At 28.2% G+C, this 57,671-nt stretch carries 61 protein-coding genes (2 of these 61 running past the window's edge); 42 read left to right on the top strand and 19 right to left on the bottom strand.

What is annotated here, in order from left to right:
- Positions 1-1,002 carry the 3' portion of a DUF3373 domain-containing protein gene (locus ABVS04_RS01870; protein ID WP_368028960.1) on the top strand. Its footprint begins 603 nt before the window's first position, so the window shows 1,002 of its 1,605 coding nt (coding positions 604-1,605); its start codon lies beyond the left edge, outside the window; it ends in the stop codon at positions 1,000-1,002.
- A 39-nt stretch (positions 1,003-1,041) separates the two neighbouring features.
- On the opposite strand, the gene ABVS04_RS01865 is transcribed toward ABVS04_RS01870, so the two are convergent.
- Complete coding sequence (locus ABVS04_RS01865; RefSeq protein ID WP_368028959.1) at positions 1,042-1,500, bottom strand: hypothetical protein; 459 nt, start codon at positions 1,498-1,500, stop codon at positions 1,042-1,044.
- Positions 1,501-1,667: 167 nt separating this feature from the next.
- Here ABVS04_RS01865 and thrS point away from each other — a divergent pair, with 167 nt between their 5' ends.
- From thrS to rplT, 4 genes are all read left to right on the top strand, one after another.
- Positions 1,668-3,476 (top strand): threonine--tRNA ligase, encoded by a 1,809-nt coding sequence (gene thrS, locus ABVS04_RS01860; RefSeq protein WP_368028958.1) that lies wholly within the window; start codon positions 1,668-1,670, stop codon positions 3,474-3,476.
- 29 nt (positions 3,477-3,505) lie between these two features.
- Positions 3,506-4,000 (top strand): translation initiation factor IF-3, encoded by a 495-nt coding sequence (gene infC / locus ABVS04_RS01855; RefSeq protein ID WP_368028979.1) that lies wholly within the window; start codon positions 3,506-3,508, stop codon positions 3,998-4,000.
- A gap of 147 nt (positions 4,001-4,147) precedes the next feature.
- Positions 4,148-4,345, top strand: a complete 198-nt coding sequence (gene rpmI, locus ABVS04_RS01850) for a 50S ribosomal protein L35 (RefSeq protein WP_368028957.1) — start codon at positions 4,148-4,150, stop codon at positions 4,343-4,345.
- Positions 4,346-4,447: 102 nt separating this feature from the next.
- Entirely contained in the window at positions 4,448-4,804 is a 357-nt protein-coding gene (gene rplT, locus ABVS04_RS01845; protein ID WP_368028956.1) for a 50S ribosomal protein L20, read from the top strand.
- Positions 4,805-4,860: 56 nt separating this feature from the next.
- On the opposite strand, the gene ABVS04_RS01840 is transcribed toward rplT, so the two are convergent.
- The 6 genes from ABVS04_RS01840 to glmM all read right to left on the bottom strand — a co-directional run bounded on the left by ABVS04_RS01840 (position 4,861) and on the right by glmM (position 11,580).
- Positions 4,861-6,045 (bottom strand): rhodanese-like domain-containing protein, encoded by a 1,185-nt coding sequence (locus tag ABVS04_RS01840; protein ID WP_368028955.1) that lies wholly within the window; start codon positions 6,043-6,045, stop codon positions 4,861-4,863.
- A 229-nt stretch (positions 6,046-6,274) separates the two neighbouring features.
- The gene (locus ABVS04_RS01835; RefSeq protein WP_368028954.1) at positions 6,275-7,741 is read right to left on the bottom strand and encodes an NAD(P)/FAD-dependent oxidoreductase; all 1,467 of its coding nucleotides are present in this window, start codon (positions 7,739-7,741) and stop codon (positions 6,275-6,277) included.
- Between the two features lie 66 nt (positions 7,742-7,807).
- Entirely contained in the window at positions 7,808-8,431 is a 624-nt protein-coding gene (gene mobA / locus ABVS04_RS01830) for a molybdenum cofactor guanylyltransferase MobA (protein WP_368028953.1), read from the bottom strand.
- Positions 8,431-9,711, bottom strand: a complete 1,281-nt coding sequence (locus ABVS04_RS01825) for a 3-isopropylmalate dehydratase large subunit (RefSeq protein ID WP_368028952.1) — start codon at positions 9,709-9,711, stop codon at positions 8,431-8,433. Before ABVS04_RS01825 ends, mobA begins: the two co-directional genes overlap by 1 nt.
- 64 nt (positions 9,712-9,775) lie before the next feature.
- A complete protein-coding gene (lspA, locus tag ABVS04_RS01820; RefSeq protein WP_368028951.1) occupies positions 9,776-10,249 on the bottom strand; it encodes a signal peptidase II in 474 nt (157 codons plus the stop codon).
- A complete protein-coding gene (glmM, locus tag ABVS04_RS01815; protein ID WP_368028950.1) occupies positions 10,246-11,580 on the bottom strand; it encodes a phosphoglucosamine mutase in 1,335 nt (444 codons plus the stop codon). The genes lspA and glmM overlap by 4 nt, the downstream gene beginning before the upstream one ends.
- 83 nt (positions 11,581-11,663) lie before the next feature.
- Between glmM and rpsT the strand changes: the two genes are divergently transcribed.
- The 23 genes from rpsT to ABVS04_RS01700 all read left to right on the top strand — a co-directional run bounded on the left by rpsT (position 11,664) and on the right by ABVS04_RS01700 (position 32,788).
- A complete protein-coding gene (gene rpsT / locus ABVS04_RS01810; protein WP_368028949.1) occupies positions 11,664-11,924 on the top strand; it encodes a 30S ribosomal protein S20 in 261 nt (86 codons plus the stop codon).
- Between the two features lie 22 nt (positions 11,925-11,946).
- Positions 11,947-13,014, top strand: coding sequence for a peptide chain release factor 1 (gene prfA / locus ABVS04_RS01805; protein WP_368028948.1), 1,068 nt, complete (start codon positions 11,947-11,949; stop codon positions 13,012-13,014).
- 24 nt (positions 13,015-13,038) lie between these two features.
- Positions 13,039-13,227: a DUF1653 domain-containing protein gene (locus ABVS04_RS01800; protein ID WP_368028947.1), complete on the top strand. Its 189-nt coding sequence runs from the start codon at positions 13,039-13,041 to the stop codon at positions 13,225-13,227.
- Positions 13,228-13,321: 94 nt separating this feature from the next.
- Positions 13,322-14,377 carry a substrate-binding domain-containing protein gene (locus ABVS04_RS01795; protein ID WP_368028946.1) on the top strand — a complete coding sequence of 352 codons (1,056 nt, stop codon included), beginning with the start codon at positions 13,322-13,324 and terminating at the stop codon, positions 14,375-14,377.
- A 118-nt stretch (positions 14,378-14,495) separates the two neighbouring features.
- Positions 14,496-16,226 (top strand): GGDEF domain-containing protein, encoded by a 1,731-nt coding sequence (locus ABVS04_RS01790; protein WP_368028945.1) that lies wholly within the window; start codon positions 14,496-14,498, stop codon positions 16,224-16,226.
- A 68-nt stretch (positions 16,227-16,294) separates the two neighbouring features.
- A complete protein-coding gene (pstC, locus tag ABVS04_RS01785) occupies positions 16,295-17,224 on the top strand; it encodes a phosphate ABC transporter permease subunit PstC (RefSeq protein ID WP_368028944.1) in 930 nt (309 codons plus the stop codon).
- Positions 17,221-18,408 carry a phosphate ABC transporter permease PstA gene (gene pstA, locus ABVS04_RS01780; protein WP_368028943.1) on the top strand — a complete coding sequence of 396 codons (1,188 nt, stop codon included), beginning with the start codon at positions 17,221-17,223 and terminating at the stop codon, positions 18,406-18,408. The genes pstC and pstA overlap by 4 nt, the downstream gene beginning before the upstream one ends.
- 12 nt (positions 18,409-18,420) lie before the next feature.
- A complete protein-coding gene (pstB, locus tag ABVS04_RS01775) occupies positions 18,421-19,194 on the top strand; it encodes a phosphate ABC transporter ATP-binding protein PstB (RefSeq protein ID WP_368028942.1) in 774 nt (257 codons plus the stop codon).
- Positions 19,194-19,862, top strand: a complete 669-nt coding sequence (locus ABVS04_RS01770) for a phosphate uptake regulator PhoU (protein ID WP_368028941.1) — start codon at positions 19,194-19,196, stop codon at positions 19,860-19,862. The genes pstB and ABVS04_RS01770 overlap by 1 nt, the downstream gene beginning before the upstream one ends.
- A 21-nt stretch (positions 19,863-19,883) precedes the next feature.
- Positions 19,884-20,333, top strand: coding sequence for a phosphate-starvation-inducible PsiE family protein (locus ABVS04_RS01765; RefSeq protein ID WP_368028940.1), 450 nt, complete (start codon positions 19,884-19,886; stop codon positions 20,331-20,333).
- The gene (locus ABVS04_RS01760; protein WP_368028939.1) at positions 20,326-21,000 is read left to right on the top strand and encodes a response regulator transcription factor; all 675 of its coding nucleotides are present in this window, start codon (positions 20,326-20,328) and stop codon (positions 20,998-21,000) included. Before ABVS04_RS01765 ends, ABVS04_RS01760 begins: the two co-directional genes overlap by 8 nt.
- On the top strand, positions 20,994-22,379 hold the full coding sequence (locus ABVS04_RS01755) for an ATP-binding protein (RefSeq protein ID WP_368028938.1): 1,386 nt from the start codon (positions 20,994-20,996) through the stop codon (positions 22,377-22,379). Before ABVS04_RS01760 ends, ABVS04_RS01755 begins: the two co-directional genes overlap by 7 nt.
- Before the next feature lie 75 nt (positions 22,380-22,454).
- Positions 22,455-22,874 (top strand): 50S ribosomal protein L13, encoded by a 420-nt coding sequence (gene rplM / locus ABVS04_RS01750; protein ID WP_368028937.1) that lies wholly within the window; start codon positions 22,455-22,457, stop codon positions 22,872-22,874.
- Between the two features lie 5 nt (positions 22,875-22,879).
- Complete coding sequence (gene rpsI / locus ABVS04_RS01745) at positions 22,880-23,269, top strand: 30S ribosomal protein S9 (RefSeq protein WP_368028936.1); 390 nt, start codon at positions 22,880-22,882, stop codon at positions 23,267-23,269.
- Between the two features lie 115 nt (positions 23,270-23,384).
- On the top strand, positions 23,385-24,890 hold the full coding sequence (locus ABVS04_RS01740) for a peptide-binding protein (protein WP_368028978.1): 1,506 nt from the start codon (positions 23,385-23,387) through the stop codon (positions 24,888-24,890).
- A 19-nt stretch (positions 24,891-24,909) separates the two neighbouring features.
- On the top strand, positions 24,910-25,569 hold the full coding sequence (locus ABVS04_RS01735; RefSeq protein WP_368028935.1) for an HAD family hydrolase: 660 nt from the start codon (positions 24,910-24,912) through the stop codon (positions 25,567-25,569).
- Positions 25,570-25,907: 338 nt separating this feature from the next.
- Positions 25,908-26,471 (top strand): pyruvate flavodoxin oxidoreductase subunit gamma, encoded by a 564-nt coding sequence (locus ABVS04_RS01730; RefSeq protein WP_368028934.1) that lies wholly within the window; start codon positions 25,908-25,910, stop codon positions 26,469-26,471.
- 12 nt (positions 26,472-26,483) lie between these two features.
- Positions 26,484-26,894 carry a 4Fe-4S dicluster-binding protein gene (locus tag ABVS04_RS01725; RefSeq protein WP_368028933.1) on the top strand — a complete coding sequence of 137 codons (411 nt, stop codon included), beginning with the start codon at positions 26,484-26,486 and terminating at the stop codon, positions 26,892-26,894.
- A 2-nt stretch (positions 26,895-26,896) separates the two neighbouring features.
- Complete coding sequence (locus tag ABVS04_RS01720; RefSeq protein ID WP_368028932.1) at positions 26,897-28,141, top strand: 2-oxoacid:ferredoxin oxidoreductase subunit alpha; 1,245 nt, start codon at positions 26,897-26,899, stop codon at positions 28,139-28,141.
- The gene (locus tag ABVS04_RS01715) at positions 28,138-29,109 is read left to right on the top strand and encodes a thiamine pyrophosphate-dependent enzyme (protein ID WP_368028931.1); all 972 of its coding nucleotides are present in this window, start codon (positions 28,138-28,140) and stop codon (positions 29,107-29,109) included. The genes ABVS04_RS01720 and ABVS04_RS01715 overlap by 4 nt, the downstream gene beginning before the upstream one ends.
- Positions 29,110-29,413: 304 nt before the next feature.
- Positions 29,414-31,048, top strand: a complete 1,635-nt coding sequence (gene pgm, locus ABVS04_RS01710; RefSeq protein ID WP_368028930.1) for a phosphoglucomutase (alpha-D-glucose-1,6-bisphosphate-dependent) — start codon at positions 29,414-29,416, stop codon at positions 31,046-31,048.
- Positions 31,049-31,170: 122 nt separating this feature from the next.
- On the top strand, positions 31,171-32,214 hold the full coding sequence (locus tag ABVS04_RS01705; RefSeq protein WP_368028929.1) for an AbrB family transcriptional regulator: 1,044 nt from the start codon (positions 31,171-31,173) through the stop codon (positions 32,212-32,214).
- A 34-nt stretch (positions 32,215-32,248) separates the two neighbouring features.
- Positions 32,249-32,788, top strand: coding sequence for a DUF1439 domain-containing protein (locus tag ABVS04_RS01700; protein ID WP_368028928.1), 540 nt, complete (start codon positions 32,249-32,251; stop codon positions 32,786-32,788).
- Position 32,789: 1 nt separating this feature from the next.
- On the opposite strand, the gene ABVS04_RS01695 is transcribed toward ABVS04_RS01700, so the two are convergent.
- The 4 genes from ABVS04_RS01695 to ABVS04_RS01680 are packed head-to-tail and all read right to left on the bottom strand — an operon-like array spanning position 32,790 to position 36,148.
- Positions 32,790-33,377 (bottom strand): hypothetical protein, encoded by a 588-nt coding sequence (locus ABVS04_RS01695; RefSeq protein WP_368028927.1) that lies wholly within the window; start codon positions 33,375-33,377, stop codon positions 32,790-32,792.
- Positions 33,367-34,302: an MlaD family protein gene (locus ABVS04_RS01690; protein ID WP_368028926.1), complete on the bottom strand. Its 936-nt coding sequence runs from the start codon at positions 34,300-34,302 to the stop codon at positions 33,367-33,369. Before ABVS04_RS01690 ends, ABVS04_RS01695 begins: the two co-directional genes overlap by 11 nt.
- Positions 34,302-35,039 carry an ABC transporter ATP-binding protein gene (locus ABVS04_RS01685; RefSeq protein WP_368028925.1) on the bottom strand — a complete coding sequence of 246 codons (738 nt, stop codon included), beginning with the start codon at positions 35,037-35,039 and terminating at the stop codon, positions 34,302-34,304. Before ABVS04_RS01685 ends, ABVS04_RS01690 begins: the two co-directional genes overlap by 1 nt.
- Entirely contained in the window at positions 35,039-36,148 is a 1,110-nt protein-coding gene (locus ABVS04_RS01680; protein ID WP_368028924.1) for an MlaE family ABC transporter permease, read from the bottom strand. Before ABVS04_RS01680 ends, ABVS04_RS01685 begins: the two co-directional genes overlap by 1 nt.
- A 132-nt stretch (positions 36,149-36,280) precedes the next feature.
- Here ABVS04_RS01680 and ABVS04_RS01675 point away from each other — a divergent pair, with 132 nt between their 5' ends.
- From ABVS04_RS01675 to ABVS04_RS01635, 9 genes are all read left to right on the top strand, one after another.
- The gene (locus tag ABVS04_RS01675; RefSeq protein WP_368028923.1) at positions 36,281-37,240 is read left to right on the top strand and encodes an HlyD family efflux transporter periplasmic adaptor subunit; all 960 of its coding nucleotides are present in this window, start codon (positions 36,281-36,283) and stop codon (positions 37,238-37,240) included.
- 4 nt (positions 37,241-37,244) lie between these two features.
- Entirely contained in the window at positions 37,245-38,939 is a 1,695-nt protein-coding gene (locus ABVS04_RS01670) for an ATP-binding cassette domain-containing protein (RefSeq protein WP_368028922.1), read from the top strand.
- Complete coding sequence (locus ABVS04_RS01665; protein WP_368028921.1) at positions 38,932-40,044, top strand: ABC transporter permease; 1,113 nt, start codon at positions 38,932-38,934, stop codon at positions 40,042-40,044. The genes ABVS04_RS01670 and ABVS04_RS01665 overlap by 8 nt, the downstream gene beginning before the upstream one ends.
- Positions 40,044-41,138 (top strand): ABC transporter permease, encoded by a 1,095-nt coding sequence (locus tag ABVS04_RS01660; protein ID WP_368028920.1) that lies wholly within the window; start codon positions 40,044-40,046, stop codon positions 41,136-41,138. The genes ABVS04_RS01665 and ABVS04_RS01660 overlap by 1 nt, the downstream gene beginning before the upstream one ends.
- A 64-nt stretch (positions 41,139-41,202) precedes the next feature.
- Positions 41,203-41,559: a hypothetical protein gene (locus tag ABVS04_RS01655; RefSeq protein ID WP_368028919.1), complete on the top strand. Its 357-nt coding sequence runs from the start codon at positions 41,203-41,205 to the stop codon at positions 41,557-41,559.
- 91 nt (positions 41,560-41,650) lie between these two features.
- A complete protein-coding gene (locus tag ABVS04_RS01650; RefSeq protein ID WP_368028918.1) occupies positions 41,651-42,040 on the top strand; it encodes a hypothetical protein in 390 nt (129 codons plus the stop codon).
- Positions 42,041-42,205: 165 nt separating this feature from the next.
- A complete protein-coding gene (luxS, locus tag ABVS04_RS01645; RefSeq protein WP_368028917.1) occupies positions 42,206-42,721 on the top strand; it encodes an S-ribosylhomocysteine lyase in 516 nt (171 codons plus the stop codon).
- A gap of 3 nt (positions 42,722-42,724) precedes the next feature.
- Positions 42,725-43,168 carry a hypothetical protein gene (locus ABVS04_RS01640; protein WP_368028916.1) on the top strand — a complete coding sequence of 148 codons (444 nt, stop codon included), beginning with the start codon at positions 42,725-42,727 and terminating at the stop codon, positions 43,166-43,168.
- Between the two features lie 23 nt (positions 43,169-43,191).
- Positions 43,192-43,947: a tRNA (5-methylaminomethyl-2-thiouridine)(34)-methyltransferase MnmD gene (locus ABVS04_RS01635; protein WP_368028915.1), complete on the top strand. Its 756-nt coding sequence runs from the start codon at positions 43,192-43,194 to the stop codon at positions 43,945-43,947.
- Between the two features lie 21 nt (positions 43,948-43,968).
- Here ABVS04_RS01635 and ABVS04_RS01630 read toward each other — a convergent pair whose 3' ends face one another.
- Positions 43,969-44,463 carry a hypothetical protein gene (locus tag ABVS04_RS01630; RefSeq protein WP_368028914.1) on the bottom strand — a complete coding sequence of 165 codons (495 nt, stop codon included), beginning with the start codon at positions 44,461-44,463 and terminating at the stop codon, positions 43,969-43,971.
- Between the two features lie 177 nt (positions 44,464-44,640).
- On the opposite strand from ABVS04_RS01630, the gene ABVS04_RS01625 reads away from it, so the two are divergent.
- Entirely contained in the window at positions 44,641-47,103 is a 2,463-nt protein-coding gene (locus ABVS04_RS01625) for an ABC transporter substrate-binding protein (RefSeq protein ID WP_368028913.1), read from the top strand.
- A gap of 44 nt (positions 47,104-47,147) precedes the next feature.
- Here the strand turns inward: ABVS04_RS01625 and ABVS04_RS01620 are convergent, their stop codons facing one another.
- Positions 47,148-48,284 carry an iron-containing alcohol dehydrogenase gene (locus tag ABVS04_RS01620; RefSeq protein ID WP_368028912.1) on the bottom strand — a complete coding sequence of 379 codons (1,137 nt, stop codon included), beginning with the start codon at positions 48,282-48,284 and terminating at the stop codon, positions 47,148-47,150.
- Between the two features lie 64 nt (positions 48,285-48,348).
- On the opposite strand from ABVS04_RS01620, the gene ABVS04_RS01615 reads away from it, so the two are divergent.
- Positions 48,349-48,939 carry a DUF2238 domain-containing protein gene (locus ABVS04_RS01615; protein WP_368028911.1) on the top strand — a complete coding sequence of 197 codons (591 nt, stop codon included), beginning with the start codon at positions 48,349-48,351 and terminating at the stop codon, positions 48,937-48,939.
- Between the two features lie 14 nt (positions 48,940-48,953).
- Here the strand turns inward: ABVS04_RS01615 and ABVS04_RS01610 are convergent, their stop codons facing one another.
- The 4 genes from ABVS04_RS01610 to ABVS04_RS01595 all read right to left on the bottom strand — a co-directional run bounded on the left by ABVS04_RS01610 (position 48,954) and on the right by ABVS04_RS01595 (position 54,442).
- The gene (locus ABVS04_RS01610) at positions 48,954-49,346 is read right to left on the bottom strand and encodes a rhodanese-like domain-containing protein (protein ID WP_368028910.1); all 393 of its coding nucleotides are present in this window, start codon (positions 49,344-49,346) and stop codon (positions 48,954-48,956) included.
- Positions 49,343-50,230 (bottom strand): DMT family transporter, encoded by an 888-nt coding sequence (locus tag ABVS04_RS01605; RefSeq protein ID WP_368028908.1) that lies wholly within the window; start codon positions 50,228-50,230, stop codon positions 49,343-49,345. The genes ABVS04_RS01610 and ABVS04_RS01605 overlap by 4 nt, the downstream gene beginning before the upstream one ends.
- A 45-nt stretch (positions 50,231-50,275) precedes the next feature.
- Entirely contained in the window at positions 50,276-53,752 is a 3,477-nt protein-coding gene (metH, locus tag ABVS04_RS01600) for a methionine synthase (protein ID WP_368028907.1), read from the bottom strand.
- Positions 53,753-53,842: 90 nt separating this feature from the next.
- Complete coding sequence (locus ABVS04_RS01595; protein ID WP_368028906.1) at positions 53,843-54,442, bottom strand: cyclopropane-fatty-acyl-phospholipid synthase family protein; 600 nt, start codon at positions 54,440-54,442, stop codon at positions 53,843-53,845.
- A 134-nt stretch (positions 54,443-54,576) separates the two neighbouring features.
- On the opposite strand from ABVS04_RS01595, the gene ABVS04_RS01590 reads away from it, so the two are divergent.
- From ABVS04_RS01590 to ABVS04_RS01580, 3 genes are read left to right on the top strand one after another with little or no spacing between them, the layout of a single operon-like run.
- Positions 54,577-55,455, top strand: coding sequence for a zinc ABC transporter substrate-binding protein (locus tag ABVS04_RS01590; protein ID WP_368028905.1), 879 nt, complete (start codon positions 54,577-54,579; stop codon positions 55,453-55,455).
- On the top strand, positions 55,439-56,188 hold the full coding sequence (locus ABVS04_RS01585) for a metal ABC transporter ATP-binding protein (RefSeq protein WP_368028904.1): 750 nt from the start codon (positions 55,439-55,441) through the stop codon (positions 56,186-56,188). Before ABVS04_RS01590 ends, ABVS04_RS01585 begins: the two co-directional genes overlap by 17 nt.
- Complete coding sequence (locus ABVS04_RS01580) at positions 56,182-57,000, top strand: metal ABC transporter permease (protein WP_368028903.1); 819 nt, start codon at positions 56,182-56,184, stop codon at positions 56,998-57,000. Before ABVS04_RS01585 ends, ABVS04_RS01580 begins: the two co-directional genes overlap by 7 nt.
- Positions 57,001-57,011: 11 nt before the next feature.
- On the opposite strand, the gene ribA is transcribed toward ABVS04_RS01580, so the two are convergent.
- Together ribA and ABVS04_RS01570 are read right to left on the bottom strand one after the other, a co-directional pair.
- Entirely contained in the window at positions 57,012-57,575 is a 564-nt protein-coding gene (gene ribA, locus ABVS04_RS01575; RefSeq protein ID WP_368028902.1) for a GTP cyclohydrolase II, read from the bottom strand.
- Positions 57,576-57,644: 69 nt separating this feature from the next.
- Positions 57,645-57,671, bottom strand: partial view of a hypothetical protein gene (locus ABVS04_RS01570; RefSeq protein ID WP_368028901.1) — the 3' portion only. The gene runs 612 nt beyond the window's last position; 27 of the gene's 639 nt are visible here — the last part of the coding sequence; its start codon lies off the right edge, out of view — the gene reads right to left on this strand; it ends in the stop codon at positions 57,645-57,647.

The raw sequence follows: 57,671 nt of genomic DNA, 5'->3' as shown, positions 1-57,671 counted from the left end.
GCTTCAGTTGGTAGACGACCTTCAACAGATGGATTACCAATAAATCTCAGAAATGACCAAAAAGAAAACTCTCCTTTATCACATGTTGTTGATGTAGAGTTTGATGGTTTCTCATTTAGATTTGATACAGAATTGACTACAGGATTTAGAGGTTCTTGGTTCAAAATATGTGCAGGTAGAGGTTTAACAAATGCTATTCCTAGATTTGATATGTCAGGAACTGCTTATGCATCAGACGACACAAAAAATGTAGATGTTGATTTATTAGGTGTGATTGCAGTTCCTTATGATGATGGCAAATATTCTGTTCATATGAATTATGCAAGAGCATGGAATTTAATTGGTTTTGATCAAAATTCTTTAAACACTTTTGGTGCTGCATATGCAAATTATTCTGCCTCACAAGATGCAACTGCTGCTTATGAATTACAAATGGCAACACCTGCATTCAAAGATGTTGGAGATATTGACTATGCAACAATCCTATTTAAAACAGAAGGTATTGGAGATGGTATTTCTGATTATTTAGATGACACAACAGCTTTTGCTTCATTTGCAATGAGTAAAACTAATCCAAATAATATTTCAGGAGGAATGTTAGGTTCACTTGATTCAGAAATTGGGACATCAGTATGGTTAGGAGTAAATGCGCCATGTCCTATAAGTCCTGATGATTCAAGAATTGGATTAGAATGGAATCAAGGTAGTAAATACTGGAGATCTATGACATATGGTGAAGATACATATGCAGGAAGTAAAATAGCGACTCGTGGTCAAGCATGGGAAGTTTATAGAAATCAAAAATTAACAGATGCATTAAGTTTTGGAGTTAGTTATGTTTATATGAAATATGACTATACAGGTTCAAACTCGTTCTTTGGAGCAGATGGAACACCAACATCTATTGCAGATGCACAAGCAGCTTATAAAGCTGGATTAGCTTCATCAAGTCCAGTTGAATCCGCACAAGATATTAGAGCTTATATGAGATATAGATTCTAATATAAAAATAAAAAGAGGTTTTCCTCTTTTTATACTCTTTTAAATAAAAGAGTATTTGTCAAATTTATATATTACTTTTTCTGCTAGTTCTATCATTTGAATATTTAACTTTTTAAACTCTTTATTTTTCATCTCAACTAACAATTTATCATAAGCGTGAAAATATGGATATATAATAAAATATATATACTCTTTTGATCGTGACTCTTTATTTAACTCTTTAAACCAAAGAGCTAAAAGAGAAAAGTACAACATAGATGGATTAAAAGATTGGTTTTCTTTTAGATTTGTTGAAATTTCTTTATTAATAAAGTTATATCCTTCTAAAATAGCTTTTACTTTAGAAGTTTTTCTATTGCTTAAATAATAAGCATCTGAATATGTTACCTTTTTAATTTCTTTTAGCATATCAATTCCAATATTATTAAAATTTTCAATAATATCTTTATCTAAACCTGAATTTTCTAAATCTACTTTATCTTTATACGATAGAATCAAGTCTCTGCAAAATAACAATAAGCTTTCTGTTTTTATTTTTGATAAGTTTAAAATCATAAGTAATTGTAACAAAATTTTCACAAATTTACGCATATCTCATTAAGTTTAAGTCACTTTGAGGTAAAATAATCACAATTTAATAAATAATTAAGAAAAAAAGGAATTTATTGGAACCTATTGGTATATTAAAAGATGGTCAAATTTATGATCTTCAAACTGCTCTGGCTTTAGATATCCAAGGAGAAGAAATCAAGGCTGATGATTCAAAAGAATCTTTAGATATTTTAAGACACTCTTGTGCTCACATGATGGCTCAAGCTATCAAAGAACTTTACCCTGAAGCAAAATTCTTCGTTGGACCTGTTGTAAAAGAAGGTTTTTACTATGACTTCAAAGTAGAAAGTAAAATCTCAGATGAAGATTTACCTACTATTGAAAAGAAAATGAAAGAAATAGCGGATAGAAAACTTCCTATCACTAGACATGAAACTACAAAAGAAGAATTCTTAGAAAAATTCAAAAATGATGAATTAAAACAAGCTGTTCTTAAAAATATCAAAGATACTACACTTACTATTTATAAACAAGGTGATTTTGAAGACTTATGTAGAGGTCCTCACTTACCAAATACTAGAATGATTAGATCTTTCAAATTAACAAGAGTAGCTGGTGCTTATCTTGGTGGTGATGAAAAGAATGAAATGATTACTAGAATTTATGGAATTGCATTCTTTGATAAACAAGCATTATTTGATTATTCTAAAATGATTGAAGAAGCTAAAAAAAGAGATCACAGAAAACTTGGAACAGAATTAGAACTTTTCACATTTAACGATGATGTTGGTGCTGGTCTTCCTATGTGGCTACCAAATGGTGCAAGACTTCGATCTAAATTAGAACATATCTTATATAAAGCGCATAGAATTAGAGGTTATGAACCTGTTCGTGGTCCTGAGATATTAAAAGCTGAAATGTGGAAAATATCAGGTCATTATGCAAACTATAAAGAAAATATGTACTTCACTACTATTGATGAACAAGAGTATGGTATTAAACCAATGAATTGCGTTGGTCATATTCAAATATTCAAAAACTCATTAGTATCATATAAAGATTTACCTAAAAAACTTTTTGAATATGGTGTTGTTCATAGACATGAAATGAGTGGAGCAATGCATGGGTTATTTAGAGTAAGAGAGTTTACTCAAGATGATTCACATATCTTTTGTACTCAAGATCAAATAAAAGAAGTTATCTTTGAAGTTTTAGAATTTGTTGATGCATTGTTAAAAATGTTTGATTTCAAATATGAAATTGAAGTTTCTACAAAACCTGAAAAAGCAATTGGAGATGATATCTTCTGGGAAAAAACTACTAAAGGTATCATGGATGCTTTAGATGAAAACAATATTTCTTATGGTATTGATGAAGGTGGAGGAGCATTTTATGGTCCAAAAATCGATATCAAAATTCTAGATGCAATTGGAAGAAAATGGCAATGTGGAACTGTTCAAGTAGATATGAATTTACCATCTAGATTTAATGCAGAATTTATCAATGATAAGGGTGAAAAAGAACAACCAGTTATGATTCATAGAGCAATACTAGGTTCTTTTGAGAGATTTATTGGTATTCTAACTGAACACTGTGCGGGAGAATTTCCATTTGCTATCGCACCTACTCAAGTAATTTTTGTACCTATTGCAGATACACATGTTGAGTACGCAAAACAGTTACAAAAAGAATTACAACAAAATGAAATGGATTCTAAAATCTTTGATATGAATGAAAGTTTAAATAAAAGAATTAGAATGGCTGAAAAACAAAGAGTTCCTATGATAGTAGTTATAGGAGATGAGGAAGTTGCTAATAAATCTGTTGCGTTAAGAAACAGAAGAACAAGAGAGCAATCAAACATGAGCAAAGACGAATTTATGTCAATGTTAAAAGAAATAATAAAAGGAAGCGAAATTTGAGCAAAGATAAAAGAAAAGACGATGTAATCATGAATGAATTGATTACAGCAAAAGAAGTTAGATGTACAAGTGATGAGGGAACTAATTATGGTATCATTAGTACTACAGAAGCACTTAAGATTGCTGATGAGTTAGGTCTTGACTTAGTATTAATTGCTCCAGATGGAAAACCTCCTGTTGCTAAAATTATGGATTATGGTAAATTTAGATACCAACAAGAAAAAAAGAAAAAAGAAGCTAAAAAAAATCAAAAAGTTATTGTTGTAAAAGAAATTAAACTTTCTGTAAAAATTGCTGAAAATGATATTAGCTATAAAGTTAAGCATGCAAGAGAATTCTTAGAAGAAGGAAATCATGTTAAGTTTAGAGTTTTTCTAAAAGGTAGAGAAATGGCTAATCCACAAGCTGGTGTTGATGTATTAAACAAAGTATGGCCAATGATTGAAGATTTAGCTGTAATGGATAAAGAACCAAAACTAGAAGGAAGATATGTTAATATGATGGCTCTTCCTAAAAAAGACTAATCACTCCACAACAAATAAAGAAGAGAGTCTTTCTCTTCTTTTCTACTTTTTATTCAAATTTTAAAGAAAAATCAAGTAAATTTTAAGTATAATCCAAAACTTTTTCATGTTTATATGAAATTGCAAATTTATAAGGAGGATTCTTCAATGCCAAAAATGAAAAGTGTTAGTGGCGCTTTAAAAAGATTTAAAGTGAAGAAAAACGGGTCAATTAAAAGAGGATCAGCTTTTAGAAGCCATATCTTAACTAAAATGACACAAAAAAGAAAAAGAAACCTAAGAGGACCTAAAACAGTACATAAAACAGATGCTGGTAGGATTCTTGCTGCGTTGTGTAAAGCGTAATTACTTAAAATTTAAGTAATTTTTGTCCCTCCATCAATGATGGAAAAGTTCAGCGTTTGCTGACACCTTATTTAAAAATAATGGTTAAGAAAGGAAATATATATGCCTAGAGTAAAAACTGGTGTTGTTAGAAGAAGAAGACACAAGAAAGTATTAAAAGCTGCTAGAGGATTTTTTAGTGGTAGAAGAAAACACTTCAGAAAAGCTAAAGAACAATTAGAAAGATCTTTAGTTTATGCTTTCAGAGATAGAAGACAGAAAAAAAGAGACATAAGAAAATTATGGATCATAAGAATCAATGCAGCTTGTAGATTAAATGATATTAACTACTCAAGATTCATGAACGGATTAAAATTATCTGGTTTAGAATTTGATAGAAAAATCTTAGCTGATATGGCTATGAATGATTCTACTGCATTTGCATCATTAGTAGTAACTGCTAAAGCTGCACTAAAATAAATTTGCAAACCTAAAAAGGGAGAAGCGTTATTAGCTCTTCTCCCTTTTTTTATGCCTTAAATTCCCAAAGGTTCATTTACATCAATCTTACAATCTTCACCTTTACAAGTAATATTTGCATCAAAATATAAAACCTCAGATATATCTATATTATCTTTTTTCAATTTACTCCAAGCTTCAATAGATCTAGCACCTGCTGAACAATGAAAAATCACTGTTTTTCCTTTTGGTAGTTTTTCAAATAGTTCTTTTGCTGAAAACTTATCAGCTTCAATATTTATTGAACCTTTTATATGACCTTTTTCAAAATCTTTTGAACTTAAAACATTTACTATTTGAATATATTCAGGTACTTTATTATCAACAATTTGCGCTTTTAACCATTCCCCATCAACTGTACCTTCATCACTTCCAAGTTTAGCACCATTTGGGGTTGATACTTTTTTTACTTTTTTTTCATCTGATGTAGCTGTTTTCGCTTTTGAACTAGCAGTTGTAGATAAACCTGCTTCTTTCCACGCTGGAAGTCCCCCTGCATAAACTGAAACATTTTTATACCCTAAAGAATAAAGTTTATTTGCAACAATATTTGATTTTTCACAAGTATACCCTTGACAAAAAGCAACAATTTTTTCATTCTTATCAATAGGAAATCTTCCAATTAATTTATCTAAATTTGTATCAGGAATAGAAATACTTCCTGGAATTGTTTCTTGAAAAAACTTAATCTGAGGTCTTGCATCTACAAGTAAAGCACTATTATTTTCTTGATAAGCTTTAACGACTACAGTACCAATTTCAAGATAACTTTTTTGTGCCCATTGTGGTTCTCCAGCAGAATAAATTTTTACATTCTTATGCCCTTTAGTTTTTAACATTTGTGCAACTAATGCACTTTTTTCGCACGTAAATCCTGCACAAAAAACAATTAATTCTTTATCTTTTGATAAATCTACAAGTTGCTTATAAGAATTTTCAAAATCTGTATCTGGAATATTTAAACTTGAAGGAATAGTTCCTTTTTCATATTTTAATGCAGGTCTTGCATCTATTAATATAGATTCTGCTGCACCTCTAAAACCAATACCTACTTTTTTTGATACATAATCAAAATCTACCTGCTCCAAGTTATGTTTTTTAATTAACTCTGCAATTTCTGGTGTTACTTGTTGCTCTACTGCATAAGATTGACTTAATGTCAATATTGATATTACTGCTAAACTACTTAATATTTTTTTCATCTTTTTTCCTTGTGAATAATTTAAAAATAAGCCGTAAGATTAAAATAACTATATATACAAATAGTACAAAAACAAAAGGGTGATAATAACCCAATCCATAAGCTCCTGAATTGGGTAAATTAATTAGGTGTTGAAGTGGATATTCCATAAACTCTTTATTATGAAAGAAAATACTTAAAATAAAAAATATAATTAGAATAATCCAAATCTCTTTTTTCAAAATAAAATCCTATGCTTTACCACTTAACATTCCATATTGAGTCATTGGTTTAAGTAAATAAACTTTTAATAACCACCAAAGATATCTTTCTTGTGTAGGATCTAAAGGAAATGAAGGTGTAGGTTTTGCTGTCCAATCAAATTCAGCTAACATAACTTTTCCAATATCAGTAATAAGAGGACAAACTGTATATCCCCCATATTTAGCTGTCGGCTCTTTACCTTCCATAACAGAGATTAAGTTATCAACTAATACTTTGTATTGTTTTCTAACACTTCCACCTGTTTTACCCATAGGAACAGCAGCAATATCACCTAATGCAAAAATATTATTATATTTTACATGTTGTAATGTTTCTTTATGCACAGGAACCCAACCTTTTGCTGAACCAATTGCTGATTTACCAATTTCATCTGGTGCTTTTTGAGGAGGAGTTATATGTAAAAAATCAAACGGAACTTCAACATTCAAGTTTTTAGTAACCATTGAATACTCCTCTAAATCTTTATCATATGGACCTTTTTCTTGCCAATGCTTATCAAAAATTGCAGTCTTTTTAGCAATATCTACACCAATTAAATTATGATTGAAGTTCCACTTCATATTTCTAGCAATAAATTGTTTTTCAATTGCATCTGCATACTCTTTAACACCAAAGAGTTTTCCACCATCTGGATAAAAAGTCAATTCAGCATTTTCTCTTGCTCCTGCTTCTACTAATCTAGCATTTGTAAGATACATTACTTTTTTAGGTGCTCCCCCACATTTAATTGCAGTATCAGGGTCTGTAAATACACCTTTTACTTTTTGTCCATCTTTTGCTTTTTGTATAAATTTTTGCATCTGAGTCCACATTGCGACTGCTGAATCAATATTATAAACAGAAGTTACTCCTGAATCTCCAAAAACTTTTAAAATTTTAAATGCGTCACCTGCAGTATAAGCATCACCAACTTCTTCTAATCCTTTAATTGCTCCATAGTCTAAAGTAATCCCCGCAGCAACAATTAGAAAGTCATATGTGATTGTTTCCCCTGATTCAAGAGCAACAGAGTTTGATTCTGGATTAAAATCGATTGCTCTATCTTTAAGTACTGTAACACCTTTTGGTATGTAATCACTAGTATTATAATCAATATCTGCTTTTGTATAAACGCCTGAGGCAACAAGAGTAGCTCCAGGTTGATAAGATACTGATTTTGGATTAGGCTCTATGATAGTTATATCAGGATTTGATAATGTATTCACAAGTCTTGCAGCAGTTGAAATACCAGCTAATCCCCCACCAATAATAAGAATCTTTCCAGTTGCATCGCTTGCTCTTAATTCAGTTGCAGCTTCAGCTTCTGATCCACCCATTAAATATGCAGCACTTCCAAGTCCAGCTAATTTGAAAGCTTCTCTTCTTGAAATTCCTGATTTTTTTATTTCTGAATCAACTAGTTCTAGTGCTTTATCTAGTTCATTTTTTGCCATAATAGCTTCCTTTATTTATGATAATAAGTATAACATTAGAATAGCAAAAAAGATATAATAATAGACTTATGAGTTAGTGTTTTTTTGCTTATTAGAATTATTATTTTTACTTATAAATTCAAGTGAATTTGAATAGTCTTCTTTATTATTTATATTCATAAATTCATTATCATTTGGGAAGTTAATAAGTAGTGTATTATTATTTTTTAATAAATAACCTATTTTATGAATATCAGATTCTATCATTGTATTAATACTTTCACTTATATTAGAAGAAAATACTCCACATAAATTATGGATTTTTTCTGTTTTTGCAACACAAATATCTACATCTTTAGATTTCTCAATTAATTTAGATATTGATTCAATTGAAACAAAAGGAGTATCAACTGTTATTAAAAAGATTTTCTGATTTTTTAATTTCTTAAATATAGTATCTAAAGCTAAAATTGGAGAGAAAATATCTTTATTTTCATCAAAAATAATACTATCATTATTAAGAAAATCAAATTTATTGACTTTAGAAGAGAGATAAATATTTTTAAAATAAGGTTTTAATCTATCGTATTGATATTGGGTGAGTGATTTTGAAGAAGCAAAAGGAAGAAGAGATTTGTCTTCTCCCATTCGAGAGCTTTTCCCTCCACATAAAATTACACAGGTAATTTCAAAAAATGGAGGATTAGTCATTATAAACTTCTTGGATCTGTAATATATCCAGAAATTGCAGATGCTGCTGCAACTGCGCTATTTGCTAGATAAATTTTTGAGCTTCTTGAACCCATTCTTCCAACAAAGTTTCTATTTGTAGTAGAGATACAAACTTCTCCATCTCCTAAGATTCCCATATATCCACCTAAACATGCTCCACATGTTGGATTTGATACAACAGCTCCTGCATCAACTAAAATGTCGATATAACCTGCTTTTTGTGCATCTCTTAAGATTTTTTGAGTTCCTGGAGTTACAATAAGTCTTACATGACGTGCAACTTTTTTACCTTCTAGAATTTCAGCTGCAACTTTAAAATCTGATAATCTTCCATTTGTACAGCTTCCAATAAATACTTGATCAACTCTAATATCATCAATAACTGCTTGATTTACAGAATGACCATTCGATGGTAAAAATGGATATGCAATCACAGGATTTAATGCTTCAACATCAATCTCAATTACTTGACAATATTTAGCATCATCATCAGAATAATGAATTTTTGGTTCTGCTCTTAATCCACCATTTAATTCAGCTGTTTTATCTAAAAATTCTCTTGTAACATCATCAACAGCTACAATACCATTTTTAGCTCCTGCTTCAATTGCCATATTACATAATGAGAATCTATCATCCATTGATAAATAAGCAATTGTATCACCTGTGAATTCTAAAGCTTTATATAAAGCTCCATCAACACCTAAAATTCTGATGATTTCTAGTATTAAATCTTTTCCAGTTACATAAGGACCTGGTTTTCCTTTGAATACAACTTTAATTGATTCAGGAACTTTAAACCAGTTACCACCTGTGATCATTCCAAAAGAGATATCTGTACTTCCCATACCTGTAGAAAATGCTCCTAAAGCACCATGTGTACATGTATGTGAATCTGCACCAATAATAACATCACCCGGTAATACTAAACCTTTTTCAGGTAAAAGTGCGTGTTCAATTCCCATATCTTTTTCATCAAAGAAATATTTTAAATTATGTTTCATTGCAAAATCTCTTGAGATTTTTGCTTGATTTGCTGAAGCTATATCTTTTGCTGGAATAAAATGATCAAGAACAATTGCAAAACCTTCTGGATTTACTAATTTTTCAAAACCACCATCTTCAAATGCTTTAATAGAAATCGGAGTTGTAATATCATTTCCAATTACCATATCAATCGGACTTCTAACTATTTCTCCTGCAAAAACTGCTTTTCCTACATGCTCACTAAAAATCTTTTCTGTTATTGTTTGACCCATTTCAATTTCCTGTCATTTTCTAAAATTTCTTGGATTATAGCTAAATTTATTTTAAGCTACAAATCTAAGATTTATTGTTTTTTTGCTTTTTTTCTTCTCTAATTTGTTTTATTTGTTTAAAAATAATCAATGCAACTGCCATATTTATAATCACATCAGCGATATTGAATATTGCAAATTCAAAACCATAATGCCAATAAAAATAATCAACAACACCACCATAAGTAAATCTATCTAAAATATTTGATAAACCACCTGCATATAAAAGTGCAATAGCTAGGTAATATTCATCAAAAACATCTTTATTTTTAAAAAGATATATTGTTGCAATTACTATTATCAGAAGTTGAATATATTTTAAATTATGTTCCAAAAATGAAAACATAGAGAACGCAACACCATAGTTATATGCAAGTTTCAATGACATATAAGGTCCGTCTACATCCCAATTTAGATTTGCAAATCCATATTTAACAACTTGGTCTAAAATAAAAATTACTATAAATAAATATACTGCAATTAATAATTTTTTTTTCATAGTGCCTTTTTAAAAAATGCTATTAAAGATTCCATACTCTCTTCAACATCTTTTTTCTTTTTACCTTCTAAAAGTAATCTAATTTTATTTTCAGTTCCTGAATATCTAATTAAATCTCTAATTCCTTTTTCTCTAATAGGTTTTAAAACAGCCTCTAAACCTTCTAGTTTATCAAGAGGGATTTTTTCTGTTACTTTCATATTGTGTAAAATTTGAGGATATAAATCAAATGGATTTAAAACTTCACTTGCTTTTTTCCCTGATTTTAAAACTAGTGCAAGAACTTGAAGAGCAGAAGCTAATCCATCTCCTGTTTTAGCCACATCAGAGAAAATAATATGCCCACTTTGCTCACCACCAAAGTTAATACCTTTTTCTTGCATAACTTCAAGAACATATTTGTCACCAACATCAGATCTAAATAACTCTATTTTATCTTTTGCTAAATAATCTTCTAATGCTTTATTCGACATAACTGTTGCAACACAAGCATTTCCTTGAAGTAATTTTCGTTCATTTAAATATTTGCATAAAGCACCTATTAATTTATCTCCATCAACTATTTCACCCTGCTCATCAACAACGACTAATCTATCAGCATCACCATCAAGTGCTAAACCAATATCAGCTCTATATTCTCTTACGAGCTTAGACACACCCTCAGGATGCATTGCTCCACAATTTTCATTAATATTAAATCCATTTGGTTTATTGTTAATTACAATTACATCCGCACCTAATTCTTCTAATATTGTAGGTCCCACTTTATAAGCTGCTCCATTTGCACAATCAAGAACAATTCTTAAACCATGAAGAGTTAAATCTTTTGGAAAAGAGCTTTTTATTGAAACAATATATCTTCCAATAACGTCATCAATTCTTTTTGAAGCCCCAATATTTTTACCCGTAACTTGCTCATTTATCATTAAATCATTATCATTAAATATATCTTCTATTTTTTTTTCACATGTAACGCTTAATTTATTTCCATGATTATCAAAAAATTTGATTCCATTATCTTCATAAGGATTGTGAGATGCTGAAATCATAATTCCAGCATCACATCTCATTGATTCTGTTAAATATGCAATTGCAGGTGTAGGCATTGGACCTATTTGAATTACATCGTAACCAACAGCTGTTAAACCACTTACAAGTGCATTTTCAATCATATAACCACTTCGTCTTGTGTCTTTTCCCACAAGAATTCTCTTAGTTGTAGAATGTTTTCTAAAATAAATACCTGCAGCTTTAGCTAATTTTAGTACAGTCATTGCATCTAAAAAATCACCAGCTTTCCCTCTAACTCCATCAGTTCCGAATAGTTTCATTAAATCTTCCTAAAATTAAACTTTGTTTAAGATACTTTAGGTAATATTCTACCCTTAAAATTTTTACAAAGAGGTTAAAAAAAATGGCAAATCACAAATCTTCTGAAAAAAGAGCTAGACAAACTAGAATTAAAACAGAAAGAAACAGATTTTATAAAACTAGAATCAAAAATGTTACAAAAAATGTATTAGCAGCAATCGAAACAGCTGATAAAGAAAAAGCAACTGAAGCTATGAAAACTGCAAACAAATATTTACACCATTGTGTATCTAAAGGTGTTCTTAAAAAAGAAACTGCATCAAGAAAAGTTGGTAGATTACAAATCAAAGTTAACGCTATATAATTTGAATATAAATTAAATATATATGTTAAAAAACAGATTACTACCATTTATTAATAGACATGAAGAAATCAATAATTTATTGATGGCTCCTGATATTACAAATGATATAAAAAGAATGACTGATCTTTCTAAAGAACAGTCAAATATGCAACCTATTGTTACTAAAGCTAGAGAATATGTTAAATTAATAGATGATATTAATGAAAACAAAATGCTTCTTGATGATCCAGAACTTGGTGATTTAGCAAAAGAAGAACTTAAAGAATTAGAAACAAGAAAACCTATTTTGGAAGATGAAATTAAATTTTTAATGATTCCAAAAGATCCTAATGATGATAAAAATATTTATCTAGAGTTAAGAGCAGGAACAGGTGGTGATGAAGCTGCTATCTTTGTTGGTGACCTTTTTAGAGGTTATTTAAGATATGCAGAAAACAAAAATTGGAAAGTTGAAATCATGAGCTCAAGTGAGAGTGAATCTGGTGGATATAAGGAAGTTGTAATTCTAGTTAAAGGTGACCATGTTTATTCGAAGTTAAAATTCGAAGGTGGTACACATAGAGTTCAAAGAGTTCCTGCTACAGAATCACAAGGAAGAGTTCATACATCAGCAATAACAGTAGCAGTTATGCCTGAAGTTGATGATGTAGAAGTTGAAATTGATCCAAATGATTTAAAAATTGATGTTATGAGAGCCAGTGGAAATGGTGGTCAATCTGTAAATACTACAGACTCAGCGGTTAGAATCACACATATTCCATCTGGAATTGTAGTTACCAATCAAGATCAAAAATCTCAACACAAAAATAAAGATAGAGCTATGAAAGTTTTAAAAGCTAAACTTTATGAAATTGAGATGCAAAAGAAAATGGAATCAGAAGGTGCTACAAGAAAAGAGCAAGTCGGTACTGGTGATAGAAGTGGAAGAATTAGAACTTATAATTACCCACAAAATAGAATCAGTGATCATAGAATTAACTTGACTCTATATAGACTTGATTACATCATGAATGATGGTCTATTTGATGAAGTAATTGATCCTCTTATTGCTGATCATCAATCTAGACTTATCGAAGCTAATGGATTATAATCCATTAGTCTTTTTTAATTAAATATGATCGAACTAAATACTACTTATATACACTACAAAAACAAAGAATCTTATACTACATTAAACTTTTGTAAAATTCAAGAGAATAATAGTTGGATAAAAGCTGTTATTTATAAGCCAAATAATTGTGAAGAACTATTTGTAAGAAGCTATAAAGAATTTGAAGAAAAATTCTCTAAAATAAAAAACTAATCCCTAATAATAAATAACTAAGAATATATTGAGTAACCAAAATGTAACCAGAAAGCATTAAACTTTCACCATATAAAAATTATGGAGAAAAAATATGACTTTCAAAAAAACATCTATGGCTTTAATCGCAAGTGCTTTATTAGCAACAACTCTATCTGCTAGAGATCAAATTAAAATTGTTGGATCTTCAACTGTATATCCTTTTTCATCTTCAGTAGCTGAAGAATTTGGTGCAACAACAAAATTCCCTACTCCAGTTGTTGAATCAACAGGAACAGGTGGTGGTATGAAATTATTTTGTGCAGGAAATGATATAGATACTCCTGATATCACAAATGCATCAAGAAGAATGAAAGATAAAGAATTTACAATGTGTCAAGAAAATGGTGTAACAGATATTACTGAAGCAATCATTGGTTTCGATGGTATTGCAGTTGCACAATCAGCATCTGTAAAAAGTTTCAATGTAACAAAAGCTCAATTAGCATTAGCAGTTGCAGCTGAAGTTCCTTCTAAAGATGGAAAATCATTAATTGCAAACCCATATAAAAAATGGTCAGATATTGATGCATCTTTACCTGATAGAGAAATTATTGTTTATGGACCACCAAAATCTTCTGGAACAAGAGATTCATTTGAAGAATTAGTATTACAACACGTATTTGAAAAAATGTCAGTATATACAGATTTATTCAAAGCTGATGAAACTGCAAACAAAAAATATAAAGCTTACTCTGTAATTAGAACTGATGGTGTATATGTAGAATCTGGTGAAAATGACAATTTAATTGTTCAAAAACTTACAAAAAATGAATCAGCAATTGGTATTTTTGGTTACTCTTTCTTAGAAGAAAATAAAGATAAAGTTGATGGATTAACAATTGATGGTGTTGAGCCAACTCCTGAAACTATTTCTTCTGGTAAATATCCAGTTGCAAGATCTATGTATTTCTATATCAAAAATTCTCATGCAAAAGATGTTAAACCTTTAAAAGATTATGCAAACTTATTTATGTCTGAAAAAATGATTGGTAAAGATGGAATTTTAGGTGAATTAGGTCTTGTAGTATTACCTGATGATGTAAGAAGTGCTGCTAGAACAAAAGTTATGAATAGTGAAAAATTAACTTTAGAAATGTTAAAACACTAAAAATTTAAAAGAAGAGGTTTTCTCTTCTTTTATTTTAATTCAAATTTTATTATTAAGTTTTTATCTGTTAACGCGAACGAAGAGATAAAAACTTAATAATAAAATTAAAAAGGTCTTTATGTCAAATTGGGATGAAATAATTGAAAAATTAGATTATGCTTTTCAACCTATTATTTATTCTCATACGGGTAAGATTTATGCTGTTGAAGCCCTAGTTAGAGGTGTTCAAAATATTAATGGCTTAAATTGTATTGATGATTTATTTGATAAAGCATTTCATGATGACTTTCTATATGAGCTAGACTTACAGCTAAGAGAAAAAGCTATAAATAAATTTTCAAATATTGATATAGATAATTTAAAACTATTTTACAATCTTGATAATAGAATTATTTATAATAAAAAATATTCTCAAGGTAACACAGCAAAAATATTAAAAAGATACAATTTAGAGAAAAATAGGATTTGTTTTGAACTTAGTGAAAAAGGTACTGCAATAGAACAGAATGCACTTTCAAGTATGATCCAAAAATACAAAGAGAGTGGTTATTCAATAGCAATTGATGATTTTGGTATTGGGGTTTCTGGACTTAAACTTTTATATTTTAGTGAAGCAAATGTAATAAAATTAGATAGATTCTTTATTACAAATATTGATCAAGATTCAAAGAAGAAATTATTTTGCTCATCAATAATTGAAATGGCACATATAATGGGAATGCTGGTAATTGCAGAAGGAATTGAAACAGCAAAAGAGTTTTATACTTGTAAAGATATAGGTGCTGATTTTATGCAAGGATACTTAGTACAACATCCAATGCTAAAGATAAAAGAAATCAAAAATATTTATCCTAATATTGTGACATTAATTAATGAAGATAAAAGAGCAAATGGCAATGCATCAATCGACCATGAATTTATTGAACCAATTGTTGCACTTGATATTAATACTTCTTTATATAATTTATTTATTCATTTTAAAGAAGATACTAAAAATAATTTTGTACCAATAGTCGATGAATATAAAAATTTCCTAGGAATTATATACGAAAGTGATATAAAAAAAATTTCATATTCACAATATGGATTATCACTTGCTCAAAATATGACATATTCTTCATCTTTAATTAAATATATCAAACCTGCACTTAGTGTTGAAATATCGTGGGGTATAGATAAAATTCTAGAAATGTATAATTTAAAATCAAAGGATTCTTTAGGTATTTTTATTACACAATCAGATAAATATAAAGGATTTATTAATTTAAATTCACTTTTAACATTATCTTATAAAAGGAATATTGAGATTGCAACAAATCAGAATCCTTTAACAAAATTACCAGGTAATAATCAAATAGAAAAATATATAGATAAATCTTTAAAAAAGAATCAAAAAAATATTACTCATATCATATATTTTAACTTTAATGATTTTAAACCTTTTAATGATATTTATGGATTTAGACAAGGAGATCGTGCTATTTTAATCTTCTCAGAGTTATTACAAAAACGATATCCAAAAGATTCATTTATTGCTCATATTGGAGGAGATGATTTTTTTGTAGGATTAAAAGACCATAATTATAAAGATGTTCTTACTTTAACTCAAGAAGTTCAAAATGAATTTAAATTTACAGCTGAAAACATTTATAAAAAAATAGATAAAGATAATGGTTTCATAATATCAAAAGATAGATTTAATATGGAAAGAAAATTTGAACTATTATCTGTTTCATCTGCCATCATTGAGATTAATTCTAAATCAAATATTTCAAATTTTGACAATACCCTAAACATATTAAAAAAAGCTTCGAAAGGCTCAGTAGAACCGATTTTTAGTATACTTTAATTTTTTGTAATCATTCTGTAATCAATTTTCTCTAAAATTTTAATTAATTTAATATAAAGGCAAAAATATTGAGCACTTTTGAATCAAGAAAAAAACAAAGAGAACTTAATGAAAAATTAATTAAATTCGCTTTAATTAGTGCAGCTGCAATCTCAATTTTAACTACTTTTGGAATTTTATTTTCAATATTATTTGAAGCAATTGAGTTCTTTAAGCTTAGAAGTTTTTGGTATTTCATTACAGGAACAGTATGGTCTCCTGGTGTAATAGGAAGTCAATTTGGTGCACTCCCAATTTTTGCAGGAACATTTGTAATTACTCTTATTGCACTAGGAGTTGCCATTCCAATTGGATTGGGGAGTGCCATTTATATGAGTGAATATGCAAGCCCTAAAGTAAGAGATTATTTAAAGCCGCTACTTGAAGTACTTGCAGGTATTCCAACTGTTGTTTATGGTTTTTTTGCAGCAATAACGGTTGCTCCATTAGTTGTAAAGATTGCTGAATTTGTTGGATTAGAAGCTACTTTTAACTCAGCACTTGCTTCTGGTGTTGTAATGGGAATTATGATTATTCCTGTTATTTCATCACTTTCAGATGATGTAATTCGTGCTGTTCCTGACTCTCAAAGAAAAGCTGCATTTGGTCTTGGTATGACCCATGGAGAAACAATTAGAAATATTGTTTTACCCTCAGCAATGCCAGGTATTATTTCAGCCTCACTTTTAGGACTTTCAAAAGCATTGGGAGAAACTATGATTGTAGTTATGGCAGCAGGTTTAAGACCAAATCTTTCATGGAATCCACTTGAAGATATGACAACAGTTACAGTTACAATTGTAAATTCACTAGTTGGAGATTTTGAGTTTAACTCACCTGAAACTCTTTCAGCATTTGCATTAGGACTTATCCTTTTCATTGTAACATTAATTCTAAATATGATTTCATTATCACTAATTAGAAAATTTAAAGAAAAATATAAAGTGAACACATTATGATAAAAAGAAAAAAGAAAAATAAACAAGATAATCCATTTTATGATCCAGCTCTTAAAAAAAGACACACAAGTGCAAATAGATTTAAGAAATTTACCTTAACTTCATTAATTTTTTCTATTGCATTTTTAGCTTTCTTTTTATTTGATATAGTAGGAAAAGGATTACCAGCTTTTAATGTAGCTTATGTAAAAGTAGATGTTACTTATAATGAAAAAACATTAAAAGACAGTAGGTTTGCAGTTGAAAACAAATTTAGAAGTATCGTTTCAAGAGCATGGTTAAGAGATGTTCCAAATCTTGTAAGAGCTAACCCTGAGTTAATGAATACAACTAAAGAAACTTGGGTTTTAGCAGATGATCAAGTTGATCAATACTTAAAAGGTCATTACAATAAATTAAAAGATAAGCACATAGCTTTAGTTGATGAGCTTTATGCACAAGGTTTAATTGAAAGAAAATTTAATACAGTTTTCTTCACAAACGGTGATTCAAAAATTCCTGAGTATGCAGGTTTATATTCTGCAATGGTAGGTTCTGTTTTAACTTTAATTATTACGATGATTGTTGCATTCCCAATTGGGGTTATGACTGCTATTTATCTAGAAGAGTTTGCAGGAGATAATAAGTTTACAAGGTTTATTGAAATAAATATTAATAATTTAGCAGCAATCCCTTCTATATTATTTGGTCTTTTGGGTCTTGCAATATTTATTAACTTATTCGGCATGCCAAGAAGCTCACCATTAGTGGGAGGATTAACTCTTGCTCTTATGACACTACCTATTATTATTGTTAGTTCAAGAGCTGCATTAAGAGCTGTTCCTGATAGTATTAGGCAAGCAGGATATGGTTTAGGATTAAATAAAATTCAAGTAACTAAAGATCACGTTCTGCCACTTGCTTTTCCAGGAGTTTTAACGGGTTCTATTATTGGTCTTGCGCAAGCAATGGGAGAAACAGCTCCATTGATTATTATAGGAATGATTGCATTTATTCCCGATGCTCCAAGTATGGTTACTCAAGCAGCAACAGTTATGCCAGCTCAATTATTCACATGGGCTGGAATGCCTGAAGGAACTTATATTGAAAAAACAGCTGCTGGTATTATGGTATTGTTAACTATATTAATATCACTAAATGCTATTGCAATATATTTAAGAAAAAAATTCGAAGTTAAATGGTAGAAGGAAAATTAAATGATAAAAAATGATAATAAAGTAAAAATTGATGTACAAAATTTAAATCTATTTTATGGAACAAATCAAGCTCTTTTTGATATTACAGCTAGTTTATATGAAAATAAAATAACTGCACTAATAGGGCCATCAGGATGTGGAAAATCTACATTCTTAAGATGTATAAATAGAATGAATGACTTAATACCTATTGTTAAAATTGATGGTTCAATTGTAATAGATAATAAAAATATTTATGACAAAGATGTTGATGAAGTAAGTGTTAGAAAAAGAATAGGAATGGTTTTTCAACAACCAAATCCATTTCCAAAATCTATTTATGATAATGTTGCTTATGCCCCATTAAAGCATGGAATTGTAAAAAAAGGTAAAGACTGCGATGAATTAGTTGAAACATCATTAAGAAAATCTGGTCTTTGGGATGAAGTAAAAGACAAATTACAACAACCAGGAACTTCACTTTCAGGAGGGCAACAACAAAGACTTTGTATTGCAAGAACAATTGCAGTTAAACCACAAGTTATATTGATGGATGAGCCAACATCAGCACTTGATCCAATTAGTACTGAAAAAATTGAAGCTTTAATGCTTGAATTAAAACAAGACTATACAATTATAACAGTAACTCATAATATGCAGCAAGCAGCACGTGTTGCTGATTATACAGCTTTTTTTCACTTAGGAAAGTTGATTGAATATGATGAAACAGAGACTATCTTTGTTAATCCACATAATAAAAAGACAGAAGATTATATTACAGGGAGATTTGGATAATGTTAAAGACTTATGAATCAAAATTACAAAATATAAAAGATGAAATACAAAAAATTGGAGTTGATGTTATTGAAGCATTAGAGTTATCGTTAAAAGCTCTAAAGAATAATGATATCGAAGCTTTAAAAAATATCGAAATAACAGAAAAAAAGTTGTTGATAAAATCAAATGAAATTGATAATATTATAGTTACTACATTAGCTTTATATTCACCTGAAGCTAAAGATTTAAGAAGACTTGTTTCTTTTCTAAAGATCACAAATGAACTTGTAAGAACCGGTTCTAATGTAAAAGATTTTGGTAAAAAATTTAAAAAATCTTTTAGTGAAGATTTAAATACAGGAACAATTCTAGAATATGCTATTCCTTTATTAAAATCCGCATTATTGTCATTACAAACATCAATATCAATTATTGATGAAACAAATCCAAAACATATTGAAGAAAAATATCATAGGGTTATTGTTGAAGAGAGTAAAACAGATGATTTATATTTAATGATTGAAAAAAATATTTTGAAATTAATTTCAAAAAATCTTGATTTATCAAAAGAGTATTTTGATATATTAAGTGCATTAAGAAGACTTGAAAAAGTAGCTGATAGAGCGGTATCTATTGCTAATTTACTTCAATTTGCTCAAGTTGGAGGAGATATAGTACAATCATAACTTTTATGATATACTTCATACATGAAAAAAGCTATAAATAAAATAAAAAACTATTTTAGTACAAATTTCGAAGTTCTAGCTGCAACAATTATTTTTATAGGAATTCTTGTTGCAGGTATAGATTTTTATAAAGCAATTATCCTGATGTTAGAATTTATTGTTGTCATGGAAGTTGTAAAAATGATCTCTGATTTTATTAAAAGAGAAACTTTACGACTAAGATATGTAATTGATATCTTCATCATTTTTTTGATTAGAGATGTTATTATTCTAACTACAAATAAAAATAGAGACTATTTTGATATATCATTTTTATTGTTTGTGATTTTTGTCTTTTTTATATTTAGAATACTTGCAATAAAATTTTCACCTGGTATTATTAAAATTTCAAAAGATACAGTAATTGAATATGATGATGATAGACCTAATAAAACAATCCAAACAACAAAAGAGTCTAATGTAAATGAATAATAAACTTATATTAATAGTAGAAGATGAAGAAGATATTTTAGAACTACTTGAATATACACTTCAAAAAGAGGGTTATGAAACAATTGGTTTTTTAACAATTGATAATAATGTAAGAAAAGTATTAGATGAAGAACAAATTGATTTAATATTAATGGATCGAAATCTTCCTGGTATTGAAGGAACTTCATTTATAAATGAAATTAAAAAACAAGGTTACTCAAACCCAGTTATATATGTTACAGCAAAAGATAATGATGAAGATATTATTGAAGGCTTTGACTCACATGCAGATGATTATATAACAAAACCATTTAACTTAAAAGAACTCCTTGCAAGAATAAAAGCCGTACTTAAAAGAACTTCAAAAGAGATTGAGATTTTAAAAGTAAAAGATATCGTTTACAAAGCATCTAATAAAAAATTTTATATTGATGAAAACGAAATAGAATTAACTCACTTAGAACATGATTTATTGCTAGAATTTGTAAAAAACAAAGATATTTTAATGACTAGAGAGCATCTTCTAAATAGTGTCTGGCAAGATTCCTTTGATAAAAAAGTAAAAACAGTTAATGTAGCAATCAAAAGATTAAAAGCGAAAATTGACCCAGATGGGGAAAAAGAGTACATAAAATCAATTAGAGGGGAAGGTTATATTTTTTGTTAAAAATTCATCAACTCTTTTTTAGAACTTATATTTCAATATTTTTCGCAATTTTAATTACATTAAGTCTTATAATATATTTTTGGACAAAAAATCTTTATCTTGATCAAATAGAAAAAAATTTAATACAAAATATTGATACATTATCTATTGTTTTAAAAGATAAACAAGATATTGACAATATTAAAACAATTGTAGAAAATCTACATGAAAAATTAAAGTTAAGAATTACGATTATAGCTGAAGATGGCGAGGTAATTGCCGAAAGTGATAAAGATGTATCAAAAGTAAAAAATCATGCAAATAGGCTGGAAATTATTCAAGCAAGAAACATTGGATTAGGAAAAGATACTAGATTATCTGATACTGTCAAAAAAGATTTAATTTATGTTGCAAAAAAAACTAATATTGATAACAATATTTATTTTATTAGAATGGCTGATTATACAGATAAAATAAATAATCAGTTTACAAAACTTTCCTTTGAAGTGTTTTCATTTATTACATTTTTCTTACTTATTGTATTCTTATCTACATATTTTATTAGTTTAAGAATAAAAAAAGAAACAGACACAATTTTATATTTTTTAACCCAATTATCTAATAAGAAACAATCTTTTACTCTTAATTCTACTTATACCTATGAGTTTAACAAAATTGCTAAACTGCTCAATAAAGTAGGTGAAAAACTTCTAAAAAAAGAAAAACAAAAAGCTAAACAAACCGCTAAACTAAAACTTGCTAATAGACAAAAAGATGAAATTATTTCTGCTTTATCCCATGAATTTAAAAATCCAATTGCAATTATTTCTGGATATAGTGAAACAATTTTAAATGATGAACAAATGCCACAAGCTATGAAAGTTAAATTTTTAAATAAAATTCATGCAAATGCAAATAAAATGTCTAATATAATTGATAAGCTAAGACTTACACTTAAACTAGAAGAAGGTAAACAAGATATATTACTATTACCTTGTTCTGTAAAAAAATTAGTTGAAAATTGTGCTAGTGATTTAAGTGATAAATATAAAAATAGAGAAATAATAATCCTAGGTGAAGATATTACTTTAAAAGTTGATGAAACATTAATTTCTATGGCTATTACAAACTTAATAGAAAATGCTTTAAAATATTCAGAAGATGAAGTTTTAATCGAAATTTCACAAAATTCTATATGCATTATAGATAAAGGAATTGGAATTGAAGAATTAGAGCTAGAAAATATAAATCATAAATTTTATAGAGTTTCTAATAATGGATGGAATAATTCCCTAGGATTAGGACTTTTTATAGTACAATCTATTCTTTCATTACATAATTTTACCCTTCAAATTAGCTCAGAATTTGGAAAAGGTTCTAAATTCTGTATAAAATATTAATATATACTTAATTTAAGTAATAATTAAGCATTACTACACTATTATTCCACCTCATTAAAAAAGCGGAGAAAATAAATGAAATTTACTCAAATGGCACATGCTAACGAAATCGAAAGAGATTGGATAGTAGTTGATGCAACTAATAAAGTATTCGGAAGAATTATTACAGAAGTTGCTACTATCTTAAGAGGGAAAAACAAACCTTGTTTTACACCAAATGTAGACTGTGGAGATTTTGTTGTTATTATAAATGCATCAAAAGCAAAATTTTCTGGTAAAAAATTAGAAACTAAAAATTACTTTACACACTCAGGTTATTTTGGTAGTACAAAAACTCACAAAATGTCTGAAATGTTCGAAAAGAATCCAGAAAAATTATACAAACTAGCTGCTAGAGGTATGCTTCCAAAAACAACTCTTGGAAAAGCTATGTTAAAAAAATTAAAAGTATACGCAGGTAGCGAACACCCTCATACTGCGCAAATTAAAGGATAAGAGTAATGGCAAAAGTATACGCAACTGGAAGAAGAAAAACAGCTATAGCTAAAGTATGGTTAGAAAATGGTAACGGTCAATTAACAATTAATGGTGTATCTTTAGATGCATGGCTTGGTGGTCATGAATCAATCAAAAAAAGAGTTATGCAACCATTAAATGTTTCTAAACAAGAAACTTCTGTAAACATTGTAGTTAAAACTCTTGGTGGTGGTTATTCTGCACAAGCTGACGCTGCAAGACATGGTATTTCAAGAGCATTAGTTGCTTTTGATGAGCAATTTAGATCTGTATTAAAACCATTTGGTTTATTAACTAGAGATTCTAGATCTGTTGAAAGAAAAAAATTCGGAAAGAAAAAAGCAAGAAAATCTTCTCAATTCTCAAAAAGATAATTGGTATTTTCAGAAAGTTTATTCTTACTGTTTTATAAAAAAAGGAGCGACAATGTTGCTCCTTTTTTTATGCACTTTTTATGCTTATTTATATAAAAAAACTATACAATACCCTATGAAATTATTAACTTACTATTTATTACTTATTACATACCTAAGTGCTAGTACATTAAATCTATCAATGAGCTCAAGTCCTAGTCGATTAAATCCTATATTAGCAAATGATAGTGCAAGTAGTGAAATATCAGATTGGCTTTTTAATGGCTTATTCAAATATGATAAAAATGGAAATCATACAGTTGATTTAGCACAATCATATAAATTTGAAACACCAACAAAACTTATTGTAAAACTTAAAAACAATGTTTTATGGCATGATGGAGAAAATTTTACTTCAAAGGATGTTATCTTTACTTATGAGAAAATTATTGATCCAAAGGTATTTAATTCTATTAAATCAAACTTTCAAGAAGTTCAAAGTGTAAAAGCAATTGATGATTTTACACTTGAAATAATCTATAAACAACCTTATTTTAAAGCGATTGAAACTTGGATGGTAGGAATATTGCCTTATCATCTTTTAAAAGATGAAGAAAATCTAATGACAAGTACTTTTAATAAAAATCCAATAGGAACCGGTTCATATAAATTAAAAGAGTTTAAAACAGCTCAAGATATTGAACTAATTGCAAATGAAAACTATTTTGATGGCAAACCTAAAATTAATAAAATTTTATATCAATTTTTACCAGATCCAAATACATCATTTTTATATTTAAAACAAAAAAAGCTCGATATTGGAGGATTAACTCCTATTCAAATTGATAGACAAATTGATGATGAGTTTAAAAATAAATTTACAATAATTCAAAAACCTAGTTTTGCATACTCATATTTGGGATTTAATTTAAAAAATGATAAATTTAAAGATATAAAAATAAGACAAGCTCTATCATTAGCAGTTGATAGACAAGAGATGGTTGATATTTTGTTTTTTGGATATGGAAAGGTTTGTAATGGACCATTTTTACCAGATTCATTTGCATATAATGAGAATATTAAACCTATTACACAAAATATAGAAAAAGCAAAGCAATTGTTAAAAGAGTCTGGTTATGATGAAAATAATCCTTTTACTTTTGAATTAGTTACAAATACAGGAAATGATACTAGAATAAATGCAGCTCAAATATTACAATATCAGCTTGAAAAAGCTGGGGTTAAAATGAGTATAAAAGTTATGGAATGGCAAGCATTTTTAAATACAGTAGTACATCCAAGAAAATTTGAAGCTGTGCTTTTAGGATGGTCGTTAGCTTTAATGCCAGATGCCTATCCACTTTGGCATAGTTCAAGTTCAAAATTGGGTGGATTTAATCTCGTTTCATATGAGAATGAGAAAGTAGACAAACTAATAGAGCAAGGTAGTACCACAATTAATAGAGATGAATTAGGAAAAATATATAAAGAAATATTTAAAATAATTACAGATGATTTACCATATCTATTTTTATATATTCCAGATGCAATAACAGTTGTAAATAAAGATATAAAAAATGTGGAAGCATCTCTTGTAGGAATTATGCATAATCAAAAAGATTGGTTAATAGAAGAAGAATAATATAAGGAATTTAAGATTTATGAAAAAAGAAAAAATTATACTTTTTGATTTAGATGGAACATTAATAGATTCAACTGATGCTATAGTTTCGACTTTTTATCACACATTTAAAGAGTTACATTTTGATTTCACAGGTAGTGAAAAAGATATAAAAGATTTGATTGGTTATCCTTTGGATATTATGTACAAAGAATTAGGAATTGAGGATTCTTTGATTTGGGATTTTGTTGATTCTTATAAAAATAGATATAGAGTTATATCTAAAGAAAAAACTACACTACTTAAAAATGCTTATGAAGCGGTTGCATTAGCATCTCAGTTAGGAAGAGTAAGCGTAGTTACAACAAAAACAAGAATGTACACTATGCCACTATTAGAGCATTTTAATATTGCACATTTTTTTGAAATTGTGACAGGTAGAGAAAATGTACAAAATCCAAAACCACATCCAGAACCTATTTTAGTTACTCTTGATCAAATGAATTATGATGAAAATTTACATGATGTTTGGATGATAGGGGATACAAAACTTGATTTAATTGCTGCACGTGAAGCAAATATTAATTCTATTGGTGTTTTATGTGGTTATGGAGAGATTGAAGAAATTAAAGAATACACCCAATTTATTCAAAAAGATGCAATAAGTGCAATAATTTTCCTTAAAAATTTACAAAAATAATAAATCATATACTTATTTAGATATAGCTTAAGATTAAACTTTATATTTTCAAAGCTATATTTAATTAAGATTTTATTCCTATAATTAATTCAAGTTTAATTATTTTTTATATGTATATAAGAATACCTATTTTATGGTACTTTATTTATATTTTGGAACATTGTATTTTTTATTATAAATAATAAAAATAACTTTTTGTTTTTTATTTTTATGTAGCATTAAGTTACATCTATTTCAAATTTTTTTAAATAAAAGTACCTTGTAAGTTAAGATTATCTATAATACAAAAGACTAATTAAATTTTTTAAGTCAAATTTAATATTAATTAAGGAGCCACTATGTTAGAAATTAGATGGCATAGCCGTGCAGGTCAAGGTGCTGTAACAGGTGCTAAAGGTCTTGGATCAATTGTTGCCGAATCTGGTAAACAAGTTCAAGCATTTGCATTCTATGGTTCAGCTAAAAGAGGTGCGTCAATGACAGCCTACAATAGAATAGATGATAAAGTTATTATAAATCACGAGAAATATATGAGTCCAGATTTTGTATTCATACTAGATCCAGGTCTTGCTTTTACAGATGATATAACTGCTAATGGTAAAGATACAACAAAATATATTATTACAACACACCTTAGCAAAGAAGATTTAATTTCTTCAGTTCCTGAATTACAAGATATTAAAGATAGAGTATTTGTTCTTGATTGTTTCCAAATTGCAAGAGATACTATAGGAAAAGCTATTCCTAATACTCCAATGCTTGGAGCATTTATGAAAGTTAGTGGAATGTACGAATTAGATTATTTCAAAGAAAAAATGGTAAGTGTTCTAAAAAAATTACCACCAAATTTAATTGAAGCTAATATGGTAGCAATCCAAAGAGCTTATGACGAAGTTCATTAGAAGGATATAAAAATGAGTAAACCAATTAATGAAATGGGATGGGATGAGTTAGTACCTGGTGCTGCACTTTACACATTCGATGGAAATATAGATTATAATATTGCAGATATACAACCAGAAGATAGAATGTATTCTGAAACTAGTTCAAAAAGTATGTCTGTTGGGGACTGGAGAGTTATTAAACCAGTTTGGAATTCTGAAACCTGTATTGACTGTCAAAATTGCTGGATTTTCTGTCCAGATACATCAATTATTGCTAGAAATAAAGAGATGAAAGGTGTAGATTATGAACACTGTAAAGGGTGTGGATTATGTGTTAGCGTTTGTCCTACAAATCCAAAATCACTTTTAATGTTCAATGAATTTGAAACAGTGGAAGATGCACTTGCACAATGGCCTGAGAAAAAAAAGAAAGGTGAATAAGTATGAATAAAAGAGTAATGGAATTAAAAAAAGTAGAAGTTTGGGATGGAAACATGGCAAACTCTCAAGCTTTAAGACAAGCTGATGTAGATGTTATTGCTGCTTATCCTATTACACCTTCAACGGCTACTGTTGAAAATTATTGTATGTTCCATGCAAATGGATATGTTGATGGGGAAGTAATCATGACAGAATCTGAACATGCTGCTATGTCTGCATGTGTTGGAGCAGGAGCTGCTGGTGGTAGAGTTGCAACTGCTACTTCTTCTCAAGGTCTTGCACTTATGATTGAAGTTTTATATCAAGCATCTGGAATGAGAATTCCTGTTGTTTTATGTCTTGTAAATAGAGCATTAGCTGCGCCACTTAACGTAAATGGTGACCACTCTGATTTATATTTGACAAGAGATTCAGGTTGGATTTCAATTGATGCATTTAATCCTCAAGAAGCTTATGATATGACTTTAATGTCTTTCAAAATTTCTGAGCATCCTTCAGTTAGATTACCAGTTATTTCTAATCAAGATGGATTTATGACTTCACATACTGCACAAAATGTTACACCTTTAGAAGATAAAGTTGCTTGTGATTTCGTTGGACCATATTTACAAGTTAATGCTTTATTAAACTTTGATAAACCAGTAACTCATGGTGTACAAACGGAACAAGATTGGCATTTTGAGCATAAAGCAAAACAACATGCTGCATTAATGAATTCTAAAAAAGTTATTTTAGAAACATTTGCACAATTTAAAGAATTAACAGGTAGAGAGTATAAACTTGTTGAAACTTATGGAATGGAAGATGCTGATGTTGCAATCGTTTGTTTAGGTTCTACATTTGAAACAGCTATGTTAGCTATTGATCAAATAAGAGAATCTGAAGGTATTAAAGTTGGTGTTGTAGCTCCTAGAGTATTTAGACCGTTCCCTCTTGAAGAAGTTGCAGAAGCTTTACAAAATGTTAAATCTGTAGCTTGTATGGATAGATCAGCTCCTGGTGGAACTGTTGGAGCTTTATATAATGAAGTTTCAGGTGCATTAATCAATACTCCTGCACGTCCAACTGTATCAAACTTAATTTATGGATTAGGTGGAAGAGATATGACAGTTGCATCATTAAAAAATATTTTTAGAACATTAGATAAAGAAGCAAAAGAAAATAAATTAGCTGGAAAAATCCAAAGATTTGTTGGAGTAAGAGGTCCAGAACTTAGTTTTTATGAAGCGCAAGGAGTACAAAAATGAGTAGTGCATTAGTTAATACACAAAAAGAAATTAAAAATCTTAAAGCATTCTCAACAGCAGCTGAAAGATTTGAAGGTTCACACCTTTTATGTCCAGGTTGTGCTCACTCAATCATTGTAAGAGAAGTTTTAAATGCTACTAATGATAACTTAGTAGTTTCTGCTTCTACTGGATGTTTAGAAGTTTGTACAGCTATTTATCCTCACACTTCATGGGATTGTTCTTGGATTCATATTGGATTTGAAAACTCATCAACTGCTATGGCAGGTGTTGAAACGATGAATAAAGCACTTAGAAACAAAGGAAGAATCAGTGAAGATACTCCTCAACCAAAATTCGTAACTTTTGGTGGAGATGGTTCTACTTATGATATTGGATTCCAATGGATTTCTGGTTGTTTTGAAAGAGGACATGACTTTATGTATGTTTGTTTAGATAATGAAGTTTACGCAAATACTGGAGGTCAAAGATCATCTTCAACTCCTATTGGTTCAAGTACAACAACTGCACCAGCGGGATCTCACTCTTATGGTGAAAAAAGACAGAAAAAAGATATTATTTCAATTATGGCAGCTCATGGTGCACCTTATGTTGCTCAAGTTGCTCCAAATAAATGGAAAGATATGGTTAAAAAAATTCAAAGAGGTTTTGATACACATGGACCTGTATTTATAAATGCGATGTCTGCTTGTACAACTGAGTGGAAATTTGCTCCAAATCAAACTATTGAAGTTTCTGATTTAGCAGTTGATTCTTTAGTTTTCCCATTATATGAAATCATTGATGGTAGAGAATTAAACATCACATATAGACCAAAAAATATCATTCCAGTTAGAGATTATTTAGGTGCGCAACCAAGATTTAAACATTTATTTAAACCTGAATATGAATATTTAATTGAAGAATGGCAAGAAAGAATTAACAAAAGATGGGAATTCTTACAAAAAAGAGAAGAAATTAGAATGTAATTTCTTCTCATGTTTGGAAAACAAAGTTTTAAAGATTTTGTTTTTCTTACATTTATATTACAACTTTCTTATAAATACTAACAAACTTTTCAGTCCCTATTTTATACAATTGCCTCCTGTTTGAAATAGGGACTTTTATTTTAACTCATTAATATTCTTATTTACTTCTAAACTCAACTAAATAACAATATAATTTATAAATCTTATTTACTAATCTAAAAATCAAAATCATATAAAAGGCTAATTTTGATAAAATAATGTATCTTTGTATAAAAGCAAAAAAAAAGTAAAAGGACATAACTTGATGAATGAATTAGCAGGTAAAATAGCACCCAAGGAAATATTAGAAAATATTGATAACTTAATAGAAGCATATTATACAAATAAGCCAGATGTAAATATTCAAAGTCAAAAAGTTAGTTTTGGAACATCGGGACATAGAGGAAGTTCTACAAAATCAAGTTTTAATGAAGCACATATTTTTGCAATCACACAAGCACTTTGTGAATATAGAAGAGGTGCTTCTATAAATGGTATTATGCATATTGGAATTGATACTCATGCTTTATCAACTCCTGCTCAAATTAGTGCATTACAAGTTTTTTTAGCAAATGAAGTTCACTGCAAAATTGCAGTAGATAATGGATATACTCCAACTCCTGTTATGTCTTTTACAATTATAGAATCAAATAAAAACTCTAATGTTTTAAATGATGGTGTAATTATAACTCCTTCACATAATCCACCATGCGATGGAGGATATAAGTACAATACTCCAAATGGTGGACCTTCTGATACTGATGTTACATCTATAATAGAAAATAGAGCAAATGAGATACTAATAGATGGTCTAAAAGATGTTAAATTTATAGCTAAAGATAAAATATATGAATCTAAGTTTTTAGAAATTGCTGATTTTATAACACCTTATGTAAAAGCATTAGACTCAATTATTGATATGGATATTATAAAAAATGCAAATCTAAATATTGGTGTAGATCCACTTGGTGGATCTGGATTAGAAGTTTATAGAAAAATAAATGAAATCTATGGCCTTAATCTTGATATTGTAAATGAATCAATTGACCCTACTTTTTCTTTTATGTCTTGCGATCATGATGGAAAAATAAGAATGGATTGTTCATCTCCATATGCTATGGCTTCTTTAATTAAATTAGCTGATAAATATGATATTGCATTTGCAAATGATCCTGATTTTGATAGACATGGAATTGTAACAAAAAGTGTAGGACTTATGAATCCTAATCATTATTTAACTGTTGCTATTTGGTATCTGTTTTCAAATAGAAAATCTTGGAAAAATGACTTGGGAGTTGGTAAAACTTTAGTTTCAAGCTCAATGATTGATAAAGTTGTAAAATCTTTAGATAAAAAGCTATATGAAGTTCCAGTTGGATTTAAATGGTTTGTTGAAGGTTTATATGATGGAAGCTTAGCATTTGGTGGAGAAGAAAGTGCTGGTGCTTCATTTTTAAGAAAAGATGGGAGTGTTTGGTCAACTGATAAAGATGGAATTATTTTAAATCTTTTAGCTGCTGAAATTACTGCAAAAGAAAAAAAAGACCCAGGTGTTATCTATCAAGAGTTTGAAAATGAGTTTGGTAAAGCTTATTATAAAAGAGTTGATGCTGTTGCAAACTATGAACAAAAAGCAAAACTAAAAAATCTTTCTATAAAAGATATTACATCTAAAACATTAGCCAATGAACAAATTGAAAATATTTACACTCATGCAAGTGGAAATAAAGCAAATATTGGTGGATTAAAAGTTACAACAAGAAATGGGTGGTTCGCGGCTCGTCCTTCTGGAACTGAAGATATTTATAAAATTTATGCAGAAAGTTTTATAAATGAAACTCATTTAGAATTGATAATAAAAGAAGCTCAAGAATTAGTTTTAAAAAGTATAGAAGCGTAAAAATCTTACAAAGAGAGTTAAATTTATAATAAGATTTAGCTCTTTTTCCATTTTCTACATTTTATTTTATACAGTTTTTTACAAATTTTTAAAAAATATTTATAACTAGGAATACAAATAAAATGCCAAATATTCAAAGCCTTTTACAAATGCTACTTGCAATTTTTATAGGTCTATTAGGTTCTATTTTATTTATTTATTTGCATTTACCTCTTCCTTGGTTACTTGGAGCTATCTTTACCTCATCAATTGCTATGAGATTTCAAAATATTCCAATAAAAAGTCCAAAACTATTTTCAACGCCTGCAAGAATCATAATAGGTCTTACCATTGGAAGTGCTTTTACTCCTGAGATATTAGGTAACTTGCATATTTATTTCTTTAGTATACTACTTATTATTCCATATACTATTATTGTGGCATTTGCAGGTGCTTATTACTATTATAGAGTTTTACACTTTGATAAGAGAACTGCATTCTTTAGTTCTATGCCAGGAGGTGTTATTGAAATGGTAATTCTAGGAGAGCAGTTAAAAGCAGATACTTCTAAAATCACCCTCGTGCAATCTTCAAGACTTTTATTTATCGTTCTAACTTTACCTTTTATTATTCAATATATCTTTCATCTTGATATAAGTGGAAATAGATTAATTACTATTCCATTAAAAGAGATATATTTACCTGATTTTTTTTATCTTGGAATTATTGGAATAATAGGAGCTTACACAGCAAAAAAACTTAATATTTCAGCAGCGTATCTAATTGGTCCTATGATTTTAAGTATTATTGCATATAGTGCAGGATTCGTTCACTCTAAACCACCCGATGAGCTAATAAAAGGTGTGCAAGTAATATTTGGAACAATCATTGGATTTACATTTAGAGGAGTAACTTTTAAAACTATTATAAAAACACTAATTGGTACTTTTGGGCATTTTATTATACTTGCAATTATTAGTGCTATATTTATATTTATTGTTTATTATTTCTTTGATTTTCCAATTGTCTCTATACTTCTAGCTTTTAGTCCAGGAGGACAAGCTGAAATAAATCTAATAGCTATTTTAGTAGCTGCAAATATTCCATATATAACAGTACATCACATAATAAGACTTTTTATCGTTATGAATATTGCACCTCTTTTAGCCAAAAGAATCAAAGAATAGTGTAAAATATTCTTTAATTATAAAAAGGATTTTCATGTATTTATTCAAAAAAACTCATATTTTCGCTATCTTATCTTTTATTTTACTATTTTCTGGATGTATAAAAAAGTTTGATACAGATGGTTTAACTCTTAAAATTGAAGAGAGTGAATTAAATAAACCTTCAGAATATTTCCCAATAAATCAAAACTTTGTATTTGCAAATATCGATATAAAACAACCAAATATTTTTATATCAAATACAAATAGATTAAATGCAAATATGCATATAAACTTATCAGCAATATTTATTCCAAGTGCAATTGGTACATTTACACTATCAGGTAATCCCTACTTTGATAAAGAGAAATCAGCAATATTTTTAAGAGATATTCAAGTTGAAGAATTGAAGTTTTCAAATATGATTATTGATAAAAATTTTACTGATTTAGTATTTTCAAATATGAAACCAGTTATAGATACTATTTTCTCAAATATTCCTATTTACAAAATAGATAAATCCTCTTTCAAAGGCTCTTTTGTAAAAGATGTGAAAATAGAGGATTCTGAACTTTTAGTTACTTTTGGAATATAAATTATCTTATTTGATGAAGTTGTAAATTCAAATCACTTACAACTTCTTCAAAAGCTTTATTAACTGCTACTACAAAATCATAAGGCTTATTGTTTTGATTTAATACTTTCTTATTGTAATTATATGTTTTAACAACCTCATCATTTGACACTAAATCAAACTTTATAGATAAAATAGCAAATGAATTATTTTCTTCAATACTATTATATAAACTCATTAGATTTGTTTTTAACATATAATCATATTTTATTTTTGATTTTTCTTTTAAAACTGTTTTATATATATGACTCTCTTCAATAGCTAAAGCTAGATTATTATGAAGCATAGATGATGGTTTATCTATCCATCTATTTAAAGTATACTCTTCAAATGAATAGGCTTTTGTTGTATAAAATATGGAGTTTGAATTAAAACTCTTATTTACATCTGGTACTTCTATGTATATTGTTTTTTTATTAATTTTAAAATCGTCTGTTGTTTTAAAATTAATTGCATATGTATTTACATTCATACTATCTTGTTTAAAACTACATGCAGATAAAAGTATAATCATACATATATAAATAAAAATCTTAATACTATTTTTCATCTATCTCTCCTGGTCCATATTTTATAGTTTTTTGTTTAAAGAGTATATCACTTGGACTTTGATTTAAATCATCAACAAGTTTTTGTGTTTGAAGTATAGTTTCATCTAAACTATTTAATACATTGTTCAACTTATCAAAACTCTCTTGAGATAAATCTTTGATATTAAATGAACCCTTTTTTAACTCATTTAATAATTCATTTGATAAATCTTTAAAACTATTTGCAGTTTTAGTCAAACTATCAGTTGTTTTATTTACACTTTTTAAAGAGTTATTTCCATTTTTAACTAAGCCTGAAACCTCATCTAGTAACTCATCTATTTTTTTCTCATTTGTTATTAAGTATTCAGTTAATTGCTCAACATTTGAAAGACTACTTTCACCTTTTACTAAAAATTGTGAAAATTTATCTATATTTTTGTCATCTAAGACTTTTTTTATTTGATTTAAAACTAACATAACTTCAGTTGTAATATCTTGTGTTGAATCAAATAACGTAGTTAATACAGAAGTTCTAACTGGAATTATTTTTAAACCATCTTTATTTTCTTTAAGTAGTTCAGTTTCATTTGATCCACCTTTTAACTCTATATATTTAAGTCCGGTGATTCCAAGATTTCCTAACATTGCATAGTTATCTTCTTTTATAGGAGTACCTTTTTTTATTAAGATATTTATTTGTATCTCTTCTGAATTACTTGGATTTATTTTAATCTCATTTACAGTTCCTACTTCAAAACCTTTATACTTAATAGAGGAACCAATATTTAAACCTGAAATTGATTCTTCAAAAAATATTGAGTATTCATCAAATTTTTGTTTTTCAAAACCATATTTCCCCAACCAAAATATAACACCTAAAAGTGCTATTGTAAAAATGACTATAAACATTCCGATTTTAAAAAAATTAATTTTAGTATCCATTATAAAGCCTTTTTATTTGTTAAAAAATCTTTTATAAACTCATTATTTGAGTTCATAGCTTCTTTTATATTTCCATCAAAGATAATATCTTTTTTTAATATTATAAATCTATCTAATACGGTTTTTATTGTTTCTAGATCATGGGTTATTATAACTATTGTAATATTTAATACATCTCTTAAATAAATTATCAACTCATTTATCATTTGAGTACTTGCAGGATCCAAACCACTTGTTGGCTCATCTAAAAATAAAATCTTTGGCTCTAGGGCTAAACTTCTAGCAAGTGCAACTCTTTTTTTCATACCACCACTTATTTCAGAAGGGTATAAATTTGCACAGTTTTTAGGAAGGCCTACAATTTCTAGATTTGTATATGCTATTTTTTCTATTAAATCACTTGGCAAATTTGTATACTCTTTTAACATTACTGCAATATTTTCAATAACTGTTAAAAATGAGTATAAAGCTCCAAATTGAAAAAGATATGAAAACTGCTCTTTTATTTCTTGGCTTTGCTTTAAATCTAAATATGAGATATCTTTATCAAAAATTTTAATAGTACCCTTTTGAATTCCACTTAGCATTACTATTTGTTTCACAAGTACTGTTTTACCAGAACCGCTTCCACCTAATACTCCAAATATCTCTTTTTCATTTATAGAGAATGAAATATTATCATGAACAACATTTTCACCAAATATAGTGGATAAGTTTTCTACTTTTATAATTTCCATTATATACCTATCTGAGTAAAGATTACTGAAAAAATTGCATTTAATGCGATCACTACAAATATTGCATTTACAACACTCATTGTTGTATATTTCCCAATACTAGTTGTATTGTTTTGCACTTGAAAACCTCTATAACATCCAATAACTGCTATTGTCATTCCAAAAAATACTGCTTTAAATATTCCTAGTAAAAAATGTTTTAGTGGTACTTCTGTTCCAATTCTATTAATAAATTCCCAAAAAGATACATCTAAATCAATATAAGCAATAACCATCCCACCAAATACACCAACTATATCGGCAAAAAAAACCAATAAGGGTAAAGAAATCACTAAGGCAAAAATACGAGGAAGCGTCAAAAATAAAGTTGGTTCAAAATTCATAGTTCTCATGGCATCTATTTCTTCAGTTATCTTCATGGCACCTATTTCAGCGGTATAAGAACTTGCACTTCTTCCTGCTATTACAATGGCAGTTACCAATGGTGCTATTTCTCTAAACATAGTTATAGAAATCATTTCAACTATAAAAATATTTGCACCAAATTTTTCAAGCTGAACAGCTCCTTGATATGCAATAACAACTCCAACTAAAAATGAAGTTATTCCAACTATAAATAAAGCATTTACAGCTGAGCTATCTATGTATTTAAACATAGCTTTTATTCTCATTTTTTTAGGATTTAATAAAGAATAAATAAAAAAGTAAAATATCTTTCCTATAAATTTTATGAAATCTATAGAAGATAAAAAAAGATTATTGGCTTCTCTTCCTATATCTTCAATAATATGACTTTTTTCTTTAATAACATCCTTATTATCTTGATAATGTTTTTCGTAAAATTTATATTTACTTTCATATAAATTTAAATTTATTAATTTAATATTTTCTGATGGAAATTGTTTTGTAAAGGAAATAATATAAATAATAGCGCTACTATTGCACTCTTTTAGGTTTTTAAAATCTATTTGTATTTTTGACTTATTTGATAGTTTTACTTTTTTTAACTCTTTAATATTTTGAGTCATTGTTTCATTATTCCAAATATTAAAAAGTACTAGTTCGTAAGTATCATTTGATAATTGTTTTAATTCAAAATTATTATCCATTTTATAATGACCTTTACCTTTAATCTATACAACATGGTATCTAAAATTTAATTATATTATTTAGTATAAATTTATTATCATTGTAGTAATATGAGCATAAATTATGTTATCTAGCTATATAAAAGGAACTTTATGAAAAAAATATTCCTACTTTTACCCTTTTGCCTTATATTCTTTACTGCTTGCTATCAAGAAGAAAAAGAAGTTAAATTTTATGGAAATGTAGATGTAAGAACCGTATCTTTAGCTTTTAGAGTATCAGGAAGATTAGAAACATTAAACTTTGATGAGGGCCAAAACTTAAAAAAAGGTGACATCATTGCAACAATAGAAAACTCTATTTTCAAAGAAAACCTAAATCAAATAAATGCACAAATACATCTTCAAGAAGCACAAATTCAAAAACTTGAAAAAGGTTATAGAATTGAAGAAATAGAAAAAGCAAAAGCAAAACTCTCTGAAGTAAAAGCAAATTTAGATAAAACAAACAAAGATTTTCAAAGAGCACAATCTCTTTTCAAAAGTAACTCTATTTCAGAACAATCTTATGATAATACAAAAGCACAAGCTTTGGATTTACAAGCTCAATACGATTATGCAAAAAGTTCTTTGGAACTACTTCAAAATGGTTATGAAAAAGAAGATATTTTAAGTGCAAAAGCAACTCTTGATTCACTAAAAGCTCAAAGAAATATTTTACAAATAAATTATGATGATACGGTTTTATATTCTCCAGTTGATGGAACCATAATCACAAAAGTTTATGAAGTAGGCTCAATAATAAATAGCTCTCAAACAATAGTTGAAATAGCTAAAAATGATGAATTTTGGGTAAGAAGTTATCTAAGTGAGAAATATTTAGGAACTATAAAATCAGGTATGAAAGCAATAATATCAACGGATAGTAACACAAAATATGAAGGAGTAGTTAGTTTTATCTCTCCCCTTGCTGAGTTCACTCCAAAAACAGTACAAACAGAAGATTTACGAACTGATTTGGTTTATAGATTTAGAATTGTTTTAAAAAATGTTGATGATAATTTAAAACAAGGAATGCCAGTAACAATTAGTTTCCCTGAAATTAAACTATAAAATCATGTCAATACTTTCTGTAAAAAACCTAACAAAAAGTTTTTCAAAACAAAAAGCATTAAATAACATATCTTTTGAAATAAAACCAAATAAAATCACAGGAATCGTGGGTCCTGATGGAGCGGGGAAAACTACACTCTTGAGAATACTTAGTGGTCTTTTGTCTTTCGAAGCAAAAGAGATTGAAATTTTAGATTTAGATTTAGAATCAAATATACAAAATATACAAGAGCAAATAGGATATATGCCTCAAAAATTTGGTTTATATGAAGATTTAAGTGTAGAAGAAAACTTACGACTTTTTGCAAACCTACAATCAATTCCTATGGATAATCTTCAAAATAGAATAGATGAATTATTACATTTTACTTCCCTTTATAACTTCAAAGATTTCTTGGCAAAAAACTTATCAGGGGGAATGAAACAAAAATTAGGTCTAGCAAGTGCTTTGATAAAAAAACCAAAACTTTTACTTCTTGATGAACCAGGAGTTGGTGTTGATCCAATTTCTAGAAAAGAACTTTGGAGTATGGTTGAAAATCTTACAAAAGAGAACGTTACTGTTTTATGGAGTACAGCTTATTTAGATGAAGCTGAACTTTGTGATGAAGTTATTCTTCTAAACGAAGGTGATATTCTTTTTTTTGGTAATCCTGATGTTTTAAAAGAGAGAATGAAAGGCAAAGTATTTGACATAATTGGAGATATAAAAGATAAAAGAAAAACTTTACAATTAGCTCTTAGATATGATTATATAAATGATGGTCTAATTTTAGGGAATACAGTTAAAATCATCACCGATGAAAGTAAACAATTACCTCCTTTAGAAAATATAGTTGCGTCAAATTGTGTATATAAGGAGTCTCTTCCCACTTTTGAAGATGGCTTTATGAATATATTAAAAGCTAATTTTAATGGTCTTTCAAAACTTGCAGATCAAATTGAATATATAAATACAGATGAAGAAAATATAATAGAAGTTAAAAATCTCACAAAAAGATTTGGCAATTTTATTGCAACTGACAATATAAGTTTTAATATAAAAAAAGGTCAAATATTTGGATTATTAGGACCAAATGGTGCTGGAAAATCAACTACTTTTAAAATGCTTTGTGGACTTTTAAAACCATCAAGTGGAGAAGCTACAGTATTAGGATATAACCTTATGAAGTCTTCTCTAAAAGCTAGGTGGAAAATAGGATATATGTCTCAGAAGTTTTCACTTTATGCAGATATAAATGTTTACGAAAATCTTAAATTTTATGCTGGAATCTATGGATTAACAGGAAATAAGAAAAAAGAAAAAATTTCAAATATGTTAGAAATTTTTGAGTTAAATAAATATAAAAATACCCAAGCAAAAGATTTACCACTTGGATATAAACAAAGATTATCTTTAGCTTGTGCAATCATGCACGATCCAGCTGTTTTATTTTTGGATGAGCCAACAAGTGGAGTTGATCCAGTAACAAGAAGAGAGTTTTGGAATCATATTTATGCAATGGTAGAAAAAGGTATGACGATCATGGTTACCACTCACTTTATGCAAGAAGCAGAATACTGTGACAAAATAGCTTTGATATATAAAAGTAAAGCAATTGCCATAGATACACCCCATGACCTTATTTTAAAAATATCTCCAAATGCAACTATGCAAGAGGCTTTTATAGAACTAATTAAAAGAAGTGATAATGTTTAAATTTAGAAGATTTAAAGCTTTATTTATAAAAGAGAGTTATCAAATCATAAGAGATCCAAGTGCTATACTTATTGCTTTTATATTACCTTTGATTTTACTGTTTCTAATGGGATACGCAATTTCTCTTGATTCAAAACATACTCCCATTGGAATAGTGGTTGAAAAATCTTCAAAATATACTTTAAGCTTAGTAGATGCCTTTAGAATGTCAGAAAGTTTTAAAGTTGAAGTGGGAAATAATAGAATGGATTTTGAAGAGAAACTTCAAAGAGGAACCATAAGAGCAATTATTGTTATTCCATCAACTTTTGAAAAAGATTTAGAAACATCAAATACTAAGATTCAAATTTTAGCAGATGGAAGTGAACCAAATATTGCAGGTTTTGTACAAAAATATAGTAGTGGAGTTTGGAGTAACTGGTTAGAGCAAGAAGGCTTTAGTAAAAAATCAAAAATATCATCTTTAAATATACAAACAAGATATTGGTTTAACTCACCACTTCTAAGCTCTTATTTTTTATTACCAGGTTCCATAGCTATTATTTTAACACTTATTGGTACCTTATTAACAGCCCTTGTTGTTGCTAGAGAATGGGAAAGGGGTACTATGGAAGCTATTATGTCAACACCTATTACTATTATGGAACTGCTTTTAGGAAAACTTTTACCTTACTTTGTACTTGCTATGATTTCTATGTTGATTTGTGTTAGTATTGCCATTTTTTGGTTTGAAATACCATTTAGGGGTTCAGTTCTTTTACTTTTTCTTACCTCAGCTTTGTATCTTTTTCCTGCACTTGGACTCGGTCTTTTGATTTCAACACTAGCAAAAAATCAATTTGTAGCTGCACAAGCGGCACTAATAGTTGGATTTTTACCAGCTTTCTTATTATCAGGTTTTATCTTTCAAATTAGTAGTATGCCCACATGGCTTCAATATATAACCCATGCCATTCCTGCTAGATATTTAATAGAAATATTACAATGTATATTTTTAAGTGGAGATATTTACGAAGTAATTCTTCCAAATGTTTTTGCCATGATAATAGTAGGTACCATCATATTTTCTATAATAATAAAAATCACAAGAAAAAGGTTAGATTGATGATTTGGATTTTTCAATTATTAGCTTTAATGAAAAAAGAGTTTTTAGCCATTTGGAGTGATAAAAAATCTAGGACTATTATAATAATTCCCCCACTTATTCAACTTTTGCTTTTTTCATTTGCAATAACACTAGAAGTAAAAAACATAAATATAGCTGTTCTTGATAGGGACAATAGTACAAAAAGTCAAGAAATAATAAGAAGCCTAAGCTATAGTAATTCATTTACAAATATTTATAGATTAAATAGTGAGAAAGAACTAACAGAATATATAGATACTCAAAAGGCTTTAGTAGTTTTATATATTCCACAAAACTTTGCTCAAAAAATAGCAAAAAATGAAAATGTATCTATACAAATCATAGCAGATGGAAGAAAATCAAACAGCTCTCAAATAGCACAAGGATATATTCAATCAGCTATTCAAAAAGTTGTAAATAACTCACCCATAACTAATACAATCATTACAAGAAATTTATACAACCCAAATCTTGATAATTTCTGGTGGGTACTTCCAAATCTAATGGGAAGTTTATCTATGTTAATCGCACTTTTATTGACATCTTTATCAGTAGCAAGAGAAAGAGAATTAGGTACTTTTGAGCAACTTCTAGTATCTCCACTTTCAACAACTATTTTGATAATTGGAAAAACTATTCCACCTTTATTAATAAGTATTGTTGAAGCTAGTTTTATTTTTTTTGTAGCAATTGTTTTTTTCAAAGTTCCATTTGTAGGCTCGATTTTAATACTATATGCTGGATTAGTTGCTTTTTTATTTTCTATTGTAGGTCTTGGACTTTTTATATCTTCAATTTCTTCTACTCAGCAACAAGGAATTTTAGGAGCTTTTGTTTTGATGGTTCCATATATTTTAATGTCAGGCTTTGCAACTCCTGTTGAAAATATGCCCCAATGGTTAATACCATTTACAGATATTATCTCTTTAAAATATTTTCTGATTTTATTAAAAGGTGTATTTCTAAAAGATATAAATTTTGATATGGCAATTTCACTTATAGTTCCAATGCTAGCATTAGGTTTTATCTCATTAATATTTGCTTCTTGGATGTTTAGGAAAAAGATTCAATAGTATATATAAGCTTTTATAAAATCACTTGGTATATTAATTGCATATAAAGTCCAAAGGATTTTATATGCATAATATTTTCGAAAAAGCCTATGAGTGGGCACTAACTTATGATTTTAGAAATATAGATATCGAATATGCTTCAAAATTAGCTCTTAAAATGCTAGATGACAGCTGCCAAATGACAGCACATGATAGAGAAATATTTTTTAATGTCTATGATGCGATTTGTGATAGAGAGGATATTGAGCTAGATGATGATGTAAATCACCTAATTAAAACAGCAAGAAATAGAACTACTATTTATTCTAAACCAGAACTTGCAAGTATAGTTCATGCATGCAGATTAGAAATCATTCCAAGTATGCTAAAAGTTCATATGAAAACTTATAAATCGATGGTTAGGCAAAATCTTAATATTTAATATAAGTATACAATAGTATATTTTATATACAAAATAAGCATTTTAATAACTCTATGTTTTGATATACTAAAAATAAAAAAAGGGTTTAAATATGGGAATATTTGATGTTCAAATCAATAAAAAAATTAAACTAAGAAAAACAAATAAAGATTTATTTGAATTCATAAAGAAACGACTTCTAAAAGATAAAGATTATGAAAATGAAATCACAAGAGAAGAATTATCAATAAAAAAATGCCATATAAACACCCTTTTAAAATACAACTTATCTGCAAAAATCCTATCCAATAAAAAAGAGTCTACGCTTCAAATAGATGCAGAGTTACAAGATACTTTGATTATAGCTATTGTTATAATACTTGCTATTGTCCTAACATATGGATTAGGAGTTATTCTAGTAGTTGCTTATGTTTACTACCAAAAAGTTATTGCTACAAAATATTTAAACTCGTTGATTGAAAATTATCAAACAATCAACTAGATTTGTTTGTACATAAAAGAATTGCTTGAATAAGTCTTAATTTTCGTAAATATCATTGATAATTCTTATTTTATATCCTAATTAACAAACTTTTGATACAATCATCACTTATTAAAAAACAAAAAAATTGAATAAAATTTATATACAATTAAAAAGGAAATTACAATGCCATTATTAGATAGCTTTAAAGTTGACCATACTATCATGCCAGCACCTGCTGTAAGAGTTGCAAAAACTATGAAATCACCTTCAGGAGATATTATCACTGTTTTTGATTTAAGATTTTGCGTGCCAAATCAATCTATGTTAAGTGAAAAAGGTATTCATACATTAGAGCATTTATTTGCTGGATTTATTAGAAATCATTTAAATTCAGACACTGTTGAAATCATTGATGTTTCACCAATGGGTTGTAGAACTGGTTTTTATATGAGTTTACTTGGTAATCCAGATGAAAAAACAGTGGGAGCAGCTTGGAGAGCAGCTATGGAAGATGTACTTGCTGTTGAAAAACAAGAAGATATTCCAGAATTAAATATCTACCAATGTGGAACTTGTGCTATGCATTCCCTTGATGAAGCAAAAGATATTGCAAGAGATATTTTAAAATCTGATATTGGTGTTATGTCAAATGAAGAATTATATCTTAGTGATGAAAAACTAAACGCTTTAGGAAACTAAAAAGTGCAACAAAAGTTAAAACTTTTTAAAGAGTTGTTTGCAGAATATACCAATATCGCTATTTTGCATATTGATAACTCTTTAGGTCTTGTTGACTCTGCACTTGAAGAAGTAAGAGCTCAAAATGAAGGGAATATAAAATATATTCCTTTTATTGATGAAAACTCTGCAAAACTTAGAGCAACTGCTAGAGAATATGAATATATAGTTTTAGGAAATATTCTAACATTCTGTTCAGATCAAGAAGCTATTTTAAAACTAATGTACAAAGCAATCGAAAACTCAGGAAATATAATCATCCTTGAAAAAATATCAAATGACAATAGATACGAACTTTTAGACTTATTAGAAAATATAGGTTTTCAAGCACCAAATTGTATTGAACTTTTTGATGATACATATATTTTCACTGCAAAAAAAATGCACCATTGGGATAATGGGCTATAAAATAGAAAAGAGAAAAAGTAATCTTGCAAGACAATACAAATAGCCTAGTAACCACAAAAGATGGTTCAAATACCTTATTCTCACAAAAATACAATCAACACTATCACAATCCAGATGATGGCGCTATAGATGAATCTTTAACAAAACATATCATTCCAGCTTTTACTTTTCATAAAAATAAAAAAGAGTTAAATATCTTGGATATTTGTTTTGGTATTGGATATAACACTTTCTCTACTATTTATTATATTCTTGAAAATAATCTTGATGTAAAGATAAACATTTATTCACCTGAACTTGATGGTAACCTTGTAAAATCACTTGATTCTTTTGATTTCCCTAAAGAGTTTGAAAATATAAAACATATTATAAAAGCTGTTGCACAAACAGGTAAATATAGTGATGATAATATCAATATAGAAGTCTTTATTGGAGATGCTAGAAAGTATATAAAGTCTTTATCTAAAGAGTTCTTTGACATAGTTTATCAAGATGCTTTTTCAAGTGATGTAAATTTTGAGCTTTGGACAAAAGAGTATTTTGATGATATTTATAAACTTTGTAAAGATGACTGTATTATGAGTTCATACGCAATTGCAACTCCTATTAGACTTTCCATGAATGAAGCTGGATTTTTTATCTATGAACATAGACCAGTGAAACGAAAAATCACCTTAGCTGTAAAACAAAAACAAGAAGTTATAGGAAAGTTTGTGGATATGGTTTTAAAAAAAGAAAGAAATAAAGAAGCTCTTGCTTTGTATGATAAAGTAGTTTAGAGAAACTACTTTTCTACTTTTTTATTTTGAAAGATTATCTAAAATATATTTTTCTAAATCTCTTTTAGCTATTTCTTCTTTCATTGCTTTTTCAAAAATTACATCTACTTTTGTAGCATATTCTTCATAAGAAAAATATGGGAAACGTAATTTCCATGATCTTTGAATTAATTCTTTTGTAATACTATCTCTTATTCTATCTCTAAAAAAATTAAATCCCATAAAAATAGCTGCTGTTATAATCATAGCCCCAATAATTGAAATATGCGCATCTATTTTAGCCAATGGCTTATGAGTTAATAAAGAAATAGGTACGATGATTGCTAATACTAAAGCAATATATACAATATATGCTCTTGTTAATCTTGTTCTAAATCCAAGCTTTGAAGGATCTACATGCATTCCATCTAAATACTGTCTATTTGCGACTAATAAATCTTTTAGTAATATTGGTTGCTTTGAAATAATATATATATACTCTAATATTCTGTTTTTTATTGTTTTTTCTTTAGACATAATAATTCCTAAAATTAATGATGTATATTTTATCTTAGTTTGTTATAATATTGTGTTAATTAAGTAAAAAAATTATTAAAAGGTTTTCAAATTCAAAAACTATTAAAATTAATTTTATCATTACTAATTTTATCTTCTTTAAATGCTGCAGATTTACAAAAAACATCCATACAACTAATGTGGCTAGATCAATTTGAATTCGCAGGGTTTTATGCCGCAAAAGAAAAAGGTTTCTATAAAGATGTAGGGCTTGATGTTGAAATAAAGAAATACAATCAAAATATAGATTTAACAGATACTGTATTAGAAGGTCACGCTGACTTTGGAATTAACTCATCATCATTAATTATAGACAAAATAAATGGAAAAGATATTGTTTTATTAGGAACTATTTTCCAATCCTCTCCACTAATTCTAATTTCTCTTAAAGATTCTGAAATAAATAGTTTAAAAGACATGTTAGATAAAAAAATAATGCTTGCAAATAACCAAAAAGATTTTGCAATTTTTCGTTCTATGTTCAAAAATCAAGATATTGATTCAAATTATTTAACTTTTATTCCTCATACTTTTAAAATTGATGATTTAATTGATAAAAAAGCTGATGTTATGTCAGCATATTCAACAAATGAACTATTTCTTTTAAAAGAAAAAGGTTATATAACAAAAATTTTTAATCCAAAAGATTATGGATTTGATTTTTATGATGATCTTATTTTCACCTCTAAAGAGTTTGCAAACAATAACCCAAAACTTGTAAAAGATTTTTATTCTGCAAGTATAAAAGGGTTTGAATACTCTTTTAATAATATTGAAGAAATTGCAAAACTAATATATGAAAAATACAATCCTCAAAATAAAAGTTTAGACAGTCTAATTTATGAAGCAAATGAAATGAAAAAATTAATCTATGACAAAGATGGAAAAATCGGAACTATAACAAAAGATAGAATGAATTTAATAATCAATAGTTATAAAATAATGGGATTAATAAAAAATCCTACAAATCTAGATGATATAATTTACAAAGATCATCTTGACAATTCATTCTCATTAAATCAAAAAGAAAATTCCTATTTACATAATAAAAAACAATTAAATATATGTATAGATCCAGATTGGATGCCATTTGAAAAAATCGAAAATGGCAAACATATTGGGATGTCCGCTGAATATACAAGAATTATTAAAGAAAAAATAAATATTCCTATTAATTTAATTCAAACAAAAAACTGGTCAGAAACACTAAATTTTAGTAAAGAAAAAGTTTGCGATTTCATACCCTTGATGGTTGAAACTCAAGATAGAAGCAAATACTTAAATTTTACATCTTCATATATAAAACTTCCTCTTGTGATTGCAGGAAATATTGATGCTGCATTTGTTGAAGATGCTACTCAAATAAAAAATAAAAAAATTGGTTTAGTAAAAGATTATGCATTTAAAGAACTATTAGAAAATAAATATAAAAATATCACTTTCATAGAAGTAAAAAATATAAAAGATGGTTTAGCGCAAATACAAAAGGGAAAAATAGATGGTTTTTTAGAAAATCTAACTACGCTTGGATATACAATTCAAAAAGATTATATTGGTCAAATAAAAATTATTGCAAAACTTGATGAAAATGTTCAAGGATCAATTGCTTCAAGAAATGATGAGCCATTATTAAATGATATTCTTGAAAAAGCACTACTTTCAATTAGCGAAAAACAAAGACAAGACATCTACAATAAATGGATATATGTAAATTATCAAAAAGAAGATAATTATGTTTTGTTTAACAAATTCTCTATGGCTATTTTACTACTAATATTTATTTTAATTCTTATTTATAGACAATATTTACTAAAAAAAATGAATGAAGAGCTTAATGAAAAGATTAAAATTGAAATGGAAAAAAATGAAGAAAAAAATAGAATTTCAATTCAACAATCAAGAATGGCATCTATGGGTGAAATGCTAGAAAATATAGCTCACCAATGGAGACAACCACTTTCAACAATAAGTGTTTGTGCCTCTGGTATGGAAATAAAAAAAGAGTATGGACTCTTAAGTGATGAAGAAATTAATGATTCCCTTAGGCATATAAAAAATGCAACTCAATACTTATCAAATACAATTGAAGATTTTAGAAACTTCTTTAGTAAAGATAAAATTTCTTCTTCTTTAGATATTAGAAATACTTTATCTAAAGTATTTGATTTGATAAATGCTACTTTTGCAAAAAGTTCTATAACAGTTATTAGAGATATTAAAACCATAACTTTTACATCATTTGAAAATGAACTTATTCAAGTTTTAATGAATATATTAATCAATGCTAAAGATGCTCTTGATAATAAAGATTCTGAAAAACTAGTTATTGTAAAAGTAAAAAAACTTCATGGGAAAATTGTAATTACAATTAGAGATAATGCAGGTGGAATAGATGAAACTATTATTGATAAAATATTTGAACCATACTTCACTACAAAACACCAATTTAATGGAACAGGAATAGGTTTATATATGAGTAAACTTATTGTTGAGAAGCATTTAGATGGTGAGATAAGTGCTAAGAATAGCACTTTCAAATTTAATAATAAAGAATATAAAGGTGCTTTATTTCAGATAATTTTGCCTATTAAAGAATCTTGATTTTTAATAATTCAAAAGAAGAAAACCTTCTTTTGAAGAGTAATTTATGCTTTTAAAGACATAGTTAAAATTTCTGCAACTTTATCTAAAGTAATATTTTCTTTTTCACCAAGTGCTGTCAGGCCATGACCTTCAAGAGCTTTTGTGATATTTTCAATAACTTTATCATCTGTTTTATAAGCACTTAATTTTGTTGGAACTCCAATACTTTGATACATATATTCAATTGCTTCGATTACCATTTCATAATTATGTGGCATATTAAAAACTTCTTTTCCCATTTGAGTTAATTTTTCTTGTTTATCTTCAATCATAACTCTTAAAAGATGTGGTTGAACTGTCGCTAAACTTTGAGCATGATCAAGTCCATAAAATGCTGTTATTTCATGACCTATCATGTGCGTTGCCCAATCTTGAGGAACACCGGAACCTATAAATCCATTTAATGCTTGATTTGCTAATAACATAAGATTTTCTTGCCATAAAGGCGTTTTTCTATTTTGCCAATCTTGTGCTAATACATGTAAACCTTTTAAAATAGTTTGAGCATATCCATCATGTAAAAGTGATGTATTTGGATATGTTAAATATTGTTCACAAGTATGAACAAAAGCATCTACTAAACCATTTGCTAATTGTCTATCATCAAGTGTACTCATAACTGTTGAGTCTAAAACAGCAAACTTAGGATATAAAAGTGGTGACCCAAAATATTTCTTTTCATTTGTTGCTTTTTTTGAAATTACAGTATTTGCATTTGATTCACTTCCTGTTGCAGGGAGTGTTAAAATAGCTCCCATAGGAAGAGCTTTCTCAACAACTTTTCCTTCTAAAAAATCCCATCCATCACCATCATAAAGTGCAGCTGCTGCTAGATATTTACATCCATCAATAACAGAACCACCACCAACAGCTAAAATAAAATCTATTTTTTCATTTTTGATTATAGCAACTGCTTTATTTAAAGTCTCAACACTAGGATTTGGCTCAACTCCTGAGAATTCACTCCATATATATCCTTCTAGAGCAGTACAAACTTGATCATAAACTCCATTTTTTTTAATCGATCCCCCACCATAAACTACTAGTATCTTTTGGTCTTTTGAAATAAAATTTACAATTGTTTTAATCTGACCTTCTCCAAACTGTATAGCAGTTGGGTTGAAGTATGAGTATTTCATATAAAATCCTTTATGATAATTTTAAAGTATTATTATAGGATAATTTGCATTACAAAGGATTACAATGATAAAAATATTTCTACTTTTATACTCTACTATTTTTATATGGTCAGTCATTAATCCAAAGGATTACTTCACTTGGTTTTTAGAAGTTACACCTGCAATACTTGCTTTAATAATTTTGACTTTTACTTATAGAAGCTTTAAATTTACACCTTTAATTTATACTTTGATTTTAATTCATTGTTTAATTTTAATGGTAGGTGGTCATTATACTTATGCAGAAGTACCTTTGTTTGATTATATAAAAGAAGTATTTAATCAAAGCAGAAATAACTATGATAAAGTTGGTCATTTAGCACAAGGTTTTATTCCAGCAATGGTTGCAAGAGAAATACTTATTAGAAAAAATATAATAAATATTGAAGCATGGAGAAACTTTTTTATAATTTGTTTTTGTTTAGCTTTTTCTGCTTTTTATGAACTAGCTGAGTGGTGGATTGCACTTATTGCAAATGATTCAGCTGATGATTTTTTAGGAACACAAGGATATATTTGGGATACTCAAAGTGATATGGCGTGGGCTTTATTTGGAGCTATTTTAGCTTTATTATTACTAAGAAAATACCATGATAAACAACTAAAAAATATTTAGTTGTTTATCCTATATTAATTACATCCACAAGAAATACTTGTTCCCGCTTTTGCATTTTTTCCGCTTGTTTCATAACCATCTCTTTTCCACCAATCAAGACCACCTAAGAGTTCTTTTGTTTTAAAGCCAAGTTTAGACATATTTAAAGCACCTTTTGTAGATGCATTGCAACCTATTCCATCACAATATGTTACATAGTTTTTTGATTTATCAAGATTGCTTATATTTTCTATCGTCATTGTTCTATGTGGAATATTTATAGCATTTGGAATATGTTCAAACTCATAGGCATCTTTTGATCTTGCATCAATAACAATTGTGTCACTACCTTTACTTATAGCTTCAAAAAGATCCCAAGAGTCTGTTTCAAAAGCAAGTTTTGCTTCATAAAATTCTATTTGTGTCATACTATTTCCTCTTTTTTTAAAGTATATAATGAATTGATTATCAAAGTAAGAATAATAATACTTCCACCAATAAATGTATTTGAACTTGGGATTTCATTTAAAAATATCCATACCCAAATGGGTGCCATTATTGTTTCTATTAACATTAAAAGACTCACTTCACTTGCACTTATATATTTTGCTCCATTTCCTATTAAAACTCTTGAAAATGATGAAATTACTAATCCCATTGACATTACGATTAATAAGTTTGTTGTATCTATTTTCAGATTATCACTTAGAAAATAAGCAATCATACTCAAAGCTATTCCACTTAATGCCGTTAAAATCATTCTATCCATTTTTTTATATTTTGCAAGCAATACAAAAGAAACAGAAAAAAGAATAGTGCAAAGAAGTGCATAAATATTTCCTTCTATACTTCCTAAACTAAGCTCATCGGAAAAGATTATAAAAAGCCCAATAAACATAAAAAATGACGCATACAATATATTTTTACTCATTTTTTCTTTATATAAGATAAATGCAATAAGTGATGAAAATAAAGCAGCTGTACTAAAGATTATCACAACATTTGCAACGCTTGTTGTTTTTACAGCTGTTATAAAAAATATATTTGAAACAGCCATCATAGTAGCACAAGCAATTAAAAAAATATATGATGATTTAAAAGCATTTTTAACATAATTTTTTTTCTTAAACATCAAGCTTCCAAGCATAGAAGCAAAGATAAAAATTCCTAAATAAAATGAAAAGACAAATGAAGATATTGTTGTATATTTAATCATAAGTGATTCTACACTCATAATAAAAATACCAAGAGAAGTTAACATTAAACCTTTTGCGTTATTTGACATGGTTGATATTATTGAAATATTTGACAAGATTGTTCCTGTAGGAGTTTACAAGAAAAGGAAAAAATCCTTTTCTTAGATATTGTAGTAGTTTGCTTCTTTGTGAGTTACAACTATTGCGCAAGTTGTTTGTTCGGGATGCATTTGAAAAGTCTCACTTAATTCTATTCCAAACTCTTCTGGTTTTAATAAATCAAAAATATCTCTATTCATTGCTAAATCAGGACAAGCAGCATATCCAGGAGAGTATCTACAACCTACATATTGTTTCATTTGAACATCATTTAAAGTATGACCTTCTTTTGGCACGATATCTAAATCAAGTCTGATTTGTTTATGTAAAACCTCAGCTAAGGCTTCAGCAAGTTCTACTCCCAGTCCATGAACTTGATAATATTTTGTAAACTCACCTTTATCATAAATACTTCTTTCATAATCAGATATTTTAAGTCCAGCACTAGCAAGGGTAAAGGCAACCACGTCAAGTCTATCATTTGCAAAGAAATCAGGAATACATCTAAATGGTTTTCTTTTTTGTCTAGGAAATTCTAATACTTTTATAGCTTCACTTAATGGTGGTACATTTTTTGATTCTTCAAGTGAATTAAACAGATGTTTTTTATCAAAAATATAAAGTTTATTATCGTGCGATATACAAGGATAATAAGCATAAATAGCAATTGGATCAAAAATATCATTATCAATTAATTCTGCTTTTAAAGCTTGATATGTAGGCTCAACTACTTCTTCTTCATATTTTAAAAATTTAGCAGAATCTTGTTTTCCTCTTTTATATCCCCATCTTTGTCTAAATAAAACTCTATGATTTATCCATTTAAAAATAAGTTCTTTATCAAGTTTTGCGCCTGTTCTTGAAACCCTATCCCAAATAGGAGGGAAAGTAAATGTATTGGCTGCTGGAAGTGGAATCTCTTCATAAGGAGGAATAACAACAGCTTCTTCTTCCACTCTATCGCTTGTATCAATTATTTTAATTAAATCTGCTGCTAAAGCTGTATTATTTTCATCACCTTTTTCAATTCTTTGCATAGATACAACACCATCAAAGGCATCTCTACAATAAAAAATCGGACCATCATAAAATGGTCGGCAGTACTCATCTATAAAGTTTTTAGTTAAAGCAGCCCCACCTAAAAGAACAGGAACTTTTATTCCCATTCTTTGAAGCTCTTCTAGATTTTCTTTCATAACTGCTGTTGATTTTACAAGTAATCCACTCATTCCAATAGCATGAGCTTTATGCTCTTGTAATTTGTCAATAAAAGTATCAAGTCCTGCTTTAATACCTACATTTACAACTTTAAATCCATTGTTTGATAATATAATATCAACTAAGTTTTTACCAACATCATGAACATCACCCTTTACAGTTCCAAGAATCAATGTTGTTTCACTCTCTTTTTCCTCTTTTGGTAAATATGGATTAAGAGCATCAACGGTAGCTTTCATAGTTTCAGCACTTTGAAGTACAAATGGTAACTGCATTTGTCCAGATCCAAATAACTCTCCAATGATTTTCATACCATCAATTAGCCATTCATTTACAATAACTTCTGGATTTACACTATGTCTTAATTCTTCAACAAGTGGTAATAATCTATCTTTATCTCCATCAAGTAAAAGCTTTTGCACCTTTTCAAGAGGAGGCATATTTTGATACTCTTCATCTGTTTGCTCTTCTTGTGCTTCTACATTTGAGAAGTGTTCAATAAAGGCAAATAAAGGGTCACCATTTTCGTGATTATTAAATATTAGATTATCACAAGCTGTTCTATCTTCTTCACTTATTTTATTTAGAGGAATAATATGTTTAACATTTACAATAGCAGATGTTAAACCAGCTCTTACACAATGGTCAAGATAAATAGAGTTCAGATAAATTCTTGCTTTTATATCAAGTCCAAAAGAGATATTTGAAAGCCCTAATGTAGTTCCAACTTCAGGATGTAAAATCTGAAATTCACGTATAGCTTCTAGTGTTTCAACACCTGCTGTTCTATATTCATCATCACCTGAACCAATAGTAAATGTAAGCATATCAAACACTAAATCATGTGGATCAAAACCATGTCTATTTACACATAAATCAAAAATTCTCTCAGCTATTCTAATTTTATCTTCTTTAGTTTTTGCCATTCCAACTTCATCAATTACAAGACAAACAAGTGCGGCTCCAAATTTTTTAGCAAGTTTACAAACCGCATCAAATTTTTCTTCACCGTCTTCAAGGTTAACTGAATTTATAATAGCTCGTCCACCTATTTGCTTAAGAGCTGCTTCAAGTGCATATATTTGAGTTGAATCTGGCATTAAAGGAAGTGCAACTTTTTGAGAATAAAGAGCAGTTACAGCATCCATATCAGCTCTTTCATCACGTCCTGCAAATCCTACTGAAACATCAATTACGTGAGCCCCTGCTCGAACTTGTTGTTGACCAACACTTAATGTTCCTTCATAATCATTTGCTTTTAATAGCTCTCTAAAAGCTTTTGAACCTGTTGCATTTGAACGCTCACCAATTAATAGTGGAGCTGGTTCTTGTTTTAAAGGCATTGTTCCAAAAAGTGAAGCTAAAGATGCTTTTAAAAATCCAGAAGGTTTTAAAGGTATTTTTCCTTCAATTGCCTTTGCTAAAGATTCGATATGCTCAGGTGTAGTACCACAACAACCACCTAAAAATGCAACACCATTTATATTTAAAAATTCTTTTTGTAAATTTACAAACTCATCAGGTCCCATTGGATAGTAAGTTTTTCCACCTTTATTTTGGGGAAGTCCTGCATTTGCATGAACAGATATTGGGAATCTACAAACTTCACTTAAAGTTTTAACATGTTTATGAACTTGTTTTGGACCCGTTCCGCAGTTAAATCCTAAAGATAAAATATTAAATGGAGCCATAATAGCTGCAATTGTTAAAGCATCAGTTCCAATTAACATGGTTCCAGACATTTCAATAGTCACAGATACCATAATTGGTATTTGTGGTGCTGTGTCATTTAGTGCATGAAGTGCTGCTTTTATTTGAAGTGGATCTTGACAAGTTTCAAGTAAAAAAATGTCACATCCACCATCAGCAAGCCCTTGTGCCATGATTTTATAACCTTCATACATTTCATCATATTTAATATGATTTAATGATGGAAGTTTAGTTCCAGGTCCAATAGATCCTAAAACATATCTTGGTTTTTCTGGAGTTGAATACTTCTCACAAGATTTTTTTACAAGTTGTGCTCCAAGCTTTGAAAGTTCATATGAAGTATGACCAATATCATATTCATCTAAAACCCATGGCATCGAACCAAATGTATTTGTACTTATTAAATCAGCACCTGCTTTTGCATAGTCATCATGAATAGTTTCAAGAATATGAGGAGCAGTTAAATTTAGAAGTTCATTACAACCTTCTAAATCAGCACCCTCATAAATCCATTCTTCTGCTTTTATGTCTGCTAGTTGAAGCTGTGTTCCCATAGCTCCATCTATTACTAAAACCCTATTTTTTATTATGTCTTTGATTGTTTCTAACATTTATTTCTCTATATTTTTTTTATTATTTTTTGATATTTATTATTGAAGAGTGTACTTAAATAGTAGTTAAAAAGCTGTTAAACAAAAGTTTTAAACTTTTTGAATAACAACTCTAATAACACAAGCCTCACCTTGATGACCAATTCCTTCATCTAAAGTAACTATTTCTTCACTAAGATTTTTTTTACAATTTGTAAATCTTTTTGAGAAATCTTCTAAACTATAAAGTAAGTCCAAATCTTTTGGTCCACCACTTTCATATGATAATTGTTTTTTTGAAAAGAACTCTCCTATAAAATAGCCGTCTTTATTTAAAGAATTTTCTATTTTTTTAAATAATTCTTCTCTTTCATTTTCAAACATATGTAAGTATGAAGCCACAATTACATCATATTTTTCTTTTGCTTCCCAATGATTTAAATCCATAAAAATAGTTTTTATATCAAGATTTTCTTCTTTACTTTTTAAATCAAGTTTTGCTAAACCCACATCTGAAGCATCAATAGCACTCACTTCTAAACCATTTTGTGCAAAAAATATTGCGTTTCTTCCTTCTCCTTCACCTAAACAAAGAAGTGTTTTTTTATCTTTAATTAAATCTAATTTAGAAGCTAAAAATTCATTTGGTTTTGTCCCATAAAAATAATCAACTTTCGAAAACTTATTATTCCAAAACATTTGTTGGCTCATTTTTCTACCCTTCTAATTTTTATTGTAATTTTATTATATCTTAAAAAAGCTAAATGCAACTAAGTTGCGTTTAATTTATATTTTATTAATATTCTAAAAATGCAACTTAGTTGCAAACAAAAAAGGAGTAGGAAATGAAAATATTAATTTCAATATTGTTTTTAATAAATATTGTTTACGCACAAACAAATATTGTTGTGAGTATATTACCTCAACAAACTTTTGTTGAAAAAATAGGTGGAGATAAGGTTAAAGTAAGCACAATGGTAAAACCAGGAAGCGACCCACACTCTTATGAACCAAAACCCTCTCAAATGCAAGATATTTCAAATGCTAATATCTATTTCCCAATAGGCTTAGAGTTTGAAGCAACATGGCTTGATAAATTTGCAGATCAAAATAAAAATATGAAATTTGTTGAAATGACAAAAGATGTACAATATATTGAGATGAAAGAACATGATCACCATCATGACGAGCATGAGCATCATGAAGAAAATCATGAAAATGAAGAAGATAAACATCATGGAAAAGATCCCCACACATGGGTAAGTCCTTCAAATGTTAAGATTATGGCAAAAAATATTTATGATACTTTAGTAGAAGTTGATCCTTCAAATAAAGAATATTTTGAAAAAAACTATTCAAAATTTATTGAAGAAATAAACCAAACTGATAAAAAAATAAAAGAAATATTATCTGTATTACCTGAAAATTCTAAATTTATGGTATTTCATCCTTCATGGAGATATTTTGCTAATGAATATAATTTAATTCAGTTAGCAATAGAAGTTGAAGGGAAAGAGCCAAAACCAAAAGTTCTTCAAAAAATTATTGATGAAGCAAAAGAAGAAAATGTAAAAGCAATTTTCACTCAAGCAGAATTTTCAGATAAAAGTGCTAAAACTATAGCTAGTGAATTAAAAATAAAAGTTTTAAAAGAAACACCATTAGCTAAAGATTGGTCAGAAAATCTAATCAAAATGGCAAATGCAATTGCAAACAATAAATAAAGCAATCTCTATGGACAAACTCTTTTTCAAATATGAAAAAGAGTTTGTTCTAGAAGATATAAATCTTCAAATAAATGAAAAAGATTTTATTACTATTTTAGGTCCAAATGGTGGAGGAAAATCTACTCTTATCAAACTAATTCTTGGAATAAATCCTTTAACTCAAGGCAATATAAAAATATTTGAAAATAATCTTTTAGATGAAATTACAAATATTGGATATGTTCCTCAAAATACAAATATCAATTTAAACTTTCCAATTAGTGTTATTGAAGTTGTTATGATGGGTCAAAATGATATCAAGAAAAGGCTATTTGGTTATAAAAAAGATGAAAAGATAAAAGCCTTAGAAGTTCTAGAAAAAGTAAATATGAAAGAATTTGCAAATGCAAAAATTTCTAATTTATCAGGAGGACAAAGACAAAGAGTTTTAATAGCAAGAGCTTTATTTTGTAATCCAAAGATTTTACTTTTAGATGAACCAACATCAAATATTGATATTACAGGTTGTGAGCAAATATATCAAACATTAGAAAACTTAAACAATGAGATCACTATTGTAGTAATAAGTCATGATATTTCTGTTGTTCTAAAATATGCTTCAAAAGCTGTTTATATAAATAAAAGATTAACTTATCATGATTTATCAAAAATGAAAAATGAGTTTAAAAATATAGAATCACATATATGTGAAATTGAACTTTTAGAAATGTTAGGAAAATGTAGATGCTAGAATCACTTTCATATACTTTTATTCAAAATGCATTAATTGCAGGTGTTTTAGTAAGTATCATAACAGGAATCATAGGCTCACTAATTGTTGTAAATAAAATGGTTTTTCTTTCAGGGGGAATAGCCCATAGTGCTTATGGTGGAATTGGTTTATCTATTTATTTTGGAATTCCAATGCTTCTATCAACTTCTATTTTTTCTATATTAATTACAATTTTAATAGCAATTTTAACTTATCAAAAAAGAGAAAATCTTGATACTATTATAGGACTTACTTGGGCAATTGGAATGTCTTTTGGAATATTACTTGCAGATTTAACACCTGGATATAGTGCAAATTTAATGAGTTATTTATTTGGTTCTATTTTAGCTGTAAATAGCGATGATATTTTATTTATGTCTATTTTATTAATATTTATAGTTTTATCTTTATTATTTTTTTATAGAGATATTTTAGCTGTTTCATATGATAGTGAATATGCAAATTTAAGAGGAGTAAAAACAAGATTATTTTATACCCTTATTCTTATTTTATCTGCACTTAGTATTGTAATTGCCATAAAAATTGTTGGACTTATTTTAGTTATTGCTTTACTTACAATTCCTATTTATATTGCACAAAAGTTTTGTAATACACTTTTTAAAATGATGATTGTTTCAGGATTATTTTCTATGATATTTACTATTTTCGGATTAATAGTTTCATATAATTATGATTTAAGTTCAGGGCCTTCAATTATACTTGTTAGCTCTGTTTGTATGTTTTGTATTAATATCTTTCAATTTTTCAAAAAAAGAGTAAAACTTATTTAAAAGTTTTACTCTTATAAAAGATGTCCCATTCTATCTTTTTTTACTTCTAAATATTCATAATTATACTTACAAGAATTCATCACTATTGGGATTCTTTTTTCTATTTTTATTTTTTCTAAGGCATTTAATTTTAAAGGATTATTTGTCATTAAATTAATTTTCTCAATATTAAAATATTGCAATATTTCATCTACAATTTTATAATCTCTATAATCTTGCCTAAAACCTAAAAGTTCATTTGCCTTCATAGTATCGTGTCCAAAATCTTGCAAATGATATGCATTTACCTTATTTAGAAGTCCAATACCACGACCTTCTTGTCTTAGATAAATTATCATACCACCATCTTTTGAGATTTGCTTTAAAGCATAATCCAACTGTTCTCCACAATCACATTTTTTGCTTTTAAATACATCCCCTGTTAAACACTCAGAATGAATTCTAAGAGTTGGAACTAGAGGTATATTTTCAGTAAAAACTACAAGATGCTCTTTTATTCCCTCTTTAAATGATTGTATTTTAAAATTTCCATATTCTGTGGGAAGGTTTGCTATTTTTGATATTTCTAAATTCATATAAATTATTCACTTTTTTTACATAATTTTAGCAAGTAATTCTTATTTGCAACTTAGTTGCATAAGAAATCACTCACTACAATCTGTTTTTACTTT

The organism is Arcobacter sp. s6 (genome assembly GCF_040884245.1).
Taxonomy (GTDB): Bacteria; Campylobacterota; Campylobacteria; order Campylobacterales; family Arcobacteraceae; genus Aliarcobacter.
The sequence above is the reverse complement of the archived record's forward strand: the minus strand, read 5'-3'. Positions and strand labels throughout refer to the sequence as shown.

Excerpts from the sequence above, each read along its gene's own strand:
- infC (WP_368028979.1), top strand. The coding sequence starts at position 3,506 with ATGAATGAATTGATTACAGCAAAAGAAGTTAGATGTACAAGTGATGAG.
- rpmI (WP_368028957.1), top strand. The coding sequence starts at position 4,148 with ATGCCAAAAATGAAAAGTGTTAGTGGCGCTTTAAAAAGATTTAAAGTG.
- rplT (WP_368028956.1), top strand. The coding sequence starts at position 4,448 with ATGCCTAGAGTAAAAACTGGTGTTGTTAGAAGAAGAAGACACAAGAAA.
- ABVS04_RS01840 (WP_368028955.1), bottom strand. The coding sequence starts at position 6,045 with ATGAAAAAAATATTAAGTAGTTTAGCAGTAATATCAATATTGACATTA.
- ABVS04_RS01835 (WP_368028954.1), bottom strand. The coding sequence starts at position 7,741 with ATGGCAAAAAATGAACTAGATAAAGCACTAGAACTAGTTGATTCAGAA.
- mobA (WP_368028953.1), bottom strand. The coding sequence starts at position 8,431 with ATGACTAATCCTCCATTTTTTGAAATTACCTGTGTAATTTTATGTGGA.
- ABVS04_RS01825 (WP_368028952.1), bottom strand. The coding sequence starts at position 9,711 with ATGGGTCAAACAATAACAGAAAAGATTTTTAGTGAGCATGTAGGAAAA.
- lspA (WP_368028951.1), bottom strand. The coding sequence starts at position 10,249 with ATGAAAAAAAAATTATTAATTGCAGTATATTTATTTATAGTAATTTTT.
- glmM (WP_368028950.1), bottom strand. The coding sequence starts at position 11,580 with ATGAAACTATTCGGAACTGATGGAGTTAGAGGGAAAGCTGGTGATTTT.
- rpsT (WP_368028949.1), top strand. The coding sequence starts at position 11,664 with ATGGCAAATCACAAATCTTCTGAAAAAAGAGCTAGACAAACTAGAATT.
- prfA (WP_368028948.1), top strand. The coding sequence starts at position 11,947 with ATGTTAAAAAACAGATTACTACCATTTATTAATAGACATGAAGAAATC.
- ABVS04_RS01800 (WP_368028947.1), top strand. The coding sequence starts at position 13,039 with ATGATCGAACTAAATACTACTTATATACACTACAAAAACAAAGAATCT.
- ABVS04_RS01795 (WP_368028946.1), top strand. The coding sequence starts at position 13,322 with ATGACTTTCAAAAAAACATCTATGGCTTTAATCGCAAGTGCTTTATTA.
- ABVS04_RS01790 (WP_368028945.1), top strand. The coding sequence starts at position 14,496 with ATGTCAAATTGGGATGAAATAATTGAAAAATTAGATTATGCTTTTCAA.
- pstA (WP_368028943.1), top strand. The coding sequence starts at position 17,221 with ATGATAAAAAGAAAAAAGAAAAATAAACAAGATAATCCATTTTATGAT.
- pstB (WP_368028942.1), top strand. The coding sequence starts at position 18,421 with ATGATAAAAAATGATAATAAAGTAAAAATTGATGTACAAAATTTAAAT.
- ABVS04_RS01770 (WP_368028941.1), top strand. The coding sequence starts at position 19,194 with ATGTTAAAGACTTATGAATCAAAATTACAAAATATAAAAGATGAAATA.
- ABVS04_RS01765 (WP_368028940.1), top strand. The coding sequence starts at position 19,884 with ATGAAAAAAGCTATAAATAAAATAAAAAACTATTTTAGTACAAATTTC.
- ABVS04_RS01760 (WP_368028939.1), top strand. The coding sequence starts at position 20,326 with ATGAATAATAAACTTATATTAATAGTAGAAGATGAAGAAGATATTTTA.
- rplM (WP_368028937.1), top strand. The coding sequence starts at position 22,455 with ATGAAATTTACTCAAATGGCACATGCTAACGAAATCGAAAGAGATTGG.
- rpsI (WP_368028936.1), top strand. The coding sequence starts at position 22,880 with ATGGCAAAAGTATACGCAACTGGAAGAAGAAAAACAGCTATAGCTAAA.
- ABVS04_RS01740 (WP_368028978.1), top strand. The coding sequence starts at position 23,385 with ATGAAATTATTAACTTACTATTTATTACTTATTACATACCTAAGTGCT.
- ABVS04_RS01735 (WP_368028935.1), top strand. The coding sequence starts at position 24,910 with ATGAAAAAAGAAAAAATTATACTTTTTGATTTAGATGGAACATTAATA.
- ABVS04_RS01730 (WP_368028934.1), top strand. The coding sequence starts at position 25,908 with ATGTTAGAAATTAGATGGCATAGCCGTGCAGGTCAAGGTGCTGTAACA.
- ABVS04_RS01725 (WP_368028933.1), top strand. The coding sequence starts at position 26,484 with ATGAGTAAACCAATTAATGAAATGGGATGGGATGAGTTAGTACCTGGT.
- ABVS04_RS01720 (WP_368028932.1), top strand. The coding sequence starts at position 26,897 with ATGAATAAAAGAGTAATGGAATTAAAAAAAGTAGAAGTTTGGGATGGA.
- ABVS04_RS01715 (WP_368028931.1), top strand. The coding sequence starts at position 28,138 with ATGAGTAGTGCATTAGTTAATACACAAAAAGAAATTAAAAATCTTAAA.
- pgm (WP_368028930.1), top strand. The coding sequence starts at position 29,414 with ATGAATGAATTAGCAGGTAAAATAGCACCCAAGGAAATATTAGAAAAT.
- ABVS04_RS01705 (WP_368028929.1), top strand. The coding sequence starts at position 31,171 with ATGCCAAATATTCAAAGCCTTTTACAAATGCTACTTGCAATTTTTATA.
- ABVS04_RS01700 (WP_368028928.1), top strand. The coding sequence starts at position 32,249 with ATGTATTTATTCAAAAAAACTCATATTTTCGCTATCTTATCTTTTATT.
- ABVS04_RS01695 (WP_368028927.1), bottom strand. The coding sequence starts at position 33,377 with ATGAAAAATAGTATTAAGATTTTTATTTATATATGTATGATTATACTT.
- ABVS04_RS01690 (WP_368028926.1), bottom strand. The coding sequence starts at position 34,302 with ATGGATACTAAAATTAATTTTTTTAAAATCGGAATGTTTATAGTCATT.
- ABVS04_RS01685 (WP_368028925.1), bottom strand. The coding sequence starts at position 35,039 with ATGGAAATTATAAAAGTAGAAAACTTATCCACTATATTTGGTGAAAAT.
- ABVS04_RS01680 (WP_368028924.1), bottom strand. The coding sequence starts at position 36,148 with ATGGATAATAATTTTGAATTAAAACAATTATCAAATGATACTTACGAA.
- ABVS04_RS01675 (WP_368028923.1), top strand. The coding sequence starts at position 36,281 with ATGAAAAAAATATTCCTACTTTTACCCTTTTGCCTTATATTCTTTACT.
- ABVS04_RS01670 (WP_368028922.1), top strand. The coding sequence starts at position 37,245 with ATGTCAATACTTTCTGTAAAAAACCTAACAAAAAGTTTTTCAAAACAA.
- ABVS04_RS01665 (WP_368028921.1), top strand. The coding sequence starts at position 38,932 with ATGTTTAAATTTAGAAGATTTAAAGCTTTATTTATAAAAGAGAGTTAT.
- ABVS04_RS01660 (WP_368028920.1), top strand. The coding sequence starts at position 40,044 with ATGATTTGGATTTTTCAATTATTAGCTTTAATGAAAAAAGAGTTTTTA.
- ABVS04_RS01655 (WP_368028919.1), top strand. The coding sequence starts at position 41,203 with ATGCATAATATTTTCGAAAAAGCCTATGAGTGGGCACTAACTTATGAT.
- ABVS04_RS01650 (WP_368028918.1), top strand. The coding sequence starts at position 41,651 with ATGGGAATATTTGATGTTCAAATCAATAAAAAAATTAAACTAAGAAAA.
- luxS (WP_368028917.1), top strand. The coding sequence starts at position 42,206 with ATGCCATTATTAGATAGCTTTAAAGTTGACCATACTATCATGCCAGCA.
- ABVS04_RS01630 (WP_368028914.1), bottom strand. The coding sequence starts at position 44,463 with ATGTCTAAAGAAAAAACAATAAAAAACAGAATATTAGAGTATATATAT.
- ABVS04_RS01625 (WP_368028913.1), top strand. The coding sequence starts at position 44,641 with ATGTGGCTAGATCAATTTGAATTCGCAGGGTTTTATGCCGCAAAAGAA.
- ABVS04_RS01620 (WP_368028912.1), bottom strand. The coding sequence starts at position 48,284 with ATGAAATACTCATACTTCAACCCAACTGCTATACAGTTTGGAGAAGGT.
- ABVS04_RS01615 (WP_368028911.1), top strand. The coding sequence starts at position 48,349 with ATGATAAAAATATTTCTACTTTTATACTCTACTATTTTTATATGGTCA.
- ABVS04_RS01610 (WP_368028910.1), bottom strand. The coding sequence starts at position 49,346 with ATGACACAAATAGAATTTTATGAAGCAAAACTTGCTTTTGAAACAGAC.
- metH (WP_368028907.1), bottom strand. The coding sequence starts at position 53,752 with ATGTTAGAAACAATCAAAGACATAATAAAAAATAGGGTTTTAGTAATA.
- ABVS04_RS01595 (WP_368028906.1), bottom strand. The coding sequence starts at position 54,442 with ATGAGCCAACAAATGTTTTGGAATAATAAGTTTTCGAAAGTTGATTAT.
- ABVS04_RS01590 (WP_368028905.1), top strand. The coding sequence starts at position 54,577 with ATGAAAATATTAATTTCAATATTGTTTTTAATAAATATTGTTTACGCA.
- ABVS04_RS01580 (WP_368028903.1), top strand. The coding sequence starts at position 56,182 with ATGCTAGAATCACTTTCATATACTTTTATTCAAAATGCATTAATTGCA.
- ribA (WP_368028902.1), bottom strand. The coding sequence starts at position 57,575 with ATGAATTTAGAAATATCAAAAATAGCAAACCTTCCCACAGAATATGGA.